37 protein-coding genes (1 of these 37 running past the window's edge) are annotated in these 57671 nt (G+C 68.8%); 21 read left to right on the forward strand and 16 right to left on the reverse strand.

Annotation, left to right across the window (positions count from 1 at the left end; all coding sequences use genetic code 11):
• From FHX52_RS23800 to FHX52_RS08475, 10 genes are all read left to right on the forward strand, one after another.
• A protein-coding gene (locus FHX52_RS23800; protein WP_185747129.1) for a baseplate J/gp47 family protein crosses the window boundary here: on the forward strand, positions 1 to 1736 show its 3' portion. 472 nt of this gene lie to the left of the window's left edge; 1736 of the gene's 2208 nt are visible here — the last part of the coding sequence; its start codon lies beyond the left edge, outside the window; its stop codon occupies positions 1734 to 1736.
• Positions 1736 to 4567 carry a phage tail protein gene (locus tag FHX52_RS08435; RefSeq protein WP_185747130.1) on the forward strand — a complete coding sequence of 944 codons (2832 nt, stop codon included), beginning with the start codon at positions 1736 to 1738 and terminating at the stop codon, positions 4565 to 4567. The genes FHX52_RS23800 and FHX52_RS08435 overlap by 1 nt, the downstream gene beginning before the upstream one ends.
• Positions 4564 to 6072, forward strand: coding sequence for a hypothetical protein (locus FHX52_RS08440; protein WP_141821482.1), 1509 nt, complete (start codon positions 4564 to 4566; stop codon positions 6070 to 6072). Before FHX52_RS08435 ends, FHX52_RS08440 begins: the two co-directional genes overlap by 4 nt.
• Positions 6073 to 6079: 7 nt before the next feature.
• A complete protein-coding gene (locus FHX52_RS08445; RefSeq protein ID WP_141821483.1) occupies positions 6080 to 8341 on the forward strand; it encodes an IPT/TIG domain-containing protein in 2262 nt (753 codons plus the stop codon).
• Between the two features lie 23 nt (positions 8342 to 8364).
• Entirely contained in the window at positions 8365 to 10287 is a 1923-nt protein-coding gene (locus FHX52_RS08450) for a hypothetical protein (RefSeq protein WP_141821484.1), read from the forward strand.
• Position 10288: 1 nt separating this feature from the next.
• Entirely contained in the window at positions 10289 to 11995 is a 1707-nt protein-coding gene (locus tag FHX52_RS08455) for a serine/threonine-protein kinase (protein WP_221630522.1), read from the forward strand.
• Positions 11992 to 14091, forward strand: a complete 2100-nt coding sequence (locus tag FHX52_RS08460) for an ATP-binding protein (protein ID WP_141821486.1) — start codon at positions 11992 to 11994, stop codon at positions 14089 to 14091. The genes FHX52_RS08455 and FHX52_RS08460 overlap by 4 nt, the downstream gene beginning before the upstream one ends.
• Positions 14092 to 14474: 383 nt before the next feature.
• On the forward strand, positions 14475 to 17981 hold the full coding sequence (locus FHX52_RS08465; protein WP_185747131.1) for an eCIS core domain-containing protein: 3507 nt from the start codon (positions 14475 to 14477) through the stop codon (positions 17979 to 17981).
• Between the two features lie 17 nt (positions 17982 to 17998).
• Entirely contained in the window at positions 17999 to 20926 is a 2928-nt protein-coding gene (locus FHX52_RS08470; protein WP_281288001.1) for a glycosyltransferase family 2 protein, read from the forward strand.
• 171 nt (positions 20927 to 21097) lie between these two features.
• Entirely contained in the window at positions 21098 to 21910 is an 813-nt protein-coding gene (locus tag FHX52_RS08475) for an AfsR/SARP family transcriptional regulator (protein ID WP_141821489.1), read from the forward strand.
• 78 nt (positions 21911 to 21988) lie between these two features.
• Here the strand turns inward: FHX52_RS08475 and FHX52_RS08480 are convergent, their stop codons facing one another.
• The 5 genes from FHX52_RS08480 to FHX52_RS08500 form a co-directional block, all read right to left on the reverse strand.
• On the reverse strand, positions 21989 to 22729 hold the full coding sequence (locus tag FHX52_RS08480; RefSeq protein ID WP_141821490.1) for an AfsR/SARP family transcriptional regulator: 741 nt from the start codon (positions 22727 to 22729) through the stop codon (positions 21989 to 21991).
• Positions 22730 to 23605: 876 nt separating this feature from the next.
• On the reverse strand, positions 23606 to 27478 hold the full coding sequence (locus FHX52_RS08485; protein ID WP_185747133.1) for a WD40 repeat domain-containing protein: 3873 nt from the start codon (positions 27476 to 27478) through the stop codon (positions 23606 to 23608).
• Positions 27479 to 27509: 31 nt separating this feature from the next.
• Complete coding sequence (locus tag FHX52_RS08490; protein ID WP_141821492.1) at positions 27510 to 27908, reverse strand: hypothetical protein; 399 nt, start codon at positions 27906 to 27908, stop codon at positions 27510 to 27512.
• Positions 27909 to 28759: 851 nt separating this feature from the next.
• Complete coding sequence (locus FHX52_RS08495; RefSeq protein ID WP_141821493.1) at positions 28760 to 30229, reverse strand: hypothetical protein; 1470 nt, start codon at positions 30227 to 30229, stop codon at positions 28760 to 28762.
• Positions 30226 to 30588 (reverse strand): hypothetical protein, encoded by a 363-nt coding sequence (locus tag FHX52_RS08500; protein ID WP_141821494.1) that lies wholly within the window; start codon positions 30586 to 30588, stop codon positions 30226 to 30228. The genes FHX52_RS08495 and FHX52_RS08500 overlap by 4 nt, the downstream gene beginning before the upstream one ends.
• Before the next feature lie 227 nt (positions 30589 to 30815).
• Between FHX52_RS08500 and FHX52_RS08505 the strand changes: the two genes are divergently transcribed.
• A complete protein-coding gene (locus tag FHX52_RS08505; protein ID WP_141821495.1) occupies positions 30816 to 31694 on the forward strand; it encodes a hypothetical protein in 879 nt (292 codons plus the stop codon).
• 114 nt (positions 31695 to 31808) lie between these two features.
• Here the strand turns inward: FHX52_RS08505 and FHX52_RS08510 are convergent, their stop codons facing one another.
• Positions 31809 to 32912 (reverse strand): DUF4192 domain-containing protein, encoded by a 1104-nt coding sequence (locus tag FHX52_RS08510; protein ID WP_141821496.1) that lies wholly within the window; start codon positions 32910 to 32912, stop codon positions 31809 to 31811.
• Between the two features lie 232 nt (positions 32913 to 33144).
• Positions 33145 to 33492, reverse strand: coding sequence for a hypothetical protein (locus FHX52_RS08515; protein WP_141821497.1), 348 nt, complete (start codon positions 33490 to 33492; stop codon positions 33145 to 33147).
• 281 nt (positions 33493 to 33773) lie between these two features.
• On the opposite strand from FHX52_RS08515, the gene mobF reads away from it, so the two are divergent.
• The gene (gene mobF, locus FHX52_RS24530) at positions 33774 to 39908 is read left to right on the forward strand and encodes a MobF family relaxase (RefSeq protein WP_141821498.1); all 6135 of its coding nucleotides are present in this window, start codon (positions 33774 to 33776) and stop codon (positions 39906 to 39908) included.
• A gap of 227 nt (positions 39909 to 40135) precedes the next feature.
• Here mobF and FHX52_RS08525 read toward each other — a convergent pair whose 3' ends face one another.
• Positions 40136 to 40459 (reverse strand): histone-like nucleoid-structuring protein Lsr2, encoded by a 324-nt coding sequence (locus tag FHX52_RS08525; RefSeq protein ID WP_141821499.1) that lies wholly within the window; start codon positions 40457 to 40459, stop codon positions 40136 to 40138.
• Between the two features lie 132 nt (positions 40460 to 40591).
• Between FHX52_RS08525 and FHX52_RS08530 the strand changes: the two genes are divergently transcribed.
• A complete protein-coding gene (locus tag FHX52_RS08530; RefSeq protein WP_246069684.1) occupies positions 40592 to 41437 on the forward strand; it encodes a nuclease-related domain-containing protein in 846 nt (281 codons plus the stop codon).
• Between the two features lie 208 nt (positions 41438 to 41645).
• On the opposite strand, the gene FHX52_RS08535 is transcribed toward FHX52_RS08530, so the two are convergent.
• Positions 41646 to 41870 carry a hypothetical protein gene (locus tag FHX52_RS08535; protein ID WP_141821500.1) on the reverse strand — a complete coding sequence of 75 codons (225 nt, stop codon included), beginning with the start codon at positions 41868 to 41870 and terminating at the stop codon, positions 41646 to 41648.
• Between the two features lie 529 nt (positions 41871 to 42399).
• On the opposite strand from FHX52_RS08535, the gene FHX52_RS08540 reads away from it, so the two are divergent.
• Both FHX52_RS08540 and FHX52_RS08545 read left to right on the forward strand, forming a co-directional pair.
• Complete coding sequence (locus FHX52_RS08540) at positions 42400 to 44556, forward strand: KAP family P-loop NTPase fold protein (protein ID WP_141821501.1); 2157 nt, start codon at positions 42400 to 42402, stop codon at positions 44554 to 44556.
• Positions 44519 to 44839, forward strand: a complete 321-nt coding sequence (locus FHX52_RS08545) for a hypothetical protein (RefSeq protein ID WP_246069686.1) — start codon at positions 44519 to 44521, stop codon at positions 44837 to 44839. The genes FHX52_RS08540 and FHX52_RS08545 overlap by 38 nt, the downstream gene beginning before the upstream one ends.
• Before the next feature lie 89 nt (positions 44840 to 44928).
• On the opposite strand, the gene FHX52_RS08550 is transcribed toward FHX52_RS08545, so the two are convergent.
• Positions 44929 to 45516, reverse strand: coding sequence for a DUF6529 family protein (locus FHX52_RS08550; protein WP_141821502.1), 588 nt, complete (start codon positions 45514 to 45516; stop codon positions 44929 to 44931).
• Between the two features lie 215 nt (positions 45517 to 45731).
• Here FHX52_RS08550 and FHX52_RS08555 point away from each other — a divergent pair, with 215 nt between their 5' ends.
• Positions 45732 to 46325, forward strand: a complete 594-nt coding sequence (locus FHX52_RS08555) for a GNAT family N-acetyltransferase (protein WP_141821503.1) — start codon at positions 45732 to 45734, stop codon at positions 46323 to 46325.
• Between the two features lie 899 nt (positions 46326 to 47224).
• Entirely contained in the window at positions 47225 to 50095 is a 2871-nt protein-coding gene (locus FHX52_RS08560; protein ID WP_141821504.1) for a helix-turn-helix transcriptional regulator, read from the forward strand.
• An 810-nt stretch (positions 50096 to 50905) separates the two neighbouring features.
• Here FHX52_RS08560 and FHX52_RS08565 read toward each other — a convergent pair.
• Positions 50906 to 51562, reverse strand: coding sequence for a septum formation family protein (locus FHX52_RS08565; protein WP_185747134.1), 657 nt, complete (start codon positions 51560 to 51562; stop codon positions 50906 to 50908).
• A 363-nt stretch (positions 51563 to 51925) separates the two neighbouring features.
• A complete protein-coding gene (locus tag FHX52_RS08570) occupies positions 51926 to 52420 on the reverse strand; it encodes a hypothetical protein (RefSeq protein WP_221630524.1) in 495 nt (164 codons plus the stop codon).
• 237 nt (positions 52421 to 52657) lie between these two features.
• On the opposite strand from FHX52_RS08570, the gene FHX52_RS08575 reads away from it, so the two are divergent.
• Positions 52658 to 53299: a class I SAM-dependent methyltransferase gene (locus tag FHX52_RS08575; RefSeq protein WP_141821507.1), complete on the forward strand. Its 642-nt coding sequence runs from the start codon at positions 52658 to 52660 to the stop codon at positions 53297 to 53299.
• 97 nt (positions 53300 to 53396) lie between these two features.
• Here the strand turns inward: FHX52_RS08575 and FHX52_RS24750 are convergent, their stop codons facing one another.
• Positions 53397 to 53753: a cyclic-phosphate processing receiver domain-containing protein gene (locus tag FHX52_RS24750; protein WP_425460091.1), complete on the reverse strand. Its 357-nt coding sequence runs from the start codon at positions 53751 to 53753 to the stop codon at positions 53397 to 53399.
• A gap of 205 nt (positions 53754 to 53958) precedes the next feature.
• On the opposite strand from FHX52_RS24750, the gene FHX52_RS08585 reads away from it, so the two are divergent.
• A complete protein-coding gene (locus FHX52_RS08585) occupies positions 53959 to 54327 on the forward strand; it encodes a hypothetical protein (RefSeq protein WP_141821509.1) in 369 nt (122 codons plus the stop codon).
• An 82-nt stretch (positions 54328 to 54409) separates the two neighbouring features.
• On the forward strand, positions 54410 to 54934 hold the full coding sequence (locus FHX52_RS08590; protein WP_185747135.1) for a DUF2199 domain-containing protein: 525 nt from the start codon (positions 54410 to 54412) through the stop codon (positions 54932 to 54934).
• Between the two features lie 58 nt (positions 54935 to 54992).
• Here FHX52_RS08590 and FHX52_RS08595 read toward each other — a convergent pair whose 3' ends face one another.
• Positions 54993 to 55853 carry a tetratricopeptide repeat protein gene (locus tag FHX52_RS08595; RefSeq protein WP_141821511.1) on the reverse strand — a complete coding sequence of 287 codons (861 nt, stop codon included), beginning with the start codon at positions 55851 to 55853 and terminating at the stop codon, positions 54993 to 54995.
• 86 nt (positions 55854 to 55939) lie between these two features.
• Positions 55940 to 56239, reverse strand: coding sequence for a hypothetical protein (locus tag FHX52_RS08600; RefSeq protein ID WP_141821512.1), 300 nt, complete (start codon positions 56237 to 56239; stop codon positions 55940 to 55942).
• A gap of 298 nt (positions 56240 to 56537) precedes the next feature.
• On the opposite strand from FHX52_RS08600, the gene FHX52_RS08605 reads away from it, so the two are divergent.
• Positions 56538 to 56774, forward strand: coding sequence for a hypothetical protein (locus FHX52_RS08605; protein WP_141821513.1), 237 nt, complete (start codon positions 56538 to 56540; stop codon positions 56772 to 56774).
• Positions 56775 to 56981: 207 nt separating this feature from the next.
• Here the strand turns inward: FHX52_RS08605 and FHX52_RS08610 are convergent, their stop codons facing one another.
• Entirely contained in the window at positions 56982 to 57500 is a 519-nt protein-coding gene (locus FHX52_RS08610; RefSeq protein ID WP_141821514.1) for a hypothetical protein, read from the reverse strand.
• Positions 57501 to 57671: the final 171 nt, after the last annotated feature.

Raw genomic sequence — 57671 nt, forward strand, 5'->3', positions numbered from 1 at the left:
AGACGTTCGACTACTACGTCGCGGAGCCCGTCGTCTGGGGCGTGGGCGGTACGCCGCCGCTCGACCTTGCGACCACTGTGGACGGCGCGGTGTGGCTCGCTGTCCTCGCGCGCAAGGCCGTCGAGGTCGACCGGGCACGGGAGCTGCTCGGCGGTCAGGAGATGGCCGTCGGCGTCGTGCCGGATGTGACCGTCGACCATGTGACGATCGCGCCGCGGGGGACCTCGAGCGCCGCAGACACGGCCTCCCTCGAGTTCCACCTCCCCGACACCTCCAGCCCGCTGCCGGCGGATTCCGAGGCCCGTATCCCCACGTACGTCCCGCTGCGAACCAGCTCGGACCAGCAGATCCTCGTCGAGCCGGGGATCGTCCAGATCACGCTGCCGGCCTCGCAGAGCCTCACGCTCTGGGGCGACCTGGAGCCGAACGAGGCCGGAGTCGGCGGCTTCCCGCCCGCACTCGAGGGTGAGGACGGTGCCCGGCTGATCACATGGATTCGTGTCCGGCCGCCCGGCGGCGGCGGCTCCTCGGACCCCGGCCGCCGGCTGGTCCGCCTCACCTGGCTGGGCGCCAATGCCGCCCTGGTCCAGCAGCGGGCCCGGATCCCGCGCGAGCAGATCGGCGTGGGGACCGGGCTGCCCGACCAGCGCTACCGGCTGGCCAACGTTCCGGTGCTTCCCGGCTCGGTGAGGCTCACCGTCGACGACCAGAGCTGGACCATCGTCGACGACCTGATGGAGGGCGGACCCGAGGTCCCGACGGGCATCCCGTCGACGGTGTCGACCGGGCCACCGCTGCCGACCACGATCGCCGCCGTCAGCCGGGCCGACGGCGAGGTGCGCTTCGGCGACGGGCTCCACGGCGCGCGGCCGCGAAAGGGAGCGGCCATCGTGGCCAGGTACGACGTCGGCGGCGGTCGGCAGGGCATGGTGGGGGTCGGCTCGATCGCCAAGGCCTCCTTCCTGCCCGCCGGCGCGGTCGTCGCGAACCCGCTGCCGACCTGGGGCGGAGGCGAGGCTCCGACGCAGGCCGAGGCCGAGCAGGCGATGGCGGCCTTCGTGCGCCACCACGACCGGATGGTCGCCGCCGACGACTTCCGTGACGTCGTCCGGTCCGCGCCCGGCGTCGAGATGGGGCGGGTGGAAGTTCTTCCACTCGTGCACCCCGACCTGCCGGCGCAGCAGGTACCCGGCGCCGTCACCCTCCTGCTCCTGCCTGCCTACGACCCGGTGACGCCTGACTCGCCGGTACCGGACCAGGCATTCCTGCGTACGATCTGCGAGTACGTCGAGCAACGGCGCCTGCTGACCACCGAGCTGCACCTGCGTGGCCCCGTCTACGAACCCGTGTGGGTCTCCATCGGCATCGACGCGATGCCCGGCCGCGCGGCCGGCCCGGTCCGCGAGGACGTCAAGACGGCGGTCCGCGCCTTCCTCTCGCCCCTGGTGGGCGGCCACCTGCGCGAGGGATGGCCGCTGCTGACGCCGGTCAACCGGCTGGAGCTGTTCGCCGTGGTGGCGCGGGTCGACGGGGTGGCCAAGGTGTTCGACGTGCTCGTCTCCGGCTCCCGTGGCACCGCAGTGGACCAGGTCCCGATGGATACCACGCTGCACCTGCCCCAGCTCCGGGGTCTGGAGGTCCGCCAGGGCGATCCCCTGCCGATCGCAGACCTGCAGGGAAGCAAGGAGCCCGGCCAGGGACTCCCCGTGCCCGCGATCCCCGGCGAGTGCTGCTGATGGACGTCAACGGAACCCGGCTGCACCTGATCCTCGGTCGCGAGGACTGGCGCTTCGCCCTCGGCGGCCAGGATCTGGCGGCCGTCTGCTTCGACGAGGCGCGCCACACTCTGGGCCTCCGGCCCCGGCCGTTCGTCTTCCCGACCAGAAGCGGCGCGACACGGTTGCAGCCCGCCGACCGCCGGGGCGTCGCCGCGGACCGGTTCGGCAACATCTACTGGGTCGGCGCCGGTCGCCGCACCGTCCAGGTGCTCGGCCACGGCCGGTCCGCACCGTTCACCTGGTGGCCGGGTCCGGGCGCCGGAGAACCCGTGGCCGATGGGGCCGCGGACTTCGTGGTCTGCCGGACACCGGAGCCGACCGTGCTCGAGCTGTCCGGGCTCACGATCACCACGCACGAGTATCTGGTGGTCGGTGTGTGCCGCGACGAGGCTGCATCGGTGGTCGCGGCCGGCCTGCTGGTCTTCGACCTCGCCGGCGGCGGCCCGCCGGTCAGCGTGCGCTGGCCCGACGGTCTCGATGTGCACCCGTTCGACCTCACTGCGCTTCCGGATGGCGGCATCGTCGTACTCGACGCTCGCGATCCGGATCGGGACGGCCACGCCCGCCTCTGGCAGCTCGACCGCAACATGGAGCTGCTGAGCCCCGAGGGGACCGCAGGCGACGCGCAGTCCGCGTCGGCATTCGCACCGGTCGACCGGACCGCCGCGGCGAGCTCGGCGTCGACCGCGTCCAGTGCACGGGGGATCTCGCTGGCCGAGTCGACGACCGCGGCCGCGGTCGACCTGGGCGCGATCCGTGCCGTCGCCCTCGACGCGCTGCCCGACGGCTCCGTGGTCGTGCTCGACCGTTCGGGAGACGACGGACATTGGGACGTCTCCCGCTGGCAATGTGGCGAGCGCCTTCCGTTCGGTCTGCGCCAGACCGACTCCGCCGTTCCCCTGGACCCGCTCCTGTGCGCCGACCAGCGTTCACGCGTCGAAGACGTGCTGAGCGACGCTCGCGGGCACGATCTGGTCGTCCTGCCACCCGAGGCAGGAAGCTCGGCACTGGCCCGGATCCTCGTCGTGGACGACCGCGGTGACCAGGCCTTCGAGCTCGTGGCCGACGAGTCCGGCGCGGACCTGGTCACCGACTACCACCCGCTGCGCCTGTTCAGCGGAAAGGGACTGGTTCGCGGTCTCGACGGTGCGGCATACGACCTCGGCGATCGATGGTACAGCGTGCCCGCCCGCCAGGTGCGCCGATACGAGACGAGCGCTGTGGTCGAGCTGGCGCCCCGGCTGGAGCCCCGGGGGCGCGCGTTCGATGCGCTCTCTCCGGCGACCGTCTGGCACCGTCTGCTGCTCGACGCCGCGATCCCCGCCGGTACCTCCGTGCAGGTCGAGTCGCGGGCGGGCGACGATCTCGACGCGCTCGAGCGGCAGGACTGGCGGGCCGAGCCTGCGCCCTACCTCCGGGGCGACGGCAGCGAGGTCCCGTACCACGCATACCGATCTGGCGGCTCGTGGGAGCTGTTGTTCCAGAATGCCGTGGGGCGATACCTCCAGCTACGGCTCACGCTTCGCGGCGACGGGCGCCTGAGCCCGCAGCTCTGGGCCGCGCGCGTGCACTACCCCCGATTCTCCTACCTGCGCGAGTACGTGCCGGACATCTACCGCGAGGACGCCGAGTCTGCCTCGTTCCTCGATCGCTACCTCGCCAACGTCGAGGGGATGTACACGACCCTCGAGGGACGGATCACCGCGGTGCAGCGGCTGGTCGACCCCACCACGCTGGACGCCGAGTTCCTGCCCTGGCTGGCTTCCTGGGTCGGCGCCGCCGTCGAGCCCGACTGGGAACCGGCCCGGGTCCGGCTACTGGTCCGGTACGCGGCCCAGATGTTCAGGCGACGCGGCACGGCGCGAGGACTCGCGGAGGCGATCAGACTGGCGATCCACCCTTGTCCGACTGACCGGATCTTCGACGCCGACTACACCGGCGACGCCTTCGACATCCGGATCGTCGAGGCGTTCCGTACGCGCTCGGTGCCCGGGGTCGTGTTCGGCGACCCCAACGACCTGACCGGTCCGCGCCTGTCGACACCCGGGCCCCGCTGGCAGCTCACAGACGGTGGGGCGGCGCTGCAGATGCGCTGGCACGACTTCATGTTCGCCCGCAACGGAGTCGCGCCGACCAGCTTCCCCGTACTCACCCCGACCCAGGGACCGGACTCACGAGACTGGCACGACTTCGTCAGCTCGCAGCTCGCCCCGGCGTACGCCGATGTGGGGACGACGGACGACCTGGACGTGTTCAGGACCTTCCTCGCGTCGCGGTACCGCCGGGTCGATGACTACCGCGCTGCGTGGGCAGTGCCGCCGTCTGTCACGCTCACCGACTTTGCCGACGTCGGGTTCCCGGGCGCACTTCCGGCCGACGGCGCACCACTGCAGGACTGGCTGATGTTCGTCTCGTCCGTGCTGCCGGTCCGTCGAAGTGCCCACCGAGCCGTCGTGCTGGTGCCGATCCGCGTCGACGACTCCGACGAGATACGGGCCGCCCGGCTCGGCCGGGTGCGCCGCGTCGTCGAGGTCGAGCGTCCGGCCCACACCATGGTCGACGTGCAGCCGTTCTGGGCCGCGTTTCGCGTGGGCGAGGCGCGGGTCGGCCTGGAGACCATCATCGGTGAGGGCAGCCGCTATGTGGACCTGGTGCTCGGCACCGGACGCCTGGCCTACAGCGACGTCCCCGGTGGAGAAAGCTGGCGGATCGAGGACCGCGTGGTCGTCGGCCGCGACCGGATCGAGGAGCCTGTGCCGGCACCGGCTCGGACAGGAGGCATGCGATGAGCGGCTTCTCACCCACCGGAGCGACCAGCGCCGGACTGGACCCGACCAAGCGCGTCAACTATCGGCTGGGGCTGGTTCTGGGTGAAGACGAGTTCCGGCAGGACCAATTCCACCTGCGCGAGCGCGACCAGTATGCTGTCCGCGCCCTGCACGGCTACGGCACGGTCTCGGGCCTCGGTGTGCGGTATGACGCCGGCGAGCAACGGCTTCACGTCCAGCCCGGCGTGGCAGTCGACCCGGCTGGCCACCTGATCTGTGTCCCGGCGGAGTACTGCGGCTCGCTGAAGGACTGGGTGGACGCGCAGCTCGCGTCGGACGGCGTCAGCGGAGGCTCGCCGACGGACCAGAGTGTCTATGTCGTCCTGTGTTGGACCGAGTGCGAGACCGACCAGGTGCCCATCCCAGCCAGCTCGTGCCTCTCTGCGGAGGACTCGAAAGCTGCCTCCCGCGTAAAGGACTCGTTCGAGCTGAAACTGACCCTCGTCCCACCACCGATCGTCGGAGAGATGGCCGCCTCGAGTGGAGGCGACGGACTCGAGGTCCTCGTCGACGAGCTGCACGGGCTGCTGGACGTGGCGGTCAGCTCCCCGCCGGCGGCCACCGGAGTCGCCGAACTGCTGCGTGAGTGGGCTGTCGAGCGCCGACCCGAGGTCGCCCAAGGGAAGCCCTGCCTGTCGGAGCCGGACGCCCCCTGCCTGCTGCTGGCTCGGGTCGACGTGGCGCTCTCGCCGGAGGGCGACGGGCTCAGGATCGACTCGGCCGTGGTCGACGACAGCGAGCGGCCGATCCTGGTGAGCACGCGGCTGCTCCAGGAGGCGATGTTCGCGGTCGCTGCCGACGAGGCCGTGCCGGTGCACCACCACGCGCTCGCCGATCTCGGCGATGTCGACCTGTCGACCCCGCCGCAGGCCGACCAGGCGCTCGTCTTCGACGGCGCGCACTGGGTTGCCGGGGCCGTGCCAGGCGGAGGCCTCGGAGCCGCCGGCGGAGACCTCCGAGGCACTTATCCCGACCCGTCGATCGATCGCCTGCAGAACATCCCGCTGAGCGCGGCGAACCCGCTGGAACGGGACACCCTGATGCTGCGCAACGGGACCTGGGAGAGCTTCCTGCCCGTGGTGCTGCCCCTGGCCACCGTCCAGCTGTTCCAGGACCTCGTGTACGCGGTGTGGTTCAACCTCGACGCGCCCGACAACCAGGTGGACGTGGACCCGGACACGGTCATGGACGGTCTGTCGGTCGCACGCGAGACCGAGGCGGGACCCAGCTTCCTGCGCAGGATCGGGCCGGTCAGCGTCAAACCGGCGGCGCGCAACGTCGTCCTCGTCGAGGTGCGGGAGAGTGCGCCACTGGTGCGGTTCACCTTCGACCTGACACTCCTGAAGCTGACGCAGGGCGGTGTGGTCCAGGACTGGGCCGACAAGATCGGTGCCTGGTTCTCCGGACAAGGTCAGAACCGCGGTCTGGTCACCCAGTTCGTGCTGCGGCCGGACAAGCTGGGATAGGGCCGTCATGGAAACCATGGCCCTCGGGACTGCATTCGTGGACGAAGGGGTGCCGCACGTCGCCTTCTGGAACGGTCGCGTCCTGACCGCCGAAGACCTCCGCGAGGAGCAGGCTGCGAACCAGCTCGCCCACAACCGGCTCGGGCGCGCGATCGGAGCGGGGGTCCTCTCGGGCCTGACTGTCCGCCGGGCATCGGACACCGAGGTGACGGTAGGCGCCGGGCTCGCCGTCGACCGCTGGGGCCAGGTCGTGGAGCTGCCGGTCGACGTCAAGCTCTCGCTCGTCGTCCCGGCCACCCCCACGGAGGGGGACGGCGGTTTCAGCGTGTGCGAACCGATCTCGTCCAGCCCGACGGGGACCGGCGTCTACCTGCTGGTCATCCGGGGGGCCTCCGACTCGCGCTCAAGCGTCTCCGGCGTGCCGGCGCTCGGATCGGGGATCGCCAGCGCCTGCGGCCCTCGCTACACCGTGGACGGCGTCTCGTTCCGGCTCGTCGGTATCGATCCGATACCCTTGGCGACCGCGTCCGGACACGACGCAGCCGACCTGGCGGTGCTGGGCGGTCTCGCTACCGCGGGACCGCAGGCGACCGCCCGCAACATCCTGGCCCACCTCTTCCTCGACACCCGGGCCTGGGCACGACGGCTCGCCGACCCGTTCGGCGCCGATCAGAATGCCGTCGATCCTGGGACGCTGGCCGCACTGAGCAGCGGACCGCTCACTCCCTGTGATGTCCCGATCGCCGTGCTGACCTGGGCAGCCGGCATCGACCTGGTCGACCTCTGGTCGGTCCGCCGCGCCCCGCTGGTGCACGGCGAGCTCACTGCCGTGCAGGGCCTGGCCAGCACCGTCCGCTCGGCCCTCGGGCGGGCGGCATACTGCCAGTTCCAGGACCAGCTCGCGCAGATCGCCACCGAGCTCACACCTGCCCAACGAACGGCCTTCCGGCTCCTGGACCGTTTCCGCTACCTGCCGCCGGCGGGCCTGGTGCCGATCGCCCGCGCCGGCCGCACCGGCTTCGACGCCACCAAGGTCCTTGCCGGCCTGACCGCCAGAGGCCCCGCGCCGCTCGACCCGGCACGCGTCGGTGCCGTGCTCGACGATGCCGTCCACCACCTCTCGGTCGACGCCGTCGCCGGGGACGTCCTCAACGTCTACACGGTCACCGATCCGGCCGACCTGGCCGCCGGACAGCTGCTGTTCACCACAGGGTGGATGGAGCTGCTCGTCGTCGCCGCGCTCGCCATCGACTCCGTCCGTCCCGGGGGGCCGCTCGTGCTCGGGCAGGACATCGAGATCCGCGGCCGCAACTTCGACTTCTCGTCGGGGTCATGCCGCATCACCTTCACCGCACCGGGCCAGAACCCGATCAACGCGAACCCCGCCAACGGGTCCAGCGACACCAGCCTCCTGGTGAAGGTGCCCACTGCACTCGTCGTCGACCCCGACGGCACGGAGGTGACCCTGCGGGTCGTTGCGGACACCGGCGCCGACGACGTGCCGGTCATGGTCGGTCACGTGGACCAGCCCGTCAGCGGCGCGCTCCACGTGAGCTGGCTCGACACCGATTCCAAAGTGGTGGACAAGGGTGATCCCCTGCTCCTGAGGTATGCCGTCCGCTCGGTGCTGGACGCACCCGCGGAAGTGGCGTTCGAGGTTGTCGGCAACCCCGTGGTCGTGGGCGCCGCCACGATCGAGGACGAGGCCGGGAACCCGGTCGACGGCCCGGTGGTCATGCAGCCGGACCAGGAGATCCGGCTCGCGGTCCGGTTCGGCGCTGTGCCTTCCGACCCTTCCATCGGAGGACAGGGCTTCCTGGTGTCGCTGGCAGCCTCCGCGGGCTCGATCTACGACGACGACATACGGGCCATCCAGTTCAGGGCCCCGATCACGCCGAACGCGGACGAGATCCGCATCGAGACGGTCGGCCTCGACCTGAACCCGGGTACGCAGGGCACGAGAAGGGGTTCGACGATCGAAGTCAGCAAAGGCGGTGTCGTCACGGTCCAGACCACGGTGCGCTTCGCGAGTCCGCTGGGTCCGCTGAGCGTCCGGGTCAACCCAGTCTCTGCCGTCGCACGCTGGCAGGCCGCCCTGTCGTCGCCGCTCAACGGCCGGGTCGACGGTGACGCGACAGAGGCCACGGTCCGAGTCTCCTTCCTGCTGAACCAAGGTCCGGGAAACGTGGAGACCGCTGCATTCAGCGTCGACGTGGCACGCGACGCCTCCACGCGGACGAGCCGGATCTTCCTCCTCACGCCGCTCTGACCGACAACGAAGGAGAGGAACACATGGACGTCTTCCTACCACCCGCGATCGGGGTCCCCGGCCTGGGCGGTCAACCGCCGACCTGGCCAGGCGTCAACACGCTCAACGGCTTCACCCCCTGGCCGGACACGCTGTCCCTGTCGGTCCCCAAGGGCCTGGACGACCCGCGCTGGGCGGGGCACGTGGCGATCGGCTACCCCTCGATCACGAACTCCACCAGCAGCTGCTGCGCCGGGGCCCCGGTCGGTGTCGACCCCGGCTTCGGGGCGACCACGAACGACGACGTCGCGTTCCGTGCGCTCCACCACGTGGTGGGGACCCAACGCTTCCTCTACCTCTCCTGGTGGGTGAAGGCCAGCAACGCCGGCCCGCCTGCTCCCGGGCAGCCTGACCAGATCAACAGCCTGCTCGACGACCGCCTGACCGTGGGGTTCGGTCGGGCGGCGGGGGATCCGATGATCCTGGTGATCACCCCGTCCAGCGTGGCCAACACGACCTCAGCTGGTCAGATCGGGTCGGTCGAGGCCTTCACGGTTCCGTCGGCGGGCGGGCCGGTGCAGGGCTGGACCGAGACCTCAGGGCCACCGGCATGGATCCGCCGGAACACCAACGTCTGGATCGACACGGACAGCCACCGCTATGCCGTGCAGATGCGGGTCCCGGTGGGCTCCAAGGACGCGGACAACCTTCTGGACCTCGCGGACCCGTTCGCCTTCTGGTTCGAGGTGTCGGTCAAGCTACCCGGTCCCCCACTGCTGGTCGCGCCGTACAGCTGGCCGCTCAATACCTGCATCACGTCGTTCTGCGGGTTCCCGTCCGTGCTGAACGTGCCGCCCCAGTCGGCGTGGTCCACGGCGCGGTTCGGCGGGCCGGGCAGCGGGGACACCGGGTTCGTCCGGCTCACCGTGGACGACATCGGGACCCAGAACACCCCGAGCTCGCAGATCAACCTGACCAGCCCCAATGTCTTCGTGGCGCGGCCGAGGAACCGCACTGGTGCGCCGATCGCCGCCGGCGACGTCACTGCGGAGTTCCGGATCGCCGACTGGGGCTCGGTCGCCGACCCGGCGGCGCCCTGGACCCCGATCCCGGCCACCGACGGCACGAGCAACCCGACGACCAGCACCGCTGCCATCGCCGACGGGGCGCAAGGGTCTTTGACCATGCAGTGGAAGCTGTCCGACGCCGAGCGCAACGCCTTCCCGCCGAACGGCACGAAGCCGCTCCACCAGTGCATGCTGGTCACCCTGACGGGGCCGGAGATGTTCAACCCCGCCAGCGTGTGGCGCAACATGGACTTCGTCGCGGCGTCTCGCTTCGAACGGTCGGCAACCGTGAGCAACGTCGGCCTGGGGGCGAGCCCGAGCGCAGGTGGCCCACGGACGGCATACATCCTCATCGAGAAGCTGAACATGCCAGCCCCCGTTCGAGGTGGACCACCCCCCGAGCAGCCCCCGCCCGAGCCGCCCACGCCCGAGCAACCGCCCGAGGAGCCCCCGACCGTCGGAGAGGTCAATGCGGTCCGCGACGACGAAGGACCCGACGACCCGAAATCCGACGAGGCGCTGGAACTGCTGACCCGAGCGCGGGCCGCGGACCCCGACCCCCTAGACACCCGGGAGCAGAAGCCCACGATCCGGTACCACGTGTTCCACGACACCGGCCTCGACGTCACGGCCGAAGACGGCCGGGTGTTCCGCGTGGTCCGCCCGGGCACCGCGTTCGGCTTCCACGTCGAGCACGAGGGAGACCTGCTCGGCTGGCAGGACGAGCTACGCGGCGCCACCCGGATCACCGACCGGTTCTACCGGCTGGACGTGCCGGAGGAGGGGACGGCCACCGTCACCACGACGATCGATGCCGTTGAGAAACCGACCGGGAATGGCTGCCTGATCCTCTGGGGCCGCCTGGTCCGCTTCCTGAGGAAGCTGTTCGGAGGATCGTGACGTGGAGTCACCGCTTCCCGATCTGGTGGGTCGGCTCGTCGTCCGGGCCGGGGCGGACACGCCCGCCGTCCGGCACCTGGTGCGCGAAAGGATCGGCCGGACGCGATGGCGGCCCTCGGGCGTCGGGATGGGTGAGGTGCTGATCGTCCGTTCGCTGGTCGAGGACGGGACCTCCTCCTTGGCGGACGGCCTCGCAGCCGCGGTGCACGGCGCCGTCAGGCTCGATGGCCGGCCCGTCCCGGCCGACGCCCCGGCGGTCCTCGCGATGGATCTGGCACAGCTGCTCGCGCAGTACGTCGTGGACCTACATGACGGCATGGTCGCAGGTCGCTGGTGGTGGCGGTTCGTCGGACCCCGGCTCGCGAACAGCGTCGCCGAAGCCCAACGGGCGCTCCCGGCGGGGCATCTCCCCGGGGCCGCTCCGGTCGCACCGGTGTTGGCGGCGTTTCCCCGGGAGGCTCCGCACGTGGTGGCCGACCTGGTACGCCGGCGCCGGGGTGACGTCGTGCGAGACGTGCCGCTTGCTGCCGTGCTCGACGTGCTGCTGGTCGTGGCGACGACGTATGCCGCAGAGGAGCTGGCGGCGGTCCTTCGGGCGGCGATGCGCGGCTACGGGTCGCCCACTCCTGACTCGGCGACCCAGGCCGTGAACCCACCCGTCGATCCCGCGTCACCGGCGGAGCTGTTGATCACGGTCTCGGCTCGGTTCGCGCTGGACCCCGTCGGCGCCAGGAGCCCGTCGTTCGCGAGGTTCGTCGGCGTGCTCGCCGGGGTGCCGACGTGGCGCGCGGGGGCCGCCGGCCTGGTCGAGGGCGTCGGGACCGGCCAGGAGGCCCGGCAGGTCGCTGCGGTCGTCGAGTCGCCCGCATCGGCGTGGGTGCAGGACGACCCCCGTGTCACCGGGGAGTCCGGGACCGCCGAGGCCGATTCATGGAACACGCGGGCCGTCGCCCCGCCGGAGTCGAGCGACGGCGACACGGCACGGGCCGGCGAGGCCGGCAGACACGACGACGTCCACGGGGGCAACGCGCGTCTGGGCGACGCACGACAGGGCGATCGAGAGGGCGATCGAAAGGGCGACGCACGACCGGACGACCTGCGCGTTCCAGAGCTCCCACCACCGGCGTCGGCCTGGCGAGACGGGGTGCTGACGAACCTCGGCGGTGCGTTCCTGCTGATTCGGGCGTTCGAACTGGCCGCTCTCGGCGAGCCGTCCTGGGTGACGCTCGACCTGCTCGCCCGCAGCCTGGTCCGACGTGACGAGCCCAGCGAGGAGGACCCGGTCTGGGCGGTGCTGGCCGAACTCGCCACTCCCGTCGACCTGGTGCCTTCGTCAGCCGGGTCGCTCGGTGGACCGGGCGCGGCCCGGTCGACCGGGAGCGAGGGGATGCTGGCCATCAGCGAATCCCTTGCCTCGGCGGTGAACGGGGCCGAGCGCCGCTGGCTGGCGCAGGTGCGGCCCGGCCTCGTGGCGGTGCTGTGCGACGCGCTGGACACCGTGGCGTCCGAGCTGGAGAACGTGCTGCTGCGGCGCCCGGCACGAGTGTCGGTGGACCGAACGCACGTCGACGTCGTCCTGCCGCTGTCCGCGGCGAGCGTCGTGGTGCGGCGGGCGGGGCTGGATCGGGACCCGGGCTGGGTGCCGTCGCTGGCCAGAGTCGTCGCGTTCCACTTCGACGACGACCGGTATGCCGGGGGTCCGGGGTGACCACCACGGCCACTTTGGCGGACGTCCCGCTCGACGCCAGGGCCCACGTGGAGGTGCGGCTGCAGGGAGCAGTCCTGCTCGTCGTCGACCAGCTCTGTCGGGTGGGCGCCGGTGACGGGCTGTCAGGGGTGCTGAAACGGCACCGCTTCCTCGGCGACTACCTGGACGCGATCCTGCCGTTCGTCCCACCCGAGCTCGGTTGGGCGGACCTCCACGCGTGGTGGCTCGAGACTGTCACGCAGTGGGAGTTGCCTGCGGCCGGGGATCTGCCCCTGTGCCGCCTCGGGGCGGCATACGGGCTCGACCGTGTGGCCCTGACGCAGCTGCTGGTTGCGGGTCTGGTCGATGAGGACTCGCGCTTCGGCGGGGTCTTCGCCGAGCTGACCGGGAGCAGCAGGAGGCCGACCGTCGAGTCGATCGTGGGGATCACGACCCTGCTCTTCGGGACGGCTGGAGAACCGGATGCCGCTCTGGCGCGGGCGATCCACGACGGGATCCTCACGGCATACGGCACGCAGCACCCCCGCAGCGAATGGACGGTCGCCCCCTTGCCCGAGCTGTGGGAGGTGCTCCGAGGGCGCATGCCCGGCGGCGCAGCCTCGATCACGGCACGCGACGCGCTGCCCGGCATCGACGACCTGGTCACGACCGAGGACTTCCGGCAACAGTGCGCCCAGGTCGGAGCGGCCTTCGCCGACATGGATCTGGTGCTGGTGCGCGGCACCGCCGGCTCGGACCGCGCGCTCGTCGCACAGGCGCTCGCGCAGACGGCCGGGAAGGGGGTCCTGCACGTCGCTGCACCGCATCGGCCGGACCTCCGAGCGACCGCCGAGCTCCTCGGGGAGGCAAGCCGGCTGCTGCCCGTGGCGGCCGCCTTGGGGGCGGTCACCGTCGTGGAGATCGACCCGATGCCCGGTGAAAGCGTGCGGCTGGACCGCGGTGCCTACCGGGGCCCGATGGTCGTCGTCATGGGCCACACCGGTGTCGTCGACGGAGCCGGCCATCGGTCGAAGGTGACCCTCGATGTTCCGCGACTCGGCAGCGCCGGCCGGGCGCAACGTTGGCGCCAGGCGCTGGGCGGCATGAGCGTGGTCGACCTCGAGGGCATCGCGGCCGCGTCCGGGCTTCAGGGGCGACACATCGACGAGGTCGTGCGGTCAGCGGTGTCGCTGGCCTCGGTCCGGGGCGAAGCGGTGACCCTGCGCCATGTCCGCGCGGCCTCGAGGGACCTGGACCGTCGACTGCTGGAAGACCTCGCTCCGCGCCTGGACCCGGCGGGAGACTGGAGCGACGTCGTCGTCGGCGACTACACCGCCGTCCGTCTCGCCGAGCTGGAGAGTCGGTGCCGCTACAGGGAGCGGGTGGCTGATGCGCTCCCATCGGCGTACTCGAGTGGCACCGGTGTCGGGGTGCGCGCCCTGTTCACGGGGCCCAGCGGGACCGGCAAGACCCTCGCCGCCACAGTGCTGGGGAGCCGGCTCGGACTGGGAGTGCACCGCCTCGACCTGTCGGCGGTCGTGGACAAGTACATCGGGGAGACCGAGAAGAACCTGCACCGCGTGCTGAGCGCCGCCGAGGAGCTCGACGTCGTACTGCTCATCGACGAGGGCGACGCCTTGCTCGGTCGTCGGACCGAGGTACGCAGCGCCAACGACCGCTTCGCCAACCTCGAGACGAACTTCCTGCTGCAACGTCTCGAGCACTACCGCGGCATCGTGGTCGTCACCACCAATGCACCCGACCAGGTCGACGCCGCCTTCCAACGTCGGATGGACGTCGTCGTCGACTTCCTCGCGCCGTCGGCCCGCGAGCGCGCGGACATCTGGCGGTTGCATCTACCCGCCGACCACCAGGTCTCTGCGGAGCTAGTCGACGAGCTGGTCCAACGGTGCACGATGACGGGTGGGCAGATTCGCAATGCCGTGCTGCACGCGGTCGTGCTCGCGTTGCCCACCGCCCGACCGGTCAGCGACTGCGACGTCGAGCAGGCGGTCGCGAGCGAGTACCAGAAGGCAGGCGCAGCATCACCGTACGACCCGAGCGGGCGTCGCCACGGCGTCTCGCACGCACGCGTCTTCCGAGAGGTCGTGTCGTGAACTCCGGCCGCGCGGTAGCGAGCAGATCCCCGTCGCGCGGCCGGACGGGCATCAGCCGGAAGGCCTCGGGCAGCGACCCTGACCGCGGGACCGCGGCACGGTCCCCTCGTGAAGCCAGTCCCGCGCTCGGCGGGCCACGCGTAGCGATGCCCCCGCCACACCTCGCGGTCTCCCGGCCCGGCGAGCCGATGGAGGGTGAAGCGGACCTCGTTGCACAACGCGCTGCGTCCGGCCCCGCTCCCGAGCAGCCGATGCGCTTGACGACGCCAGCGGGCGAGCAGGCGCAGCGTGTACTGAGAGCAGCTGACGCGGACAAGCGGGCGCAGCGGACGCCGGCCGACGATCGCCGAGTCCAACCGAAACCGCCGCCGGAGGTGTCCAGGGTGCAGCGGACCGCCCAGGACCAGAAGACCGCCCAGCGTCGGGGGCCGGACGGCAAACAGGTCGAGCGGTCCGTCGCGGAGCAGGTCCAGCGGTCCGGCGCAGAGCAGCTCCAGCCGACCGCCACAGAGGAGGTCCAGTCCGCTCCGACCGATCGGCCGACCGTTCAAACGGTCAGGCAGGATCGGAGCCGCACCCCGGCCATCACGGCCCGGACCGCGGCGACGATCGCATCACCAGGTCACGGGGCGCCTATCGCCGGGTCGGTACGCAGCAGCATCGAGCCGCACCTGGGCGCGGATCTCGGTGGGGTCCGTGTGCACACCGGCCCCGACGCCGCGCATGCGGCGACCAGCCTGGGTGCGCGCGCCTTCACCGTCGGCAGCGACATCTACCTGGGGCGCGGAGAGTCGCCGCTCGACGTGTCGCTCATGGGCCACGAGTCGACCCATGTGGTGCAACAGGGCGGCGGCGCCCCGATGGCGGCTCGGCTGGCCGCCCCGGAGCAGGCCCAGCTCCTGCCTGAACTGATCTCGACCCGGCTCGCGGACTACGCGCGCCACGTCCCGGGATACACGCTCCTGACCGTCATCATCCGGTACGACCCGCTCCTTGGAACGGTCGTCGAGCGGACGCCGATGACGCTCGTCGAGGGGCTGATGGGGTTGGTCCCCGGAGGGACCTTCGTCTTCGACGAGCTACGTGACCTGGGCATCCTTCAGGCGGCATTCGACTACATCGAGGCACAGCTCGCGACGTTCGACCTGTCCTTGGAGCGGCTCGAGCGGACCATCGAGCAGGCCTGGGACGAGATGGACTTCGCTCGCCTCGACCCGTTCGACTACAACCTCGGCGTCCTAGCCCGGCACGCCGAACGTCTGCTGGACGACGTGCGCGGTTTCGCCTCAGCAGTCCTGCACCACGTGATGGACCTCATCAAGGAGGCCCTGCTCGGAGTCGCCGAGGAACTGCTGGAGGAGAACCGAGCCTGGGCCCTCATCAAGAAGATCCTGCATCGTGACCCGCTGCGTGGCACGCCGGTCGAGGCGACGACGGTGGAGATCCTCGAGGACTTCCTGCATCTGATCGGTCGCGAGCAGGAGCTCGAGCAGATGCGGACCAGGGGGACGCTACAGAAGACTGCCGACTGGCTGGACACCCAGGTCGGCACGTTCCTCGGGCTCCTCGGCGAGCTGTCCGCGCTGTTCTCGGCGGCCTGGGCTGTCCTGCAGCCCGCGAACCTTCCGGACCTTCCATCGACCCTGCCTGCTCTCGCCCAACGGGCCGGCGCCTTCCTGCAGCGGGTGTGGGACTTCGCGGTGGCGGTCGCGACGCAGGTCATCGCGTTGATTAAGGACGCCCTGCTCGGCTGGTTGTCGACGTTCGTCGACCAGCTGCCGGGCTTCAACCTCCTGACCGTGATCCTGGGTCGCAACCCGATCACCGGGGCGACCGTCCCGCGGACGGCGGTCAACATCATCCGCGGCTTCATCACCCTGCTGCCCAACGGCGCCGCGGTGTACGAGCGTCTCGAGCAGACGGGAGTCATCGCAGACGCCGCGGCCCGGATCGAGGGTGCAATCTCGGAGCTGGGCATCTCGTGGGACTTCATCGTCGGGCTCTTCCGCGGGGTCTGGGACACGGTTGTGTCCATCGACACGCTGATCGACCCCATCGGCGTCTTCATCCGCGTACGCGACCAGTTCGGCGAGCCGATCTCGCGACTGGTGAGCTTCGTCGCGACCGTGCTGCGCACGCTGTTCGACCTGTTGCTGGCGCTGATGCAGTTCCCCACCGACCTGATCGGGCACATCGTCGAGCAGGCGATGCAGGCCTACGAGCAGATCCGCAACGACCCGATCGCGTTCCTGCTGCATCTGCTGGAGGCAGTGAAGCTCGGGTTCTCGAACTTCTTCGACCACATCCTCACCCACCTGACGTCCGGGCTCACCGAGTGGCTGTTCCGCGGGCTCCGGCAGGCCGGTGTCGAGCCGCCCCGCGACCTGTCGTTGTCCTCCATCCTGGACACCGTTCTGCAGGTGCTGGGCATCTCGGTGGACCGCATCTGGCAGAAGCTCGCGGAGCGGTTCGGCCAGGAGACGATCGACCGGATCCGCGGCGCCATCGACCGGATCTCGGGCATCTGGACCGTGGTCAAGGATGTCCAGGAGCGAGGGGTCGGAGCCCTGTGGGAGTACGTCCAGACCCAGCTGGCCAACCTGTGGGACACCGTCATCCAGACCGCGAAGAACTGGATCATGGAGCAGGTCGTGAACCGCGTCGTCGCCCGGCTGCTCAGCATGCTGGATCCGACCGGGATCATGGCGGTGGTCAACGGGTTCATCGCGTTCTTCAACGCGGTCCAGTCGGCCGTCGAGTATCTGCGCGACATCCTCCAGATCATCGACATGTGGGTTTCCACGGTCGCCTCCATCGCCGCCGGTGACGTCACGCCCGGCGCGGCCAAGCTCGAGGAGGGACTGGCGGCCGCCGTCCCCGTCGCCATCGGCTTCCTCGCCAACCAGGTTGGCCTGGGAGACATCGCCGTGCGGATCGCGGAGATCATCGGGCGCATTCGGCACGTGGTCGACCGCGCGCTCGACTGGCTCCTGGACCGGCTGGCGGCGATGGTCAACAGCGTCCTCGCGATGATCCGCGGCGGCGGCGCGGAAACCGCTGAGGGCGGCGCCTTCCGGTTCCACGAGGACGTCATGACGGCAGGCGAGGAACACGAGCTCGACAATCGCGGTGATTCCTTCGAGCTCACGATGTCATCGAAGAACCGGTCCCTCCTGAGCAGTCATCCGAGTAAGAAAGTGCGCACGGCCTACCAGGCCTATCTCAAGGCCATCGCGGACGCACCCTCGCCATCGGAGAAAAAGAAGGCAGCCAACCGAACCGTGGCGGACGTCATCGACGAGGTCAAGGCTGCCGGGAGCCCCGATGCGCCGCGGGCGAGTGCGCCCGGGATCGGCGCCGTCGCTAGCCACAGCGCTCAACAGTCCCGACTACACAAGTCCGAAATCCCGGTCTGGGCCATGGAGTCCGAGCACGTCATCCCTCGTGGTTTCGTCGATGCCGCCGTCACCGCGCTAGGCGCCAACGGGATCCCGGCGGCCGGGCCCGACTACAACGCGATGCGGACCGTCCTGATCTACCGAGGGGCTGCCGACAGGAAGACCGAGGGCGACTCGGGGGACGCGAGCTTGTGGAACGCGTTCAGCACCGATGCGACCAGAGCGATTAGGGCAGCCGTGAGCGAGCCTGACACCTCTGTGTCCCTACTGAGGGCCGCACACATGATCCGCGAGCACCTGGAGGCGTTTTCGCACAATGCGCTGCTCCGAACGTACGTCGCGATTATCGAAGAGAACGAAGAGCACGGCGAAGCGCGGGGGCCGGTCGGCCAGCCGGAACCACCGACGCCGGGCAAGAGCCGTGTGGACGAGGCGTTCGCGCGTCAGCTAGACGATATCGGGCGCATTCTCGAGGACCGGATGACCCCATGACTCTCGTCTCGTGTGTGATGCCGACGTACAACCGTCGGCGATTCGTGCCTGACGCCATCGAGAACTTCCTGCTCCAGACGTACAAGGATCGCGAGCTCGTCGTCGTGGACGACGGTAGCGACCCGGTCGCGGACCTCATGCCGGACGACCCCCGCATCCGATACGTTCGCCTCGACCGGCATGTGCCGATCGGCGCGAAGCGGAACCTCGCCTGCCAGCAGGTGAAGGGCGCCATCATCGTGCACTGGGACGACGACGACTGGTCCGCGCCGAGCCGTGTCGAGACCCTCGTGCGGCTGCTGCACGACACCGGCGCCGACCTGTGCGGACAACGACAGCTGCTGTTCTACGACCGCGACGCGGCACGCGGCTGGCGGTATCGATACCCCGAGGGCGGCCGCCCGTGGGTCGCCGGGGGCACGCTCGCCTTCCGTCGGGAGACCTGGGAGCGCCATCCGTTCCCGGACGTCCCTCAGGGCGAGGACACCAGCTTCGTGTGGTCGTGTCACGGTCTCCGGCTCGAGACCCTGGACCGCGAAGACCTGTACGTCGCCACCATCCACCGCGCGAACACGAGTGCGAAGCGCACGTCGGGGCGGCGCTGGTCCCCGGTTTCCGTCGAGAGCCTGCGCACCATTCTGGGCGAGGCTGCACCGCGTTACATCGCCCCTGCCGCCCCACGCCGGAAGTCGCTGGCATCGGTGACGGGGACGTCCACGGCGCCCGGCGCAAGCCCCGTTCGTCCGAGCGGGGGCGGCACCGGTCCGGACGTGGGTCAGATGCCGACCGTGACCGTGTCGATCCCACATAACGGTTCAGGCGACCTGCTGCGCGCGGCCGTCGAGAGCGTCCTCGCGCAGACCTACCGGGACCTCGTCTGCGTGGTCGTCCTGGATGGTGACCGGAGTGGCCTGGCAGCGATCTCCGACCTGGACGACGCCCGCTTGGTCCGCCACGTTCTTCCCGAACGACGCGGCCGCTACTTCGCCGACCAGGTCGTGCTCACCGCGACAACCAGCCCGTTCTTCCTCGTCCAGGACTCCGACGACCGCAGTGACCCAACCCGCCTCGCGCGGCTGGTGGATGAGCTGGATACGACTGGCGCCGACGTCTGTCTTAGCGATGCCATGAGTCACGACATCCGCCGTCGCGGCATACCGCCAACGCGAGAGCGCTGGCCGCGGCTCCTCGATCCGATCGGCCCGCGGCTGGTGCATCGGGCGGGACACCAAGGCCTCTACCGCACCGAGTTCCTCCGCCGGATCGGCGGTTGGTATGCCGGGAGCACCATCGGCTACGACACAATGATTCTGAACCTGGCGCTCATGGTGCAGGGACGGGTCGTCAACGTGCCGGAGCCGCTCTACCACCGCACCCTGCGTCACGGCTCGCTCAGCACGTCGCCGCATACAGGCTGGGGGTCGCCAGAGCGGCGCGCGAGCGTCGCCCGACTACAGGAGCTGCACCGCCGCGCGTACGCACAGACCCGCGGGCGAACCCCCGACGACGCGGCGCGTGCCGTTCGGCGTCTCGTGACCGCCATGTGCGAGCCAGGCACGGCGCAGCAAGTGGAACGCGAAGCGCAGGCGCTGGCGCCGTCGCTGGCCGCGGCGGTGGTGCCGGCGCCAAGACGGATGCCCGCACGCCACAGCGAAATGAACGTGCAGCGCCGCCTCCCCGACGTCGCGCAGATCCTCGAGCGTTTCGGCTCAACCAACACGGGATGGGCGATCTCCAGGCTTGGAGCCATCGAACTCGACGCCCGCCTGTCGCGCCGCCCACCGGCACATGTCCTCGATGTCGGCAGCGGTCTCTCCACGGTGGTGGCGGCGGTCGCCGCGGCCCGACGCGGCGGCAGGGTCGTCAGCCTCGAGCACGATCCCGTATACGCGGCCCGGACCCGGGCCATGCTTGCCGCAGCGGGCGTCGCGGACATGGTGGACCTCGTGGTCGCCCCGCTCGTCGAACGTCACTTCGCGGGTGGCGTCGGTCCCTGGTACGACGGTCAGCCCGCTGGAACGTTCGACTTCTTCGTCGTCGACGGGCCACCCCTTGGGTGCGGCGGCCGAATCGCCGTTCTGCCCGCGATCGCAGCGCACCGGCGCAAGGACTGGGAGCTGTGGCTGTTCGACGCGGATCGGGCCGACGAGCAGGCGTGCCTGGCCGCATGGGGGCGCAGGTTCCGATTCGCGTCCTCGATCGAGCGCATCGACGAGACGGGTGTGGCGGTGCTGCGTCCGGCCGGCGTCGCCTATGCGGCCGGGGTGCCGGTCGTCGAAGGGCTGGGCATATCGCTGCTCGCTGGCGGCAGACCCAGACTCCTGGCCCGAACGATGGCCAGTTTCGCCGGTCGGTGGCCGGAGCAGGTGAAGGCCTCGTACGTCTGTGCATTCGTCAACGGCCACGACGACGAGTCAGTCCGACTGCTCGAGGAGGCAGGGTGGGTGGACAGGCTGCTGACCAACACGGGCAGCGTCCTGCCGGTCGGCGCCGCGACGAGCGTTGTTGCTGCCGCGGTCTCTGCGCGTAGCGAGGTCGGGACCGTGCTTCACCTCGAGGACGACTGGGAAGCCAGAACTCTCGACACCGCCGCCCTGGCCCGGTCCCGCGCGCTGCTCGAGGACCCTGCCATCGGGCAGGTCAGGCTGCGCCACCGGGCGGATCGCTGCTTGTCCCGGCACATGGTCACCGCGAGCCATCTCGACTGGACGACCCAGGACGGACACCTCCTCGCCGAGGCACACTTCACCTTCAACCCGAGCCTGCTGTCGGCCGAGCTGGTCGATCGCGTCTTCCCGGCCGCCAGCGAGGCTGACGCGCAGCGGCGATTCCACGCTATGGGCCTTCAGGTCGCGCAGCTTTCGCCCGGCGTATTCACCCACGCGGGGGACCATGAAAGCCGTCGACTCGAGCTCGAACGCAAGGGTCGACGTCGATCGGGCTGACCGGGATGGCGTGATCCCGGCGGGCCCTCCCGACCGTCCAGCGCGCCGCGTGACGGCGACGCGACGCCGGCGTGACGCGCCGCGATCGCGGGTGTGACCGGGCGGCCGACGCTCTGGTGACGCCCGATCTGGTTGCATGAGGCCAGGCCTTGGGCGGCAGGGGTGATCGACATGGGAGATGCGAGCACGGCGGACCGACAGGCGGGGCGGACAGACTGCAAGGTATCCCTGCTCGGCGCGTTCGAACTGTGTGTGCACGGTGTGAGGGTCGACCTCCCCCCGGCCGCGGCCAGGCTGGTCGCCTATCTCGCGCTACAGGTCACGCCCGTATCTCGCGATCGCGCGGCGGCGGTCCTCTGGCCCGATGCAGCAGATCGGAAGTCGGGTGGATGCCTGCGATCGGCGTTGTGGCGGGTGCGCACGAGCAGTCCTCACCTCGTCGAACATCAGGTCAGCTGCCTCCGCCTGAACCCCAGCACCATCATCGACACAGCGGCATTGGCGCTTCAGGTGCGCCGGCTCATCGACCCGGGTGTCCAGTGCGGTGTGACCGATCTCGACCCCGGAATCCTCGCGCTCGAGCTCCTGCCCGGCTGGGATGACGAATGGGCCCTCTTCGAGCGGGAGCGCCTTCGCCAGCTGTCGCTGGGAGGCTTGGAGGCGCTGAGCCGACGGCATCTCAAGGACGGCCGCCCGCTCGCTGCCCTCGAGGCAGCTTCGCGAGCGATATCGTTGGACCCACTTCGCGAAAGTGCCCACCGGGCACTCATCGACGCTCATCTTGCGGAAGGGAACGTGTGCGCGGCCGTGCGTGACCTTCGTTCCCTCGAGCGCATTCTGGCGCGCGAGATGGACCTGGCTCCGAGCACGGAGCTGGTCGATCGGGTGTTCTCAGCGATGGCGGGCCGTCGAGAGGTGGCGGACGGACGTACGGGCTGGTCGGCTCCGCTTGAGCTGCCCGGGGCCCGGCGCGGCGTCCGATGACCTGCTGCTGGTTCATGGCGCCCAGAGGCTCTCATGGCCGATGCGACCTTTGCGGTCCCTGTCGTCAATCACCCATTATCACTGCTGCTCGTCCTTGAGGATGCCCCCGTCGCTGGTGCTGAGTTCGCTCCACCCGATCGCGGGGGGTAGGCCCAGCTCACATCGCATCAGATCCCGGTAGCGCTGGTACGAGCGGCGGGCGTCACCACGGTTTCCGGAGGCCAGATACGCGCGGATCAGCAGGATGTGTGCCGACTCGCGTAGCGGATCGGCGCCGACCAATGCCAGACCGACATCGACGGCGCTCATGGCGTCGCCGTGCTGGAGGTGAGCCCGGCCCAGATGCTCCAAGGCATGAGTGTGGAGCTGTCGTACTCGTTCGCGCTCGAGGATGAGCCAGCTGTCGTTCCACTCGGGGAGAAGCGGACGGCTGAGGAGCTCGAGGTATCGGTGCGACGACGGATCCGTCACCTCGGCATCCGACGTCGTCCGCTCGAGCAGAGCACGCGCTACCGAGCGTGCGCGCCCGAGGTCGACTTCCACCCCGTCTGCGAGCGCCAAGTTGGTCGATGCGGCGCTGAGGAAGCTGCGTGCAACCTCAGAAAGGCGCCAGATCGTGGCCCGCAGGTTGGCATTCGCCCGTGGAGCTGCGAGCTCGGGCCAGAAGTCCGCAGCGATGCGCGCGCGCGAGACCGGTTCGCCATGGACGGCCAGGAGACCGACCAACTTGGCGGCACGCTCGGGGATTGCGATCACCCGGCCGCGGCTGAACATGCGGAAGCCCCCAAGGAGTTGTACCTTCGCATCTCCTGTTGTCACGGGAGCGACCTCCACAGTTTCCTCGAAAGCACGATCATGGCTGCTGATCTGCGGTGACGACGGAGTTGTCCGGGACACCCTCGCGCGTCGGCATGCGGTCCGGCCCGCACGGGGTATCCCGAGGCACGCGCGGCGACACAGTCACGGCGGGAATAGCTATCGCACTGCGTCGACGGCACTTCGACGAACCACGTCCCCCGGACAATCGGCCACCACGTCGAACGGGAATGATGGCCCTGTCGGTGGATCGTGCAAGGCAGAGTTCGGCGAGACCCGACTTCAAGGAGGTCGATGCGCCTCCAGCAAGGAAAACCACTGCGTCGGATTTCCGAGGCTGCGAGTTCTCACGCTCCGACCAGCGACTCCCAGGTATTTCCACCTGGAGATCCCGGAAACGTAAGAGATAGCCAAGGAACTGCAACTGTCGGGTTAACCGCGCAGCTCCCGCTGTCTCAACGGAGCTGTGAGTGATGAGAAGCGGGACCATGGCGACCTCGAGCCGGGTGTTCGCCGAGATGGGTTGTACCCAGGATGCTGCGCGGGCAGGCGCGACATTCCGGGTGCCGCGGCGTAACCGTTCCGCCGCGTGAAACGCTTGCAGTGAATTGAGTCCGCGCGGGAGGATATTTCCCTCCGCGAATACCGGAAGGCATCCGTCATTCAGAGAGGCGTCCGGGACGGGGCCGCTCTGGTGGTGTTGGTCACGGCGACCTCGCCCTCGGTAGACGAACTCCCCACTGGATGCGTGACGGCATGACCGGCGGCACTGGGGGGGCGCCATCGACGTTGAAGAGGTCTTGAGTAGTTGCCAAGTTCGTCCATGTTGTCTGATGTGCATGGCGCGGCAACCACTGAGTGTGGTCAAGCATTCGGGCTTCACGGGCCGCAGACGGTCGAGACGGTGGGCGCGGTGGGCGCGATCTTCTTCCACTGCGAGAGCAGGAGCCCGCGGTCGAGCTTCGCACAGAGGTACTTCACGGGATTCATGACGTATGCCGTGCTCCACTGCCGGATCGTGCCGTCCCACCCGGCACTGAGCAGCGCCTTCCCGTCGGAAGAGAAGTCGAGCGATGCTACATGGCGGTTGTCGGGCGAGGGCGCATCAGTGTGGCCGGCCAAAGGAGCGCCGATCGGTGACCGCGTGGGCAGGTCCCATAGTTGGATTTCGCCGGTCTCCCGTCCCTCTGCGAGCGTTCGACCGTCGGGGCTGATTGCGAGAGCGGTGACCTGGGCGGAGCCGACACCGATCGGTCTGCCGATCAGCTTCCCCTTGGTCAAGTCCCACACGCCGATCGTCCCCTCGAAGCTGCCACTGACCAGGCGTTCGGAAACCGGATCGATTGCAATAGTCGTGATGGAGCCCCCAGCCCCCTCCAGTGGGTGCCCTTTCGATGTGGATGTGACGCTGTCAAACACCTCGATGACCCCTGTCGCTCGGGCGACCACGAGACGCCCGGCGGGACTTACGGCCGCGGCAATGGCAGAGAAGCTTCCGTCGTAGCCCAAGGGCAGGTCGGGTGGTGGTAGTGACCTATGCCGTGCCACCTGAATGTGTCGTGATAGATCGGTCACAACCATTGCGTCACCATTGTCCCAAGCAAGCATCCTGTCATCATTAGAAAATGCCATCGCGCCGACGGCACTGGCCTTGAAGGTGTACTCTGCATGGCCCGTCGAGCTGTCATACACAGTGATGGGTCCACCTGGACTCTGATACGCCAAGAGCCGCCGATTCTTCGAGAACGTGAACTCCCCGTACTCATTCTCGGCTCGAACCGCGCCCGAGCTACCGACGCTGTAGGTGGTCAGCAGGGAACCGGTATGGTTCCTGACCTCAGCGAGGAGATCCTCTCGGATCGCTACCACGTCCTGGCCGACATTGTTGAGGACTGCCGAGAAGTATGGGCCACCCGAGCGACGGGCGACGATTCGACCAAACTGGGTCTCTGGGCGCGTTGGCCAGAGGCAGATGGTGCCGGCGTTGGTACCGGCTATCAGGGTTCGGCCGTCGGCACTGAATATCAGTCCCCTCGCCCACTCGCGGCCCGGGGTCGGACGAGGTTCTCCGAGCATTTGGCCCGTTGTCGAGTCCCGGATGATGATTCGCTTCGTGGACCAATCCGAGATGGCCAGCTCGGCACCCGTCGGGCTGAAGGCTCCGTTGAGGTCCTCCAGGTTTCCTTGCTGCTTGAGCTCTTTCGACCGGGCAGGTCGGCTTCTCATGTCGACAAGCAGCATGGTCTGGCGGCCATCACAGATCATCGCCGTGTCGTTCGCTGCAATTGCTATCACGGAGTCACAACCCACTCGAGACAGGGCTCGACGCACATTGTCAGCCGTGTCCTCGTGTAGGAACTGTGGCGAGCCCCAGGATGGCAGAATGATGAAATCGCCTTTCCCCAGAGAGATCAATGGAGCACTGGTGGCCTCCGCGGCAATAACCTGTGAGGGCGCCCTTGGATCAGCGATCTTCCAGAGATAGAGCCCACCCGTGTACGAGGTCGCGGCAATCATGCGCCCGTCGGGGCTGAATGCGACCGCCACAAGCGGAGCCTCGCCGGTGATGGGCTTGCCTATTCGCTTGCCGTCCGACAGACGCCACAGGCCGAGGGCTCCATCGTTGGTCGTCGCGGCGACAATCTTGCTGTCTGGCGATACTGCGATCGAGTTTACAGGTACGACGGACGCGCGGATCGCCGGTGCAACTTCCTTTCTGCGAATGACGTCCCACCTCCGGATGGTCCCATCAGAGCCTCCGCCGAGGACGACGCCGTTTCGCGTCATGGCGAAACTCGTCACTGCGCCACGAGGGCCGCTGAACATGGTCGGACCGGGACTGACGACTGTGCTCTCGGTGGCGAACCGTGTCCCGTCGGAAGGATCGAGCGCCCAAGAGGCGAGGCTCATGACGCGCGCGGTGTCCGCATCGGTGTCGGCAGACTCGCTCTGCGAAAGGAGCTGTCTGGACAGAGCAAGCTTCGCCTGTTTGATGGCCTCCGCTGATGCTTGCGTGGCGTTGTTCGCCGCGCGCTCGGCATCAACGGTGGCTCGCGTTGCCCAGATCGTCGAAGCGGTGAGTCCGACGATGAGGGCGGCCACAGCGGCCATCGTCGCGCGGCGCGTTCGGTTCCTGCGGCGGTGCGCCCGCCCGCTTGCCTTGAGGAAGGCCGCCTCCAGCTGGCTGAGACCGCTTGCCTGTCGGGCGTCGGCGGTCATGCGCCGGAAGGCGTCTTCGGCCGCCGCCAGCAGCGCGCCCTGGTAGAGGTAGGAGGAGTCCCGGTCGTGGCTGTTCCACTCGTCGGCGGAGGCGCGCAGCTTGCTGCGCACCAGACGGTCGGCGTGGGTCTGGGCGAGCCACGTGTCGCGCAGCAGCGGCCAGGCGGTGAGGACGGCTTCATGGCTGATCTCGACGGTGTCTGCGTCGAGTGTGAGCAGCCGTTGCGCTGAGAACGCCTCGAGGACCGTCTGTACATCTTGGTGGTCGGCGGGCGTAAGTCCCTCGGTCAGGTCCTGTCTGCGGGCCTGGGATGACACGTCGAGCCCGTCGGTCTGCGCTGCGGTCAGACGAACGAACACATCCCGCGCGACCGCCCTCTGCCTCGGTGTGAGGTGTTCGTAGGTGCTCTGTGCGGTCGCCGATACGGCCGCCTCGATGCCGCCGGTGCGCTCGTAGTCGGCCAGAGTCAGCGTCGGTCCGACGCGAGATCGCCAAGCCTGGTCGAGGGCATGCGACAGCAACGGCAACGCGCCGGCTCCGACGGTACGGCCCGCGACTCGGGCGTCCTCGGTCGACCGGTGCGCACGGAGCTCGTCGAGCAATGTCCGGACCAACTCCTCCTCGACCTGCGAGCCGGCCACGCGGGCGGGCTCGGTGATCGCCGTCCGCAGCTGGCGCTCGGTCATGGAGGTAAGAAGAAACCGCGTCTGCACAGGCTCGGCGAGTTCGTCGAAGTCGGCGCACCGTGCCTCGAAGTCGGCACGCACACCTATCACGACGACCGCGGGAGCCCGGTCGCTGCGCTCGGACGAGCCGGCCATCGCATCCAGCGCGGCCACGAACGCGGAGCGCTCCGAATCGTCCCTGCACAAGGTGAAGATCTGCTCGAACTGGTCGACGATAAGCAACACCCGGGCCGGCGGGGAGCTGTCGACCGAGGCCCGACCTACGCGTGACACCTGGTGGGCGAACAGCCTCGCAAGGGCTGGATCCGCGGCAAGCCCCCGGCGCAGCGACCCGCCATCGAGATTAGCCGCATTGGCCAAGCCGACGGCCAACGCGTCCAAGGGAGCTCGCGACGGGGTGATATGCACGATGCACCAGTCGTCGTCACTGGAAGGATCGGGGAGCGCACGCCCCGGTGGACGCAGCCGTGGGACGAGGCCGGCTCGCAGCAGCGAAGACTTGCCTGAACCTGACACACCCGAGACAACGATGAGCTGCCCACCCGACCGTTCGGACTCCACTCGGCCGACCAGCTCCGCGACCGCGGAGTCCCTTCCGAAGAAGAAGGCGGCGTCTCTCTCGTCGAAGGAGTTCAGGCCTCGGTATGGCGACTCGATGTCACCCGAGACGGTGACGAGCGGCGGCGCGGCGACCCGGTCACTCCAGGCCACGGCACCGTAGAAATAGTTGAACTGAGTGTTCCCCTCACCGACCACAACCCCCGATGCCCCGGACGCGTCGACGTGATAGTCACCCGATCTCGGTGTCAGGTCGCCTTCCGGAATGTCGCCCGTTTCCTCGGCCATGTCGGTCGCCTCGTCGTCAGGCCCGTGATGCTTACGTTGGGCCGGGTCTCTGGGTGAAGGCATTGTGCTGCGTGCCGCGGTCGCCGATCTGGACACCCTGCGCCGAACTGGCATCAACGTTGTACTTGCCCACAGGGCTCGGACCCCCGGCCCTCACCAGCTCGATGAGACGCTGTGCCATGGCGACCTCCGCGGCGTCCTCGCCAATGCCGACACCTTCGAGCTCCGCCTTCAATGGCGCCTGCCAGGTCTGCGGTGCCTGTTCGTGCCGGTCGAGGATCAAGGCGCCATCGGCGCGGTCTTGAAGTCGCTTGCGTATGAGTGATTTCAGTGAGCCGTACGCGTCCTTGATCGACTCTGAGACGGTGTCGCCGAGCCCTGTCGAAGCTCCGGCGGCAAGAGCCGCGACGATGAGGGTAATGGGATCCATAACGTCCCCCTGCGATCTGATGCGTGCCATTCTAGGGACCAGAAGGTTCCAAGATGACCGGTTTGACAGAACTCTTTACGGCTCGAAAGCAGGACGAACTGGCACTCGAGTCCGGGATCGAAACCCGGGGCGGCGGCCTGACTCAGGGCTCAACCCCTCGCCGTCGTCGTGTATAGGCAGCGGGAACGGGGACCACGCCACAACCCGCCGTGGCCGCCGAGCCGAGGTGCGCACGCGGCGATAGGACACTGCCGCTTCGCGGCGATAGGACTGTGAGGATCGCTTTTGCAGCCTGACGGTGCCGGGCTGTGGTTGGTGACCGCGAGTGTGACCCCCGGAAAGGACTGGCTTCGTGCCTTGTTGTGACCTGTCCGCTCGTGGTCGCCGGCACCCGGCCCGGTTGGAGGAGCTGGCCTGATCAGGAGCTTGACCGCCTGGCGTTAGCAGCGCCTGGCGTGTCTCATCACAGTCCTGCCGAGCCTCCGTCCCGGACCGGAACCACGGCTGCACCCCTCAGATGACTGGGGCGAGTGAAGCGTTCCCGTCGCCGGGGTCCGCGTCAACTACCGAGGCCTGGGCCGGGCGTCCCGGGTCGGCACGCAAACGCGCCTGCCGGGCGTTCGAGAAACACAGCGCATTGGACTGGGACTCGAAGATCACGCGAGCGCGGCCCTGGCGCCTGCTCCAAGTCGATGACCTCGCAGCGATCGCGGACGAGACCGGCCGCGCTGTGATGCGAGACCCTCCGCGCAAGGGCGACCCGCTTCGCAGGGACCGTCCACCCGCAGGGACATGCGCTCCCTCGCCAGTCTTCGCTCAAGGCAGGGTCTGGCGATGAGTCCCCAATAGGTCTACATGAGGCGTAGGCCGCGGGATGGTGTTGAGCGACAGACCTCGAGCTGGACATCGCGACCCGGTCTCGAGCCTGCTTCCTCGGCAACGGTTTTCGCCACCTGCTTCCCGTCGGGTGCGCTGAGAATGGCGGCGCATCCCGCGGCTGTCGTGGTCACGCGAGTGGCATGGTCAGCTGCACGCCAGGCCGACTCTCGGACCATGTCCGGGAGCGCGACGGGGCGGTCCTGGGCGTGGTCCGTGGGGCGCACCCATGCCTGCGTGGCGACGTTACCGTACGGGCCGCGCGCCTCCAGCGCCATCGCCAAGGAGTTGACCCCGCGGGCCGACCCGAGCAGCTGCGGGTCCGCTGTGGCCTCTCGGAGTGCGTACGCGAGGTCCGTCGCGGTCGCCAGCCCCATCTGCAGTGTTTGGGAGGTCTGCTTCAGATCCACTGTCGCGGCTAGGGTTTCGGCGCTCGAGGTGCCGCTGCGGTCGTGGATGACCTCGAGCGTGGCGGCGCGGATGTCCCTGGCTGCCATGACCAAGTCGGGGTCCAGCCGTTGTTCGCGAGAGGGTGCGAGCTGCGACCAGGTTCTCGCGAGGGCAATCCAGGCCGTTTGGGCGGACTCGAGCGCTGGGGCGAGGCGGGTGCGGTATTGGCGGGGTTCGATCGCGCTCGTCTCGGCCGCGGCGCGTAGGAGCGTCTGGGTGGCGAAGGCAGTGTGCGCCTGGGTCTGGGCGATGAGCATGATCGTCGCGGCAGTCGTGGTCCCGGCCAGGGCGCGGTGGGCCTGAATGTCCCACGTGGCCATCGCCAGCCGAAGCCGGTCGGGCTCCGGGGCTGGTTTGTGCTCGCCTCGCAGAGCAGCAGGGAAGGTGTACGAGACGTAGGAGCCGGCGAATTGCTCGAACGCGGCCATCCGGTCACGCGCCTCTACGGTGCGTTTCACCGTTTCAGCGGGTAGGGCTGCGCGTCTGCTCGCGGGCACGACGGCGAGGTCGCGCAGGTCCCGGTTGAGGGCGACCTGCACGCCGTGGGCGCCGACGTAGAGGACGTGCATCAATCGTGCCTTGGCGGCGTCAAGGTCGGCGCGGACCCGAGGGCCCATCGGGCGGATGTCGGTGCGGCGACGAAGGAGGAGCTCGGTGGCCGTGGTGAGGTTTGCGCACACCTGCAGGAGCCGCTCGTCCGCCAGCCCCTCCCCTGGCCACTGGCGCCTTCGGGCCGCCTTGAGCAGGTCGGCGTTCATCGTCTGGAGCTGCTCCATCAGGACCGCTCCCGGTTCCGGCCCAGCGGATCCGCTTGTGCTGGTATCGGGTTCGGGAAGGGCGCGCCACAGGTCGGCGGCAGCTTGGACGACCTCGCCCCAGGTGCGGACCATGACCCGGCCGTCCATGTGCGGGGTGTCCATGAGCACGTCCCGCACGGTGAGGTCGCAGTCCAGCAGCAGCTCTCCGACACTGCGGCCATCACGGGTCGGCATCATGAGTGCTCTCGAAGGAGGTCGCAGAGCGCGACGACGAGGTGCGAGCTGCCCGCTGGCAGCGTTTCGATCGGGACGGTTCGGGTGAGTGCTTCGGCCGCCCGCACGAGCTCGAGCGGGTCGTCCTGGTGCGGCCTCGGCGATCCGAGCTCGACGTCCGCGGGCAGCAGATCTCGGGCGAGGTGACCGGCGAGCTGGGCGCCCAAGCCGAGATCCGATAGGGCGAAGGAGTCCTCGAGCGCGGGCGCTGGGTCAGTGGCCAGGATGCTCAGGCATCGGTCGGCGGCAGCGTTCAGGAGCAGGGTGACACCGGCGGTGACCGCGAGGCCGTCCCGCTCCGTCTTGGTCGTCTTCGTGGCCATCACATGTTCCCCACTTCGTAGTTTCGACGTTCTGCTCATCCACCCAGACAGCCCACGTGTCTGGCCCGGCCTATGCGGGCCTGTGGATAACCCGGTGAGGGTGTCGGCCACCGGCCGGACACTGGGTTCACGGACAAAGGCCGGGCAGCCGAAGGCTGGCGATCAGCCGGACACAGCCGATCTGGGGGCGTGGTCGCTCCCCGTGGAGGTGGGCGAGGGTGGGTGTGGTGGGAGCACGACTGACCAAGGCGCTGGCCGACGCGGCGGGTGTGGCCGTCAGCACGGTCCTGACGGCAGCCCTGACCTCGCTGCTGCCGGGCCCACTCCCGTGGGTCGCCTTCCTCGGCGTCCTCTCGATGACGGTCGGGCTGCTCACCGGCGCCGGCGAGAGGGTCGCGGTCCGCGCGCTCCACGGCGCCCGGCCGCTCACCCAAGCCGAGTGGGCCGCGCTGGCCCCCGCGATCGTGCTGCTCTGCCAAAGCGGCGTCGGTCCGCCGCTGGTCCGGTTGTGGCTCAAGCCAGGCGCAGGGACGATGTCCGCGAGAGGAGCCGGCCGCCGGTCTGTTCTCGTCTCCGCAGGGCTCGTTGCTCAGGTGCGCCTGGGCCGGCTCCCGCCGGACCAGGCGGCTGCCGTTGTCGGCCACGCCGCCGGCCTCGTCCGGGTCGGCGCCGTCCGGTCGGACTTGGCGCTCGAGCTGTGGACCATCCCGTGGCGCTCCCTGCGCGGCATCGGGGTGTCGGTCGCTCACGCCTGCGGGCGGCTGCCTCTGGTTCGTCTGATGTGGCGGGCGCGTTTCGTCGTGGGCCTGATCGCCCTCGGTCAAGGCGTCACGGCGGGCCAGCCAGAGGCTGCCGTGGCGGGATCGCTCAGCGCAGCCCTCGTCGCCCTGAGCTACCTCCTGCCCCACTGGGAGAGAGCCAGATCCGCACACGAACAGGCCATTGGGGACGAGCAAGTTGCACGCGCCGGCCTAGCCCCGGCATTGGCTGCCTTCCTCCTGCGACAGTCGCGGTCGGCCGCCACCTTCGAGCGGATTCACGCACTGAGGCTCGCTCACGACTCGGCGCAGCCCGCGACTTCTCCTGTCAGGTCGACGCGGCCCTAAACCTCGGAGCGGTGGACGACGACTGCGACGCCCGATCTTGAGAGGCGAGCCACAGATAGCTGGGGCGGCCAGCACGAACGATCGCGCCACCACCGCGACGGACCGGGTCGGGTGTCAGCGAGGTGGTCCGTCGCGGCCGCAGCCGTCTGGAGGTTTGGGCGGCTCACGGATCGCTTGCCCCTGGCCAACCGACGGGCGCCGCTGAGACTCCTCACGCAGGGACTCATCAGGTTGCGACCCTGCGAAGTCGTCCCGCGGGGTCCATGCCCGTGGATTCATCCCGACCTCCAGAGCCAGGTTGACGAGGCGCGCCATCTGGTAACTGGTGCCCGGCGGGATGCGGTCCAGTGCGACGCGTGCCTTGACGGCGTCGCCGTCGAGCCAGTGCGCGAACGCCGTCAACGACGCGACCGGCGCCACGGCGGGGACCGGCGACTTCGGTGAATCGGGCGAGGCGGGTGAGGTGGGGTCGTCGGGGCTTCGCGTCAGCAGGTCGCGCCACAGCTCGGCGTGACGGGACGCGGTGTCGCGTTCCATCGACGCCCACGCGTGGTCCCGCAGTGGCACGTGTTGCACGTCGCTGATCAGGCGTGCCGCGTCGGGATCGGGCAGGACGGTGTGCCCCGCCGCTGCCCGGTCCAGCGTTGCCGTGATCCACTCCCGCTCGGCGTGGCCGGCGGGGCCGCCGCGCGCGGCCGTGGCGGCGCGGTCAGCCCCGATGTCCATGTGCTCCTGCGGGATCGGGTGGCTGGAGGCGTACGCCTGGCGCAGCTGCTCGGGCGACGCGAACGGCGTCGGACGGCCCCGCAGGAGGAACTCTGCCGTCATGAGGTCGCGTTCGCTCTGGCTGACCTGCCCGCGGTGCGGACCGTCCAAGCGCACCCAGTCGACGCCGTCGACCGCCACCGCACCGATGACCGCGACCGCCGGCTCGAGCCGCTCACGGACGGTCTCACACACCTGGCGTGCCAGACCCGAGTGCTCGGTGTAGGCCAGCAACACGACTCCCACGCCGGTGCCGGCGTAGGCCCGAGCGAGTCCCTCAGCGACCGCCGCCGACTGGGCGGCGTCGCGAGGCAGGTTCACCCTCGCGACCGGGGTGTCGCCGGTCACCTCGGGGACCACGACGAGTGATTCCTGGGGGTGCACGCCGAGGAAGTGCGGGACTGCCGCGACCACCTCGCTCATGCTGCGCAGCACGAGCCTTGCCTCGCTCACGATGCTCTCCTTAGGGTCGTCGACGTTTCACCGACCAAAGCCACGTCAGCGGGCCCCGGCGTTCACCTCACGCCGAGCTACTCCGCCGCCGACGCTCAGGTCCGGGACCTCGATATCTGGGTCACCACGACTCCGAGTGCCACGGGCCGGAGGCACCGCTGGCGCTGTGGCGACCTGACGCAGCACGCCTCCAAGCTGCGAGGGATGGCGCTCCCCGACCGACGCGCAGCGTCTACTCGAGGTCCGGGTTCTGCTCAGCGCCATGGTGGTCATTACCGCAGCGGCGCAGCCGCGCGATCTCCTGCCGAGTCAGGCTGGGGCCGCACCACTGTTGGACCTCCGCCAGGCTCAGGCGCTCATCCTCGAGCAGCCGCATCAGGGCTGCCCCCGCGCGTCGCTCGTTCGTGGTGACTGCGGCGTCCCGCTCGCCCAGGGCGACGAGCACGTCCATGGCGATACCGGCCAGCCGCTTGTCCCGCTCCTGCCGCTCAGCGCGCAACTTCGCCTGTGCGTCCTGGGCGGCACGACGTGCCGCCTGCCGCACCGTCTGTCGCGTATCCCGCCCGGTGGCTTCACTCATGACCCAGCCCTCTCAGCCGCGCATCTTCTGTCCTCGACGTATGCCGCGAACGTCGCTCCCAGCGTTCACCGCCAGCCGCCGGATTCACCCGCCACGAGCTGACTCTCGCCGGCGCACAGCAGCAGGCACCCGCACTTCCCGTCGGCGTCCCGGCCGACCGATTCCGTACCCCCACCGAAACCGCAACCACTCATGCCACACACACCTCATGCATTCCCGGTCGTTTCCGTTTCAACCACCTGATCGCCAGCGCGGCCGGGTGGGCTTTGGTCGGTGTGACCATGTCCATCCACAAGCTCACGGCCGGGAGCGGGTACGACTACCTGACCCGTCAGGTCGCGGCGCACGACGCCACGGACAAGGGCCACACCGGCCTGGCCAGCTACTACGCCCAGAAGGGCGAGACGCCCGGGGTCTGGGTCGGCTCCGGCATGGCCGGCCTCGAGGGCCTCGACGCTGGGGATGTCGTCACTCAAGAGCAGATGCAGGCCCTGTTCGGCTCCGGCCACCACCCCCTCGCGCAGCAACGACTGGACCGGCTCGCCGGCCCGGACCTGACCGTCCGCGACCACCAAGCGGTGACCCGGCTCGGGGCGCCCTACAAGGTGTACTCGAACGATGTCAGCGCGTTCCGGATCGAGGTGGCCCGCCGCATCCACGACCGAGCGACGGAGCTGGGGTCCGACGTCACCGGCGACCTCGGTGACGACCGGGGTGACGGTTCGGACGCCGTGGTTCCGCTGGAGGAGCGGGCACGGATCCGGACCGAGGTGGCGACCGAGTTCTTCCGCGCCGAGCACGGCCGCGACCCCGCGAGCGGGTCGGACGGAGCCCGGGAGATCGCCGCCACGATCGCGAAACACTCCCGTCCCCGGACGACCGCGGTCGCCGGCTACGACCTGACCTTCTCCCCGGTCAAGAGCGTGAGCACCCTGTGGGCGGTGGCCGACCCGACGACCGCCGCCGCGATCGAGCGCGCTCATCTGGCCGCCGTCGGGGACGCGCTGCGGTTCCTCGAGGAGCACGCCCTGTTCACCCGGACCGGAACCAACGGGGTCCGCCAGGTTGAGGTCCGTGGGCTGGTCGCGACCGCGTTCACGCACCGTGACTCCCGCGCCGGCGACCCGGACCTGCACACCCACGTCGCCGTCGCGAACAAGGTGCAGACCCTCGACGGGCGCTGGCTCAGCATCGACGGGCGGGTGCTGTTCAAGGCCAACGTGTCCGCCTCAGAGACCTACAACACCGCCCTCGAGAAACACCTCCACGCCGGCCTCGGGCTCCGCTTCACCGAGCGCAACACCGGGCGGATCCAGGACGGAACGAGCCCTCGTGTCGACGGTTCCCGGAAGCGTCCGGTCCGTGAGGTGGCCGGGGTCGACCCCCGCCTGAACGAGCGGTGGTCGACCCGGCGCGCGGCCGTCGTGGCCCGCCGCAGCGACCTCGCCCAAGCCTTCCAACGCGACCACGGGCGGCCCCCGACAGCAGTGGAGTCGATCCAGCTCGCGCAGCAGGCCACCCTGGAAACCCGGCAGCCGAAGAAGGACCCACACACCCTGGCCGAGCAGCGCGCCACCTGGCGCCAGCAGGCGATCGAGGTCCTCGGCGACGAGCCCGCCCTGACGGCGATGATCGCCGCGTCCAAGACGCCGGAAGCGGCCGGGAGGCCACCTGTTCGGCGGGTGGATGCCGCGTGGATGGACGCGACCGCCGCCTCGATCGTCGCCACCCTGCAGGCGATCCGGAGCACGTGGCAGGTGTGGCACGTCCGCGCCGAAGCACAGCGCCGGGTGAGATCCACCGACCCCGCCGACCTCGCTGTCAGGGACGTGGACGCCGTCGTGGGGCTGCTCGTCGACGACGTCCTCGTGCGCCGGTCGGTTCGGCTCACCGACCAGAGCGACGGGATCGCGAAGCCGGCGCAGCTGCGGCGCCGGGACGACTCCAGCGTCTACACGGTGCACGGCGCCGACCAGTACAGCTCCGCCGTGGTCTTGGCCGCCGAGCAGCGCCTCCTCGCCGCGGCCGGGAGCGTCGACGGGGCCACCGTCGACACGCGAGATGTTGACTTGGCGTTGCTCGAGTCGGCCGCGAACGGGGTCACCCTCAACGCCGGACAGGCCGCGCTGGTGCGCGGGATGTCGACCTCCGGGGCGCGGCTCCAGCTGGCGATCGCACCCGCCGGAGCGGGGAAGACGACCGCCCTGCGTGCGCTGTCCACCACCTGGGCCAACGCCGGTGGCCACGTCATCGGGCTCGCCCCGTCAGCGGCCGCAGCCGCCGTCGTCCGCGACCAGATCAGCACCCTCACCCCAGTCCCCACGTCAATACCCGCGGCGTCGTCCGAGCCCGCCGCTCTCCGCACCATCGGCACCCACGGAACGGTCGCTCCAGTTGACCCGGGGCTGGCGGTCACCGACACCCTCGCCAAGCTGACCTGGTCCATCGACCACGGCGACCTGCCCGACTGGGCCAAAGGCATCGACGCCGCCACCCTCGTCCTGGTCGACGAGGCAGGCATGGCCGACACCCTCACCCTCGACACCGTCGTCCAGTTCGTCACCACCCGCGGCGGATCCGTCCGGCTCATCGGGGACGACCAGCAGCTCGCCGCCATCGGCGCCGGCGGCGTCCTACGCGACATCGCCCACACCCACGGCGCACTGCGGCTGACCGAGCTGATGCGCTTCACCGACCCCGCCGAAGCCGCCGCCACCCTCGCCCTGCGCGACGGCGCCCCTGAGGCGCTCGGGTTCTACCTCGACACCCGCCGCGTCCACGTCGGCGACCCCGCCACCACCACCGAGGACGTCTTCACCGCCTGGCAGACCGACACCGCACGTGGCTTGGACGCGATCATGCTGGCCCCCACCCGGGAGCTCGTCGCCCAGCTCAACCAGCGCGCCCGCACTCATCGCCTCCACAGTCAGCCGGCGGGCGACGATCGGGGGACGGCGGTCACTCTGGCGGACGGAAACGCCGCCTCCGTCGGGGACCTGGTCATCACCCGGTCCAACGACCGCCGACTCCGGTTGACCGCGTCGGACTGGGTCAAGAACGGCGACCGCTGGACCGTCCTCGACGTCGGCGGCGACGGCCGACTCCGGGTCCAGCACACCCGCCACCGACACACCATCACCCTCCCCGCCGGCTACGTGACCGCATCCACCGAGCTCGGCTACGCCACTACCGTCCACGCCGCCCAAGGCGTCTCCGCGGACACCATGCACGGCCTCGCCACCGGGCAGGAGTCGCGCCAGCAGCTGTACACGATGCTCACCCGCGGCCGGGTCGCGAACCACGTCTACGTCCAGGTCGTCGGCGACGGCGACCCGCACACCGCGATCCACCCCGACACCCTCGCCCCACCGACCGCCACCGACATCCTCGAGACGATCCTGGCCCGGGACGCCTCCCCCGCCTCCGCGACCACCCAGCTCCGCGACGCCGCCGACCCCGCCCTGCTCCTCGGCCGGGCGACCGCCCGCTACACCGACGCCGTCCACTACGCCGCCGAAGACCTCCTCGGCCCCGACACCGTCCGCCGCCTTGAACACGACGCCGACCACGCTGTCCCCGGACTGACCGACCAGCCTGCCTGGCCGACCCTGCGCGCGCACCTGATCCTGCTCGCCGCCCACGACCGCGACCCCCTCACCGCGCTGCGCACCGCCGCCTTCACCCGTGAGCTCGACACCGCCGCCGACGCCGCGGCCGTCATCGACTGGCGCCTCGAGGACCACATGACTGCAACGACTCACGAACTCGACGCAGATCGCGGCGATTCCTCCACCGGGCCACTGCCGTGGCTCCCCGGCATCCCGCCGGCCCTGGGGCAGCACCCGACGTGGGGCGAATACCTCACCCGCAGAGCCGAACTCGTCAGCACCCTCGCCGCCCAGGTCAAGGACACTGCCTACACGCGGACGCCTGCGTGGGTCACCCACACCGCCGCCCGGCCCGACCCCGCCGTCCTCGCCGACGTGCAGGTCTGGCGGGCCGCCACTCAGGTCCCCGACACCGACATGCGCCCCACCGGGCCACCCCAGCTGGCGAAAGCGGCAGCCCTCTGGCAGCGCCGCCTCACCACCGCACTCCAGGGCAGTCGCTCCCCCGCGCTGCAGGAATGGCAAGAGCTCCTGCACGCCGCCGCCCCCGGAATCCGCCACGACGACTTCACCCCGACCCTGGCCGAACGGCTCGCCGCCATCTCCCGCGCCGGGATCGACGCCCGCGGCCTACTCCGACGCGCCGTGGATGACGGGGCACTCCCCGATGACCACCCCGCCGCCGCCCTCTGGTGGCGGATCAGCCGCCACATCTCCCCGGCCGTCGCCGCCGACCTCGACCCTCATCGTCGCGGCAACCGTGACGCGCTCACAACGTCGTGGGTGCCCCGCCTGACCGTCACCTACGGACCGACTCGGGCAGAGGAACTACAGGCCAGCCCGTGGTGGCCGGCCCTGGTCACCAGCATCGACCACGCCCTGCACCGCGGCTGGACCCTCGACGACCTCCTCGGCACCAACCCCAGCCACAACCCGGGAGCAGACGACCGCCCTGCCCCCGCACCCGAGGCCGGCGCCCGTGACCTGGACGACTGCCAAGCCATGGTGTGGCGCATCACCGTCCTCACCGACCCTCCCCCGCCGCCGGAAGACCTGGACGACGACCAGCCACACGAGGACGAGCTGCCCCCAACTGACATCGACCTCGGCGTCGGTCCTCACAGTGAGGCGCCCACCCCGGAGCAGTGGCCCGACCTCCTCAACCCCGGCAGCGACTCGAGCACGAAACCCCGTGACTCAGGCGCCAAGGCTGACGCCGACGGAGCAGCGGCCCCCCTCGATTTCGCCGTCGAGGCCGGTGCCGCGGTCGAGGTGCGGCTGCAGCTCGCCGCCATGGTCCGCGAGACGATGGGACACCTGGAACCCGCCGACGACGACGTGGAGGCCATGGTCGCCCGTGCCGCCCTGTGGGACGACAGCCCGGTCAGTCGCGAGCGGATGCTCGAGATCAACCAGCTCACCTTGGGCTACTTCCGCGACCGGCTCCCCGGCAGCTGGGCCGAGCAGTATCTGCGCGAACGGTTCAGCGCCGGCGGCGAATCGCCCCCTGGACCGCTCGGACCCAGTGGATCCCTGACTGCGTTCGCGCCGGGGTACGCGCCCGCCGGGTGGACCTCTCTCGTCGCCGCCCTGCGACGCGCGGGCGTCACCGACGAGGAGATGCTTGCCGCGGGCGTCGCCAGCCGCGCCCGGACCGGCAGACTGATCGACCGGTTCCGGGACCGGGTCATGCTCCCGATCACCCACGACGGCGACGTCCTCGGTTTCGTCGGACGCCGCCACCCCGCCCTCGACGACGACCCCGGTCGTGGCCCTGGTGTGCCGAAGTACCTCAACACCGCCGACACGCCCCTGTTCCACAAGGGCGCCCACCTCTACGGGATACCGCCGTGGCCCCTGCCCCAGGACGCGGCGCTCGTGCTCGTCGAGGGCCCGATGGACGCGATCGCGGTCACCGTCGCCGGCGGCGGAGCCTTCGTCGGCGTCGCCACCCTCGGCACCTCCCTCACCCACCAGCAGGCAGCGCAGCTCGCCTCGATGCACAGGCCGCTGATCGTGGCCACCGACGGGGACCTGCCCGGCCGCGTCGCCGCAGAACGCGACTTCTGGATGCTCGCCCCGCACGGACTCGCCCCCGCCGTGGCCCGCTTCCCGGACGGGTCAGACCCCGCCGACGTCCTGACCCGCGAAGGCCCGCCCGCGTTGCTCGACACGCTGCACCGTGCCCGGCCCCTGGCGTCGCTGCTCGTCGAGGAGCGCCTCGCCAACCTCACCGGCGTGGCCGCCCTGCAGCAGGCCAGCCAGATCCTCGCCGCCCAACCCCCGACCGCCTGGGACGCGGGGAGCCGACACGTCGTGCAGCGACTCGAGGTCTCGCTTCTGACCGCACGCGCCTGCCTCGCCGGCCACGCCGAGCACTGGAACCGTGACCCGCGGGCCACCGCCCAGCAGCAGCTGGCCGCCATCCGCGAGGTCCGCTCGCGGCTCGAGAGCATCCCGGAACAGCCACCGGTCGACCGGTGGCTCGAGCTGGCCCGCGAACTCGACCCCCGACTCCCCGCCCAGAGCGACTGGACCGCCCTGGCCGGCATGCTCGACCACGCACATCACGCCGGCATCGACGTCGCCGGGCTCTGCCGAGATCTCATCGACGAGCAGCCCCTGCAGGACCTCCCGGCGCAAGAGCTCCGCCACCGCCTCGCCGTCCGGCTCCCCGACGACCCTGCGCTCTACGAGCTGCCCTTCAACGAGCCCGAGCCCGCGAGCCGCCAACGGACCGGCGCGGCGATGCAGCAGCTCGCCGGACGCGACAGACCGGCGCGAGGTCGAGGCTCCATCCGCCGCTGAGATCACCAAGCCGCAGACCACCCTGGACCGAGCGATGACCACTGCCAGCGGCGATCGCCGGACCGGCGTTCCGTCATCGGAGCCAGGGCCGGAGGACCCGCGCACGCTGACGCTCACCATCCCAGGTCTCTGCGGACGCAGATACCAGTGACCGGGGTCACCGGCGTACCGAAGGCCGAAGCGCCAGGACCTCGCCGGCCCAGGCGCTCTGAGGCATTGCGCCGTCTTTAGTGGGCTGCGTCGAACGCGTCCACGATCCGCTGCGGGATACGTCCACGGGCGGGCACGTCATGTCCGTTGCTGTGCGCCCAGGCGCGGATCTCCGCGTTACGGGAGTCGCCTGCGGCCGCGAGCCGCTTCCGTGTGCGCGCGGGTCTGCCTGAGGTTCGTGCCCGGTCGGTCCAGTGCCCGAGGTTCTTGCGCAGCTCCTTCGCGTTCTTCTCCGACAGGTCGATCTCGTAGGACGTGCCGTCGAGGGCGAACGTGACTGTCTCGGCTGCCTCAGTGCCGTCAATGTCGTCGACCAAGGTGGTGATCACTTGTTCGGCCATGACGAGATGGTAGGGGCGGTTGTCTCCGGTGGAGTGCCACCTCTCTGAAGGAAACGTCGTTCTGCGGCGACATCCCGCGAGCTTTTCGGCGGTCGGCTCTCCTCTGAGGGGCGTTGACCGTACGGTGAACGCGTGGACGGGGGGACCGACGAGAAGCGCGTGCGGCTGCGCTATGCGGGTTCCTGCCGGGTCTGTGGGGTGCAGCTCCCCGCCCAGGTCGAGGCGGTCTATGAGCGTGCGACGAAGACGGTCCGATGCCTCAGCCACTACGAGAGCCCGCCAGCCGAGCCCTCCGTCGCGGGTGTCGTCGACCCTCCTCTCAGGGACGTCGTTGACCCCGGCACCGCGGGAGCGTCAGCGCGTCGCGAGTTCGAGCGCCGCAAGGCCAAGCGCGAAGAACGCATCCGGGCTGCGCACCCGAAACTCGGCGGCCTCATCCTCGCGTTCTCCGACGAGCGGCAGTCAACGACCGCCTGGGACACCGGCGCAGCCGGAGAAGAAGCACTCGGCAAGGGCCTGGACCGCCTCGCCTCAGACACCGTCCGACTGCTGCACGACCGGCGGATCCCGAAAAGCAGGGCGAACATCGACCACCTGGCCGTGACCGCCAGAGGCATCTACGTCATCGACGCCAAGAAGTACCGCGGCCGCCCCCACCTCAAGAACGAAGGTGGCCTCTTCCGGCCCCGCAACGATCGACTCCTCGTCGGCTCACGCGACTGCACCACGCTCGTCGACGGAGTGCTCAAACAGGTCGACGTGGTGCGCGGAGTGCTCGACATCGACGTCCCGGTCCACGGTGTGCTCTGTTTTGTCGAGGCGGACTGGCCGCTGATCGGCGGCACCTTCACCACCCGCGACGTGCAGACGTTGTGGCCCAGCAAGCTCTACCCCCAGCTCCAGGCAGACGGCCTCTATACCGGCGAAACCATCGCCGAGATGCACCGCAAACTCGCCCACGCACTACAACCGGCCTGAAGCACCGCCCGCGCCGAAGACCGGCAGAAAGACGCGCCTCGGAGCCGCAGCCCGGGAGCCGGACCCAAGCGTTCGCGTGAGGGGACATGTCGACCCGACATGGCAATGCGCGCGCCTGGGCACCGTGCGATGTCAGTGCGAGAATCGGCGTCTGCTCGACCCTGTCGTCTCTTGCAGAATGGCGTATCGGGCAGAGACCTTCTGGTTGTCACGAGGTTGGATTCAGCCGGCGTGCAACCACGAGCGCGTCGCCGGCAACGCGGACAATGTAGGCGGCGCCACCGATCGCGAGCACTTGGCCTGCAGTGGTCAAGACGGGGCCGCTGAACCGCGGAAGGCTGGTTGAGTATGCGAAATTTCCGAGCGCGAAGAAGACCCCGCTGACAATGCCGATGAGCGAGCTGATCAAAGTGGTTTGGAGGATGACCTCCACGAGGTAGTCACGAAGACTTCCACTGTTCGCCGTGACCTGTGCCTCGATGGCGTCGGCGCGAGTCGCGGTTCAGTGAGCTAGTCGGCGATCGAGCAGCCGATCGAGGGGACGCTTAAAGAGATCGAAAGCGAGTCCAAAAATGCCTCCGAGAAGCAGGCCCAGCCAGAATGTTGCATCCATGGTTGATGAGTTTGTCACCAGCCCTGGGTCCGCGACACCGACAGGCCTCCGTGGCGCGGGTAGCGACCGGGACGTGAGCCTTGACACCTGGATTGAGGACCGTTTGGCGCGCAGCTAGGCGAGGGCGGCGAAGACGCTGCGGTTTTCCTGTGGTGACGCGCCGCGGTTGAGCTGCGCGCCCCCGTCCATGGGCAGGCCGGACCATCAACTCGCGGGAGGACTGGGAAACCTAACTCGGTGTAGGCCCGGACGTCGTCCACCGAGCGTTGGCGCTTCGACCTAACCTCACACTGGGTCATCCTCCTCATTGAGGAAGAGCCGAAGTAGCCCTACAGACTGGAGATAACAGGTGAATGACCTGAAGACTCAGGGACCCCCATGGAAGGGCTGGCGTGACGATCCGATCAAGACCGCTGCTGAGGACCGACTCCGGCGCGCGCCTGTGGCGCAACGCGCAGCCCAACTGATCGCCGAGAATCACAGCCCTGAGTCCAGCGTCGTCTACGGACTTGAGGGTCCTTGGGGTAGCGGCAAGTCTTCCGTCATCGCGCTCATCACCACCTACCTCACCGAGTCGCCCAACGGCGATTGGCAGGTCGTGACCTTCACTCCGTGGGCGACCTCTGGCACCGAGGGCTTGTTCTCAGAGTTCTTCGCCGCGTTGTCCACTGTCGATCCAGGGGGACACAAGAAAGGTCTCCGGGACCTGATCACGTCGTATGCCGACTTAGCGCGACCCCTCGCATCGCTGATCCCCTTCGTCGGCGCCGCAGCCGGTGAACTCGCGACGACTGCCGCGAAGCGTCTCGAGAAGCCTTGGAACGTCGCGTTCGACGAGATCGCCGCGGCTCTTCGAGAGTTGGACACCCCAGTCATCGTGGTGGTCGACGATATCGACCGTCTTCAGCCCGGTGAGCTACTCGACCTGCTGAAGGTCGTTCGCCTGCTCGGCCGCTTTCCGGGGGTGGATTTCCTGTTGGCGTACGACGAGCAGACTCTCGTCGAGACCCTCCAGACTCCCGGGCAAGGTACTGCCTCAAAGGCACGGGCTCGTGCGTTCATGGAGAAGATCGTCCAGTACCCCCTCACCATCCCGCCGCTCCTCACCAGCCAGATCGTGCGGATGCTCGACTCGGGCCTCACGGAGATCCTGACGCTGGAGCGTGTCGAGACGAGTTTCGACAAGCAAAGGTTCGGCGACGTCATCTTGACCACCATGCCCAAGCAACTAGCCACGCCAAGGGCGATCGAGCGCTTCCTTGCGCAGGTGCGCGAGCAGGTCCGCGCCCATGACCTCGATGAAATGAACGATGTCGACCTCATCCTGGCCACCTTCCTGAGGGTCCAGTTCCCTGACGTGTATGCAAGGCTGCAGTCCTGGAAGGCCAATCTGACGAAAGTGACCTCTTCGTCGTACATCAGCGTGACCCGACGCGAAGAACAGCAACCTAACTGGGACGAACTCGTGGACGGCCTCGAGGAAGAGGAAGATCGCCGCGACGCACTGTCCATACTTCGTGCGATATTCCCGGTCGTGCGCGGCAAAGACCCCTCTCGCCTTCCTGCGGGACGGTTCGCGCACCCCGACTACTTCGATCGCTACCTGGCTCAGGCCATCCCCGAAGGCGACATCCCCGACGCCCTCATCAGCCAACTATTGGAGACGGCAGCAACTGGCGACGCCCATGACCTACGTGCCCTATTGGCAGACGACGACAACGATCGGGTGCTACTTGCGCTGGGCAAGATCCGGGCACGCTACCCCGACATCGACGAGGTCCAGTACCACACGGGCCCGAAGGGATTAGTCACCTTCGACCTCCTCGCAGTGGCCATGGCGTTGGTCGACGATGCGCAGGACGATCGGTTGACCACCTGGACATCGACGAGCGATCAACTCCGTTGGTGGGCGGCCACGCTACTTCGACGGCTACTCGACACCGAGCCCACTTGTGACATCGACCCTGCGCTGCTCAGATGCTCCCAGATCCACCGTCGGACGCACGTGCTCATTACTGCCACACGCGACGTAAACCGGCTCAGTGACGCGACGCAGAAGGCCCTGACCGACGCTCTACAGCGCGAGGTTGGTCGCATCCTGCCCATGCTCCTCACAGACCTGCGGAAGGGCGACGGCGCGGACGGGGAGTCCGGCAGTAGCTTCCTCTACGAACTTGTCGCCGACTCGCCGAGCCTGGCGGCACTGCAGACCCAGATCGCCGCCGGCTTGGCCGCGAACGACTTCACCATCGAGGACGTTGCCGCCAGGTTCGTCGATCTGGCCTACGTCATCGGTGGATCAGGCCGCCCATCGAGCGCGTCCTTCTCGGGCGAGCTCTTTACGAAGGTGACTGGGACCGAGGCGCGCTCGGCCAATCGCGCAGAGACGGGCGAGTGGCGCGAGACCACTTGGCCGCGTCGCCGCGAATTTGCGGCCCAGTTCATCACTCCGACGGCCGCCCAAGACGATGGCACCGTTCAGCAGCAAACCGAAGACCAGCGCTAGCCCGGCCAACCCCAACATCGGCTACGGCGTCTACACCATCACCTACGCCGACCGGTCCGCGCGAGAGTTCTATCGCATCGGCCTGAGCGCCAACACGACGGGCATCTCGGTCTACGTGCTCGGACTCGAGGACAAGACGTACCTGGCGCGCACCTACGGAGCCTCGATCGGTCGGGCCAGCATCACGGGCTACTGCATCAAGTTCACACGCCTCTCAGTCATCGACACCGACGTCCTTTTGGCCGCCATCCGACACGGCATGACCAGTAACCACTCGGCTTGAGACCGGGAACTCCGCTGTCCCGGCACCACCATGGGCGACAGGCGGCGCAAGGACGCGTTCTGAAGCACGCGGTGTCGTGTGCGTATGGCTCAGCCGTAGCCGCCGGAGCCGGGCCAGCCGTGGGCGCCTATGTACCAGACGGCCGACGTCAGCACGACGACCACGATGAGGGCGAAGAGCAGGCCGCCGGCCACGGGCAGGAACCACCCGGGCGCGTGGCGTGACCGGACCGCCATCACCTTGACCACCACAGCGCCGATGAGGACACAGCCAAGCACCCCGTGCACGACCGTGCGGGTTGGCACGGGTGCTCCGGAGGCGAACGTGCCGGTCTCGAGGCCCAGCGCCCAGAGGCAGTGATAGGCGACCACCATGATGAGCGCGATCGCAACCGCACCCGAGATCCGGTGGGCAGTCCCGACCCACGAAGGGGCGGGGGCGCCGAGCTTGCCGTAGATCCAGAGTGCCCCGGCGAGCTGGAGCACCGCGAGGACTCCGATCACCACGGACAGCACGACCTTCATGTCGATGACCGTGCGGAAGCCGAACGTTGTCGTGCCGGCCAGGGTCGGGTCGTGAAGCTTGCCGAACACCCCGACGAGCAGGGCAACGACCGCGCCGGAGACGAACGCGGCCAGGGGAACGGCTATGTTCCTCGGCGGCGTACTGGTTGCCATGGGGTCAGGATCCTCCTGGTTCTGCTCGTCCCGCCGAGGAACACACCAACATCCAGCCGGTGCGCGGCGCGGGGCAACAGACGAAGCCTGCCCAAGCCAGCGCGAGGAAGATGCGGCCGGCACGGTCGTCAAGCGGCGGTGCGACGCATCGTCGAGGTCACGGATTGATCGTCACGGCGTCGTCACCGGCGGCGGCCCGCCGCTAGTCTCGCGGTGTGCCCGAGTTCAGCTGGCGACCGGCCAACGACGCGACGAGCGAGGACGTCGAGGCCGTGTTCGACGCCGGTGGGGCCCGCAGGTGCCGCTGTCAGGCGCTCAAGGTGCCGGGCTGGATCTGGCGCGACACGACGCAGGAGGAGCGCGACGCCGCGCTGCTGGAGCAGACCGGTTGCGGCACGAGCGGCCCCACGTCCGGCCTGGTCGGCTACGTCGACGGGGAGCCGGCTGGCTGGGTCGCGGTCGAGCCGCGGGAGAACTACCCGAGGATTTGGGCCCGGCAGAAGTCGTGGATGCGGACGGACCCCGACCTCGAGGGCGTCTGGTCGGTCACCTGCTTCGTCGTGCGCAGGGGGTTCCGTCGACAGGGACTGATGTACGAGCTCGCCGCCGCAACCATCGAGTACGGCAGGCAGGTCGGTGCCCGCGTCCTCGAGGGCTACCCAACCGAGCCGCCGCCGGGCAAGACGGTGATCTGGGATGAGGCCTCGGTCGGGCTGCTCCAAGTCTTCCTCGACGCCGGCTTCGAGGTCGAGGCATCGCCCACTCTGCGCCGGAGGGTGGTGCGACGCCGACTCGGTGCGTCGTCCTGACGCTTGGTTTCGTCCAAGCCCAGGCGGGGTAGTCGTCTGGGCCTACCGCTCAACGCGGCGGTAGGGGACGGGTTCAAGGCTGTCGGCAACGTCGATCACGAAGGTAGTGATCTCGCGAAACCGCGGACGAGCGGTCATCTGTGCGCAGCTCGGCTTGCTCGCCGTGCGAGGCCGCTGCACGAGCCGGAGATAGGTAGTCGACGGCGTCAACACTGGCAGGACCTCCGATGTGGCGGCGAGTGCAGGGCCGGATCGTGGAGTGGCCGGCAACACGTCGGCAGCACGAACCCAGGAGAGATCATGAACCGTCACACCACCGCGATCGCCAGTCGGTCCTTCGTCAGCAAACGTTCGGGTCCCCGCATCGCCGCCGCAGCCGGCGCGTCTGCAGCACTGTCTCTGGTCCTCGTCGGCCCGGCCTTCTCGTCACAGCCGCTGGACCCGCCTCCATCGCACGCGGCAGCCCAGTGCGAGAATTACCTGGGTGCGGGCAGGGTCGGGCCCTGCAGGCAGTCGTCAAATGTCTATGTCGGCGGTGCCGCCTCGAGCAACTCGGCCGCGCGGAACCTCCCGGCTTCGGCGGACGCGCCGAAGTCCGCAGTCGGCTCTGGCCAACCTACAGACCCCCCAGTGATCGGGGTCGGGGCGGCGGTGGCTGTCGTCGTCGCGGGCGGTCTATGGATTGCTTCGTTGAGCCGCCGCCGCACAGCTTGAGGGAGCCGACGCGGACACGTACGCAACCCGTCGCGCCCGTTGGGGACACCGTCATCGAGGGCTACTCCCGGCTCGGCGACCTGGCACGCACCGCCACACCCCTTGCCAGAACGGCGGACCAATGCCTCACGGCGCCCTACGCTGGGTGATCAGACGCAGCGCGGCGTCCGTGGGGAGGTCGGAGGATGAGCGGTGGGGCGCCGCTGATCGGCCGAGAGTCCGAGTTGGCGCTGGCTGACCGTCTGCTCAGATCTGCCGCGACAAGTCCCGCAGCGGGCGACCCGCCGCAGGCCTCGACACTGCTCGTCGTCGGCGATGCTGGGGTGGGCAAGACGACCTTGGCCCGAGCCATCCTGGACCACGCCCGACACCACGGCCTGACCGGCGGTATCGGCCACTGCCTGGACTTGGCGACGGGGGCTCCTTTCGCGCCGGTGACCGAGGCGTTGCGTCAAGTGGTCGAGTCGCGCGGCTATCCCGAAGGAAGCGTGCCTGCCGCAGCGCGGTGGCTCCTACCCGACGGAATCGACAATGACGCCAGCGCCGCTGGGAACCTCCTCGAGCGACTTCTCGGCGCTACCGCAGTCCTCGCCCTCGAGCAGCCCGTCGCCTTGGTGATCGAGGACCTGCACTGGTCGGACCGCTCGACGATGGACTATGTCGTGGCACTGACGCACACCAGCCGAGCGCCCGTGCTCCTCGTCGTAACCAGCCGCTCCGATGACCTCACCACATCGAACCCGGGCCGCTCTGGGATCTCAGCGTTGTCCCTGTCACCCGGCACAACCCGGCTGAGCTTGCCGCCCCTCACGGCAGCCGGGGTGGCCGAGCTCGGGTACCGACGCCTGGGCCGACCGCTCTCCGCGTCCGAGCTGGACGCCATCATGACCCGATCGGGGGGGAACCCGCTCTACGCGGAGGAGATCATGACCGCCCCCGGTGACAGGGTGCCCTCGTCGTTGCAGGATCTGCTCCTCCGACATGTGGTGGGCCTGTCTGCCTCCGCGGCCGCGCTCGTGCGCCTGGCCTCCGTCGATGGCCCCGTCATCGACCTCGACCTGCTGCGTGACGCATCCGGTCTGGACACGGCCACATTCGAGGCGCTGACACGCGAGGCGCTTGCAGCCAACGTCTTCACCCGACACGGGGACCAGTTCGCGTTTCGACATGTGCTGCTGCGCGACGCCGTCGAGGACGGCCTCCTGCCGAGCGAGCGTCAGGCCCTGCATGGTGCCTACGTCGGCGTTCTGCGAGAGCGGGCTGAGGTGGGGCCGGCCGCTGCGCGGTGGCGGGCCAACGCAGCTCTGGCCGAGCACGCGGCCGCGGCCGAAGACCCCGCTACCGCTCTGGTCTCTCATGTGAAGGCTGGACTGGCCGCCAAGCAGCATGGCGTGCCCGAGGCGGCCGATCACCTCGAGTCAGCGCTCGCCATATGGCCCCGCGTGCCGAACGCCGCCGAGCTCGCGGGTATCACCGACGCTGAGGCGGCTGCCGTGGCGGCAGAATCGCTGGTCCGAAGTGGCGAGGTCGAGCGCATCCAACGGCTCCTGCGTCAGGCCCTCGATCGGCTCGAGTATGTAACCGACCCACTGGCCGCGAGTCGAGTTCTCACCATCGTTGTCTACGACTGGAACGACCGCGACCGGGCCATGGACACCTCAGCGGCGGCCGACCGGGCCATCGCCCTCGCGTCAGGGCACCCCAGCAGGGAGCTCGCCGACGCGTGGGGAGCCAAGGCCGTGATGCACCTACGTCACCTCGAGTACATGGAAGCCCTTGACGCGGGCACGAACGCCATCGCGATCGCGCGACAAGCCCGCTCCGAGCTGGCGGAGTACGAGGCCCAAATCTCAACGGTTCAGGCATTGCATCAGCTCGGTCGGCTCCCAGCAGCCCGTGCAGCCATGAGGGCAGCGGTCGCGCTGGCCGAACACGCCGCGGCCCCCGGAGCCGCCCTCACCGCGCAAGCACTCCTGGCCGGCGAACTGATCAGCGCCGGCCTGCTGGACGAAGGCTGCGCCCTGGCACGACAGGCCGAGGACGCCGCCCACCGTGAAGGGCTCGTCCTCCCAGCCAACCTCAACGTGGAGCAAGAACTGAAGGCCCTGATCTGGCAAGGACGCCTAGCCGAAGCGAGGCCACGCCTAGAGGTCCTCACCAGCAGCGCGTACCCCGAGCGCAGGAGGCGCTGGCGCGCGGTCGAGCTGCTGATGGCGGAGGGTGACCTGGACCGCGCGTTGGCGATGGAAGAGCTGACGATCGAGGAGAACTTCGCCCCGCACTTGTTCGCCCCGGCGGACGCGCTGCGAAGGGTCGAGCTGTTCGAGCAGCTCGGAAACGTGGCGCGTGAGCTGGACGCCGCCGAGCAGTTGCTCAACCGAGCCGGCTCGCAGTCGCCCGTGCACGCCGCTGTCATGGCCCGCTGCGGGTTGCAGTCGCTGCGTGCCGCTACGAAGGCTGGACTGGAAGCCCCTGTGGCTTTGGCGGAAGCGTCTGACAGGGCCCTGACTGCCGCGCACCATGGCCTCACCGACGACTGGGCCGGGTCTGAGTACGCGGTTCACCTCGCCATGGCTGACGGGTACGCCGCCCGCATCGAGGGCCGGTCCGCCGTCGAGGAGTGGTCGCGCGCCGTCGAGTTGGCCACGCCTTTCGGCGTTCTGTTCGCACTTCGCCCGCAGCTCGAATACTCGCTTGAGCAGCTGCGCCAAGGTGAGCGCGATGCCGGCAAGGAGCACCTCGTTGCGGTCTGGCGGTTGGCCGAAACCATCGGTGCTCGCTGGTTCGCGCAACGGGCAACGGCCGAGGCGCGGCGTCACCGGGTGCCGCTGCCCGTGACCGCCGAGCAAGGATCGGGCCCGATCGATCGCCTCACCGCCCGCGAGCACGACGTGCTCGACCTGCTCGCCAGAGGCGCAACAAACCGCGCCATCGCCCGCACACTGTTCATCAGCGAAAGGACAAGCGCTCTTCACGTGAGCAACATCCTCGCCAAGCTTGGGGTGGCCAACCGTGGCGAGGCCGCAGCAATGGCAAGAAGAACGAACAACACCTAACTCCACTACGGCCCACCCGGCGACGTCCAATCCGTGCAGGTCCCGAGACGCCAAGTCGACCTCGAATGCAAATGCGGGATCGACCACTCGCGCGGACGCCATCCAGGACGAGACTCGCGACGGCCGAGGCATGCAGAACATTCCGGCCGCGGCCAAAGCCCGCCACAAGGCATGTCCGCAGCAGCCACGCGCAGTACGCGTTCATGCCCGGGCCAGCATGGTCGCTCCGCGGCGCTATGACGCGGGATGCCGAGTCGCTGCTCGGCCGCGGATGGAGCGTGATGGAGGAAGCCCCGCGTGTGGGTCCCGTCCGGCCAGGCCGGCGAGCTGGGGTCAGGATGGCGCTGGCAGGCGAGGGTGGGTCGTGAGAGTGGGTAGCGGCCCGATGATCTCTTCTCGACGTGGCGGCCGGGTGGGAGACTGGGACGATGGACGATGAATCACAGTCCGAGCCTGAGGCTTCTGATGAGACTCCGTCAGCAGAGGGTCAATGGGTGACTCTCCCGTCGGGGCTGAAGGTCAATGAGGACCAGTTTCTGATTGTCGACCCTCCGCCGTCGGGGCTGATCGAGGAACCACCCGATCTGCGCCGCAACGCGTGATCTGGCGGCGGCAGGAGCGTCACTACCGCTTCGCGGCGATAGGGGACACTGCCGCTATCGCGGCTGAAAGGACCCTGTTGCGCGCTCGTGCACAAGCGTGCGGCCACCCGGTGAGGTCCGTGATCGACCGGATCTGCCGATGAGCGGACAGCCGCCTACGACTTTCGTAATAGTCCCTAGCGCACCGTGTCGCGACTCGAACCGCCGGCTACAGATGACTGCCGCGAAGGGACCGGGTGAGCGAGGTGTTGTCGGGGTCGTACACGAGGCAGATGAGCCGGCGGTCGCCGGCCGACCGGCCCGTCCGATCCGTGGTGTAGAAGTCGGTCTCGAGCCGTGACTGCTCGAACGGGACACCGACGTACGATGCGAAGGCTGCGTTACACCTCGCCTCCGCCGCCGCGTCCACCGCATCGTCACCCGGCCACTTCCTCGTTCCCGTCAGGAGGGCCCGGAGCGTGACCTCTGCGTCGTGGGTTGCGCTGCAGTCCACGACGGTGATGTACAGCACGGAGGCGTTCGACGGATTCCGGACGCACATACCGGGCTTGAGGTTCTGCCAAAAGATCCGCTTGGCCTTGACGGGAGGAGCGGGGGGCCGCGTCGACGGCTGGGTCGGTGGCCGCGTGGACGTCGGCGGCGGAGGCGAGGACGTTGACGCTTCTGAAGTGGGCTGGGAGCTGGCGGACGAGCTGGACGTCGTCACGGAGGCGCTCGAGGCCGCCTTGCCGGCCACGGCTAGCGGCTCGACCTTCTGGCAGCCAGCCAGGATTGTGACCGCGGCAGCCGCCGCCAACGTCACCACGACATACGCCATCGTTTCTGCGTTCCGAACGGTGCGGCGAGATCGCACTCCCTTGGACATCGCGCCCTCCCATGCCACCCAGGATTCATTCGATGCTCGAGCCGCGCCCCGGCTGCTATGTGTCGTTGCCATGCACAAAGGATCTGGCCCTGACCCGGCCTTGTCTGTGCCGGTGCTGACACAAGCGCTATGACACGGCGGGACAGGGGACCGCGACTTGGCAGCCCTTTGCCTGTCCCTGACGCCACCCGGCCCATGTCCGCACATGCCGCGCGGAGGACAGGGACGTCCGAATCTGCCGCCGATCGGTCGTGCCGGACTGCGTTCGACTGCCGGACGTTGGGTGCGACCCACTGAGTCGGACGGAGGATGCTCGTGATCTGGCGGCTCCTGTGGAGGTCAAACATACCCACACTCGTCAGCTCAACGCGATTCCGGCTCCGCTCCGGCGACGGCGCTCCTCGACCGGCGCCAGCGCAGAGCCCCCAGAGCCAATATCGCAGTCGCCGTGACGGCACCGAGGGAGCCTTGGCCGACCTCCGCCTGCCAGGCAGGGCGGGCAGTCACGTCGTGAGCCGACAACGGGTCCGTCGGCAGATAGGAAACCTGCGCGGGCTCACTCGCGTAAACGGGTTGTGGGCTGGCCGGAGCGGTGAATGTGTGCTGGATGCCGCTGCTGTCGGTGAATGTGATGATCGCGATGTAGCTGGCGCCGGTCTTGTAGTCGGCCTCGCTCACACTCAGGACGGTCCCTGTGGTCATGGCGCCGTTGGCGAACGGCTCTATGGCACTGCGATCGGTGAGGCCAGAAGCGACTCGCGAGACGCTGAAGACGCCGACTGCGAGTGCGGCGAGAATCACGGCGCTCTTCCCGATCCGCAGCTGTGTCTTGTTCGGGAGCGCCCTCCAGAGGCCCATGGCTCTGGATGCTAGGTCCGACCGCAGCGCGTCGCGGGCGCATTGACGGATTCGCGGGTGCGCCTTGTTCCGAGCAATGGCCGGCGGCCGAGAGTGGGAGCCGAGGCAAACGGTCACGCTCGCTCATGCCGCCGAGCGGCCGCCGCGATGGGCGCATTTCTGCAACCGCGCCCATCTCTGAGCCGTTGAGGAACATGGGCTCCTTGGAACGCCGCTGCCACGTAGGGTCACCTCACGATGGACACCTCGTGGATCGTTGAAGCGGCTCAGTCATACGACCGAGTCGCGGTGCCTTACGTTGCCGTCGTCCGCGACGGGCTCAACCACCTGCCTTTCGAATCATCCCTGGTCAACTACTTCGTAGAGCAGGTGAAGGCCACGGGAGGCGGGCTGGTCATCGACCTCGGATGTGGACCCGGGCTTCTGTCGCGGTATCTGGCATCCCTCGGGCTGTCGGTGCTCGGAGTAGACGTCTCGCCAGAGATGCTGCGTATCGCGGGCGGCTACAACCCCGGGCAGAGGTTCATCGAAGCGTCCCTGACTGAAGTCCCAGTCCCTGACGGTTCCGCGGCGGGCGTCTTCTGCTGGTACGTCATGCACCATGTCCCCGACGAGGATCTGGGCCAGTCGTTCGCAGAAATTGCCCGCGTGCTTCGGCCCGGCGGCCAGTTGATGATCGGTGGTCATGTTGGCGACAGCGCATACGTCAAGACCGAGGGCTATGGGGGCCTACCAATGAATGTGCTCTTCGCACGCCGCAGCATCACCGCCTACGCGGAACTCGTTCGCGGCGCTAGCCTCGTCGTGGATGCCACGATCGACCTCGGACCGGCGCAACCGTCTGTCGCGGCAATACGGCTCGCACACAAGACCCTTTAAAGGGCGCCTGCGCCAACCGGAGCCTCAATGTCCCAACCCAGCCAGCCCGACGCCCCGGGACCAAGTCCGCTCATGCCGCCGATCGCGCGAGTCGAGCTCAGGTCTCGTCAACGAGCTGGTCCCCGCTTGGGACGCGACGGGATGGGTACCCCCACCGCTCAAGCACCTGCATGATTGTCGCCGCTCCCACGGGGTTAGACGTGTGGACAATAACGAGGTCGAAGGGGTAGGGCTCTCCGTCGCTGGCCGCACGTGCCAACTCATCGAGGATGGGCAGCGTGCTGTCGACGAACCCACCGACGATGCCCAAATCATGGTCCAACCACAGTTGCCCATGACCGTACTGACGGACTCCTCCCAAGGCCGCGAGAGCTTCCCGGCTCGTCCGCGCTCGGACGTGCTCGCGGCCGTCACGGAAGGTGCGGGTGTCATCGACCAACAGGACAAAGGACATGGCCACATGATGGCGGGTGTCGGCGGCGGGGTCGACGAAGATTTATCGCGCCGGGCACAGCTGCCCGGTCATGCCGCGTTGACGGCGGCTACGCTCGCCCGATCCTGCCTGAGCGCTGGTTCGCCCGGGTCCGCCCTTCTTGGCTGAACTAGTCCCGGACAGTGCGTATTGTCGGATTCCAAGCTACGAGAAAGCGAGGCCGACCGTGGCTCTCATCGCCCTTGGCGTCACGCTCGGCATATTCACAACGCTCTCCATGTGGGGCGGAACATCTGCTGATCTGGTGTTCTTCTTCTTTGCAGTAGCCGCTGGCTGCATCGTCGGGGGCGCGGTTCAGCTCTCATCCATCCGGGCTATTGCTTGGTGTCTCGCAGCTGCAGCCGCATTCTTCGGGTTGTGGAGCTCCGCAGTGAGCGCACCCGACGATGGCACCCAAGGCATCGCCCTGCTGACTGTGGGCTTCGCATTCCTGGGCATCGCGTGCTTCGTCGTCGCAGTGACATTGAGTGTTCGTCTCTGGCTACGAGCCACGTGGCGGGATCCCTGGCACGGGCACGCGGGACCCAGTACCTGAAAAGCGCCCTCCGTACATGCCGCTGGTAGCAGGGCGAAGTCCATGGCTCCTCATGGCCCGATCGCGAGGCATGATGGCCACCATGCGCTTGTTCCATGGGCAAGAGGGACTGATCTGCTCGGAGTGCGGGGTGGTCCATGAAGGACTAGCAACCGTCTTCGGCCCCGAGGCGCCGGACCCATGGGTCGAAGCTCCCCTCTCCGCGCGAGTTCAAGGAGAGCTGGGTCGAGATCAGTGCTACTTGCCCTGGCAACAGCGCCTCTACACGTTCATTCGGGGACACATCGTTCTACCGATTTCTGATCGACCGGACGAGACATTCGCCTGGTCCGTTTGGTCCACGCTGGCCCCGGACGACATGGAGACGCTCGAAGCGCATTGGGACGACCCGCGACGCGCAGACCTACCGCCGATGCCAGGACGCCTGGCTAACTCGCTGCCGTACGAGGAAAGCACGCAGGGGTTGGCTCTCCATGTTCGGCACCGCGAACCCGGCCAAGTGCCACACTTCGTTTTCGCGATGGATGCCGAGCATCCGCTAGCTGTAGAGCAGCGCGAAGGCATCCCGTGGCACCGGGTCGCTGAACTCAACGGGCAGCTCGCCTGACACAACGCGCCACCGGATCCGCAAACGCGCGCATCTGCCGCGAAGCGCGCTGCTTACGCTAGTTCTCCTCGAGGAGTTCTCGAAGAGCGCGGATCGCCAAGGTGTCTCCGCCTTCGATGGCTCTCCGGTAGTGGTGTTCTGCGCCGGCCAGATCGCCATTCTGTTCAAGCAGGACGGCGAGGTTGTGGTGGGAGTGGGCGTCACCGAGCGCCGCTCCGGCGCGGTAGGCAGCTACTGCAGCCGCGTCGTCGTGGAGGACATCGGCGTAGAGGTTGCCCAGCGGCAGCATGCTTTCTACCTCGCCGAGCTTCATGCCGGCCTCGAGGACCTGTCGGCCTTCCTCGATGCGTCCCGTCGTCAGCAGGAGATCACCGAGGTCTGCGCGAGCTGACGGAAAGAGTGCCGCGCCAGCTCGGAGGTCCGGCTCAAGGCTGGGGTCGTGGCTGGTGCACCACTGCCAACAGGCCGCGACCGCGGCTGCGGTCTGGTTTCCGGAGGCAGCTGAGCGCTGCGCAGCGGCCAGGGCAGCTTCCCGATCGCCTTGCTCGCGAAGAGCGAAGGCCATCCCAAGGGGGCCGCCGCTGTCGCCTCCTGCCTCGGCCTGTTGGTAGGCCCGGATCTCGCCTGCGAGGTCGCCGAGCTCGTGCAGGACTATCCCCAGGTTCAACCGGGCATCGGCGACGCCGCCCGCGATCGCGACGTCGTATGCGTCGACGGCCTCGGTCCACCTCTCTTGCTCGGCGAGGCAGTTCCCGAGGTTGAACGCTCCGTCTGCGGAGCCGAGCCTCATGGCTTGGCGGAAGCAGGACTCGGCATCGGCGAGGCGACTAGCCTCGGCTAGTTCGCACCCGGCCTCCAACAGATCATCGAGGCGCAGCTGCGCCATATTTCGCAGCCGTTCCTCGATATCTTCGTCCATGCCGGGCATTGTGCTCTATCCGGCGAAGCGACGCTCAGGCTGGCGTCCGGACATGCCGCGTGCGGCTCGTGGAGCAGATCGCCCAGCTACTTGTAGCTGAACGTGTACGAGTTGGCGATGGCCTTCACCGCGTGACCGTCGAGTTCGGGATAGGTCTCTTGAACCCATCGCTCGACGTTGTTCCCCATCTCCTGCAGGTTCGCGGTGTTCCACAAAGGCGGCGTGGCTGCGTCGAGGTCGACCAGCATCGCCCGGATCCGTGGCACAAGCGCGACCGCTCGATCACCGAACAGAGCCGCAACGCGTCGCTCAGGCTCGGTTGGCTCCAACACGCCTGGAGAACCAAGGAAACTCACAACCGCCCTGCTCAGCTCGTCGTCGACCACGCTCTCCAGTCTGCCCGTCAACGTCCGAATCTGCCGCTCGGAGGACGGGACGTCCGACATTGCCGCGCTCAGGACCGCGCCGTGGGAGTTGCGGTCGCGTCACGATTGCGGCGACCGCCGCCACAAGGCGTCCCTCCGGCACGATGCTCGGTTGCACACGGCTTGATGAGACGGGGGTTCAGCTATGCGACCGACTAGAGCGCTGGCCCTGATCACCATGTGCGGCATCGCTATGGCCCTCGTGGGTTGTACATCCGAGCAGCCGTCGCCAATCCCGGCGGAAAGTCGAGGCACGACGGTGGACCTCTACACCCACTGCGGCATCCGCTACTTGCAGGTCGGGGTCGACTGGTTCGAGCGAGTGGGCGGTCCCTTGGTCAACGATGGCAACCCGCCGGCTGGCTGGAGCAATCCGAGTCAGCCCGGCCGGGTGACCGTCGCTGATGACCTGGCGACCTTCACCGATGACGCTGGGCACAAGGAGTCGTTCAAGAAGCTCGACAAGCCGCCGTCGTCTGCGACCAACTGCGCCTGACGCCTGCATCGCGGTCTGCTGGCGCACCCTGAGCCACCGGGGGGCAGTGGAGCGGTGATGAGCACGTCCGCTTCTGCCGCTCTGCGGGAGGAGGCCCGACCATTCCGCTCTGAGGCCGGTGATCCGTCGTTCTTTCTGCGCGGCATGCGCTCCCTGCGCTGATGCCAACTCGGAGCCGAGCCGCGTTTGCCGTTCTGACCGCTGCGCCTACGCGGCAACGAACTCCTCGCTCAACCCCTGCTGCCGTTTCATCCGCCAGCGGCATGCAATGAAGACGGCGACGGCCTGCGTCACGACGACGACGACGTAGCAGGCGATGCCCAGCGTCAGATCCTTGAGCTGCACCGGGTTGGTGTCTCCACCGAAGCGGAGCCCGATCGGCAGCAACGCCCACGAGCAACCGAACACGATGTAGGCCACGACGGCGACACGAGCCAGCCATCGACGCTGCGGCGCGCGATCTAGTGCCCAAACCTCAACGAGGAGTGCTGGTCCTCCTGCCACGAGCAAGACACCGGCCATCACGAAGTTCATCAGGTCTCCGAAGCCGCCCCACCAACCACTCGCTGTATCGACTCCATACATCTGGATGACCCCGTGGACGCTCCACGTGACGAGCGCCGCGCCCGCGAGGATGTAAGTCCAGACGGGGAATCCCGCAACGAGATACCGCCGTCGCAAGCGGCGCGGCTCGGCCGATCGTTCCTGCTTCGCGTCGGCGTCCACTCAGCCAGTGTGGCCGGTGGTGCGGCTCTCGCAAGCTGCAATGACGGATCAGCGCAACCGACCGTCCGGCAGTTCCTCCCGCGTGGGTGCGCCCTGTCCGACGTCCGGAAATGCCGCTCGGAGGACGGGACGTCCGACATTGCCGCTCGGAGGACGGGACGTCCGACATTG

Origin of the sequence: Humibacillus xanthopallidus, assembly GCF_006717145.1 — a bacterium.
GTDB lineage: Bacteria > Actinomycetota > Actinomycetes > Actinomycetales > Dermatophilaceae > Humibacillus > Humibacillus xanthopallidus.

What these genes read in the sequence shown, in the direction of transcription:
- FHX52_RS08440 (WP_141821482.1), top strand. Translation starts at nt 4,564, where the DNA reads ATGAGCGGCTTCTCACCCACCGGAGCGACCAGCGCCGGACTGGACCCG.
- FHX52_RS08475 (WP_141821489.1), top strand. Translation starts at nt 21,098, where the DNA reads ATGGGAGATGCGAGCACGGCGGACCGACAGGCGGGGCGGACAGACTGC.
- FHX52_RS08495 (WP_141821493.1), bottom strand. Translation starts at nt 30,229, where the DNA reads ATGATGCCGACCCGTGATGGCCGCAGTGTCGGAGAGCTGCTGCTGGAC.
- FHX52_RS24750 (WP_425460091.1), bottom strand. Translation starts at nt 53,753, where the DNA reads ATGTCCTTTGTCCTGTTGGTCGATGACACCCGCACCTTCCGTGACGGC.
- FHX52_RS08515 (WP_141821497.1), bottom strand. Translation starts at nt 33,492, where the DNA reads ATGAGTGAAGCCACCGGGCGGGATACGCGACAGACGGTGCGGCAGGCG.
- FHX52_RS08545 (WP_246069686.1), top strand. Translation starts at nt 44,519, where the DNA reads ATGGCACCGTTCAGCAGCAAACCGAAGACCAGCGCTAGCCCGGCCAAC.
- FHX52_RS08560 (WP_141821504.1), top strand. Translation starts at nt 47,225, where the DNA reads ATGAGCGGTGGGGCGCCGCTGATCGGCCGAGAGTCCGAGTTGGCGCTG.
- mobF (WP_141821498.1), top strand. Translation starts at nt 33,774, where the DNA reads ATGTCCATCCACAAGCTCACGGCCGGGAGCGGGTACGACTACCTGACC.
- FHX52_RS08435 (WP_185747130.1), top strand. Translation starts at nt 1,736, where the DNA reads ATGGACGTCAACGGAACCCGGCTGCACCTGATCCTCGGTCGCGAGGAC.
- FHX52_RS08570 (WP_221630524.1), bottom strand. Translation starts at nt 52,420, where the DNA reads ATGGGCCTCTGGAGGGCGCTCCCGAACAAGACACAGCTGCGGATCGGG.
- FHX52_RS08470 (WP_281288001.1), top strand. Translation starts at nt 17,999, where the DNA reads ATGCCGACGTACAACCGTCGGCGATTCGTGCCTGACGCCATCGAGAAC.
- FHX52_RS08550 (WP_141821502.1), bottom strand. Translation starts at nt 45,516, where the DNA reads ATGGCAACCAGTACGCCGCCGAGGAACATAGCCGTTCCCCTGGCCGCG.
- FHX52_RS08590 (WP_185747135.1), top strand. Translation starts at nt 54,410, where the DNA reads ATGCGCTTGTTCCATGGGCAAGAGGGACTGATCTGCTCGGAGTGCGGG.
- FHX52_RS08500 (WP_141821494.1), bottom strand. Translation starts at nt 30,588, where the DNA reads ATGGCCACGAAGACGACCAAGACGGAGCGGGACGGCCTCGCGGTCACC.
- FHX52_RS08485 (WP_185747133.1), bottom strand. Translation starts at nt 27,478, where the DNA reads ATGGCCGAGGAAACGGGCGACATTCCGGAAGGCGACCTGACACCGAGA.
- FHX52_RS08490 (WP_141821492.1), bottom strand. Translation starts at nt 27,908, where the DNA reads ATGGATCCCATTACCCTCATCGTCGCGGCTCTTGCCGCCGGAGCTTCG.
- FHX52_RS08565 (WP_185747134.1), bottom strand. Translation starts at nt 51,562, where the DNA reads ATGTCCAAGGGAGTGCGATCTCGCCGCACCGTTCGGAACGCAGAAACG.
- FHX52_RS08595 (WP_141821511.1), bottom strand. Translation starts at nt 55,853, where the DNA reads ATGGACGAAGATATCGAGGAACGGCTGCGAAATATGGCGCAGCTGCGC.
- FHX52_RS08575 (WP_141821507.1), top strand. Translation starts at nt 52,658, where the DNA reads ATGGACACCTCGTGGATCGTTGAAGCGGCTCAGTCATACGACCGAGTC.
- FHX52_RS08450 (WP_141821484.1), top strand. Translation starts at nt 8,365, where the DNA reads ATGGACGTCTTCCTACCACCCGCGATCGGGGTCCCCGGCCTGGGCGGT.
- FHX52_RS08525 (WP_141821499.1), bottom strand. Translation starts at nt 40,459, where the DNA reads ATGGCCGAACAAGTGATCACCACCTTGGTCGACGACATTGACGGCACT.
- FHX52_RS08445 (WP_141821483.1), top strand. Translation starts at nt 6,080, where the DNA reads ATGGAAACCATGGCCCTCGGGACTGCATTCGTGGACGAAGGGGTGCCG.